51 protein-coding genes (2 of these 51 only partly in view) are annotated in these 56,651 nt (G+C 61.7%); 28 read left to right on the plus strand and 23 right to left on the minus strand.

All coding sequences use genetic code 11. The features are described 5' to 3' along the window. A protein-coding gene (locus tag J3P92_RS03965; protein ID WP_420767309.1) for a polyribonucleotide nucleotidyltransferase crosses the window boundary here: on the minus strand, positions 1–274 show its 5' portion. 146 nt of this gene lie to the left of the window's left edge; only the first 274 of its 420 coding nucleotides appear in the window; it begins with the start codon at positions 272–274; the stop codon falls past the left edge of the window. Between the two features lie 95 nt (positions 275–369). On the opposite strand from J3P92_RS03965, the gene hrpB reads away from it, so the two are divergent. Further along, complete coding sequence (hrpB, locus tag J3P92_RS03970) at positions 370–2,886, plus strand: ATP-dependent helicase HrpB (protein WP_434649949.1); 2,517 nt, start codon at positions 370–372, stop codon at positions 2,884–2,886. A gap of 130 nt (positions 2,887–3,016) precedes the next feature. Here the strand turns inward: hrpB and J3P92_RS03975 are convergent, their stop codons facing one another. Both J3P92_RS03975 and J3P92_RS03980 read right to left on the minus strand, forming a co-directional pair. Then, on the minus strand, positions 3,017–4,096 hold the full coding sequence (locus tag J3P92_RS03975) for an endonuclease/exonuclease/phosphatase family protein (RefSeq protein WP_434649950.1): 1,080 nt from the start codon (positions 4,094–4,096) through the stop codon (positions 3,017–3,019). Then, complete coding sequence (locus J3P92_RS03980; protein ID WP_420767306.1) at positions 4,093–4,752, minus strand: hypothetical protein; 660 nt, start codon at positions 4,750–4,752, stop codon at positions 4,093–4,095. The genes J3P92_RS03975 and J3P92_RS03980 overlap by 4 nt, the downstream gene beginning before the upstream one ends. Positions 4,753–4,930: 178 nt before the next feature. Here J3P92_RS03980 and J3P92_RS03985 point away from each other — a divergent pair, with 178 nt between their 5' ends. The 5 genes from J3P92_RS03985 to J3P92_RS04005 all read left to right on the plus strand — a co-directional run bounded on the left by J3P92_RS03985 (position 4,931) and on the right by J3P92_RS04005 (position 9,383). Next, entirely contained in the window at positions 4,931–5,686 is a 756-nt protein-coding gene (locus tag J3P92_RS03985) for a DUF2076 domain-containing protein (RefSeq protein ID WP_434649951.1), read from the plus strand. A gap of 128 nt (positions 5,687–5,814) precedes the next feature. Then, complete coding sequence (locus J3P92_RS03990; protein ID WP_434649952.1) at positions 5,815–6,294, plus strand: NYN domain-containing protein; 480 nt, start codon at positions 5,815–5,817, stop codon at positions 6,292–6,294. Between the two features lie 21 nt (positions 6,295–6,315). Continuing rightward, positions 6,316–6,927, plus strand: a complete 612-nt coding sequence (locus J3P92_RS03995; RefSeq protein ID WP_434649953.1) for a 3'-5' exonuclease — start codon at positions 6,316–6,318, stop codon at positions 6,925–6,927. A 157-nt stretch (positions 6,928–7,084) separates the two neighbouring features. Further along, entirely contained in the window at positions 7,085–7,987 is a 903-nt protein-coding gene (yedA, locus tag J3P92_RS04000) for a drug/metabolite exporter YedA (RefSeq protein ID WP_434649954.1), read from the plus strand. Between the two features lie 58 nt (positions 7,988–8,045). Further along, a complete protein-coding gene (locus J3P92_RS04005) occupies positions 8,046–9,383 on the plus strand; it encodes a DEAD/DEAH box helicase (protein ID WP_434649955.1) in 1,338 nt (445 codons plus the stop codon). A gap of 133 nt (positions 9,384–9,516) precedes the next feature. Here the strand turns inward: J3P92_RS04005 and J3P92_RS04010 are convergent, their stop codons facing one another. Together J3P92_RS04010 and J3P92_RS04015 are read right to left on the minus strand one after the other, a co-directional pair. Next, positions 9,517–10,758, minus strand: a complete 1,242-nt coding sequence (locus J3P92_RS04010; RefSeq protein WP_434649956.1) for a TIGR03862 family flavoprotein — start codon at positions 10,756–10,758, stop codon at positions 9,517–9,519. Positions 10,759–11,038: 280 nt separating this feature from the next. Continuing rightward, positions 11,039–11,959 (minus strand): histone deacetylase family protein, encoded by a 921-nt coding sequence (locus tag J3P92_RS04015; protein WP_434649957.1) that lies wholly within the window; start codon positions 11,957–11,959, stop codon positions 11,039–11,041. A gap of 73 nt (positions 11,960–12,032) precedes the next feature. Here J3P92_RS04015 and J3P92_RS04020 point away from each other — a divergent pair, with 73 nt between their 5' ends. From J3P92_RS04020 to J3P92_RS04030, 3 genes are all read left to right on the plus strand, one after another. Beyond that, positions 12,033–12,602, plus strand: a complete 570-nt coding sequence (locus J3P92_RS04020; RefSeq protein WP_434609436.1) for a GNAT family N-acetyltransferase — start codon at positions 12,033–12,035, stop codon at positions 12,600–12,602. Positions 12,603–12,705: 103 nt separating this feature from the next. After that, a complete protein-coding gene (gene tesB, locus J3P92_RS04025; protein WP_181289449.1) occupies positions 12,706–13,575 on the plus strand; it encodes an acyl-CoA thioesterase II in 870 nt (289 codons plus the stop codon). Then, positions 13,572–14,165 (plus strand): HAD family hydrolase, encoded by a 594-nt coding sequence (locus J3P92_RS04030; protein WP_420767297.1) that lies wholly within the window; start codon positions 13,572–13,574, stop codon positions 14,163–14,165. Before tesB ends, J3P92_RS04030 begins: the two co-directional genes overlap by 4 nt. 144 nt (positions 14,166–14,309) lie before the next feature. Here J3P92_RS04030 and J3P92_RS04035 read toward each other — a convergent pair whose 3' ends face one another. Beyond that, positions 14,310–15,257 carry an alpha/beta hydrolase gene (locus J3P92_RS04035; RefSeq protein ID WP_434649958.1) on the minus strand — a complete coding sequence of 316 codons (948 nt, stop codon included), beginning with the start codon at positions 15,255–15,257 and terminating at the stop codon, positions 14,310–14,312. After that, a complete protein-coding gene (gene ypfJ / locus J3P92_RS04040) occupies positions 15,258–16,145 on the minus strand; it encodes a KPN_02809 family neutral zinc metallopeptidase (protein ID WP_420767295.1) in 888 nt (295 codons plus the stop codon). 252 nt (positions 16,146–16,397) lie between these two features. Between ypfJ and J3P92_RS04045 the strand changes: the two genes are divergently transcribed. Continuing rightward, positions 16,398–17,276 carry a DMT family transporter gene (locus J3P92_RS04045; RefSeq protein WP_249873253.1) on the plus strand — a complete coding sequence of 293 codons (879 nt, stop codon included), beginning with the start codon at positions 16,398–16,400 and terminating at the stop codon, positions 17,274–17,276. A gap of 148 nt (positions 17,277–17,424) precedes the next feature. Here J3P92_RS04045 and J3P92_RS04050 read toward each other — a convergent pair whose 3' ends face one another. Further along, positions 17,425–18,762 (minus strand): MFS transporter, encoded by a 1,338-nt coding sequence (locus J3P92_RS04050; protein WP_434609446.1) that lies wholly within the window; start codon positions 18,760–18,762, stop codon positions 17,425–17,427. A 258-nt stretch (positions 18,763–19,020) separates the two neighbouring features. Between J3P92_RS04050 and quiC the strand changes: the two genes are divergently transcribed. After that, positions 19,021–20,919 carry a 3-dehydroshikimate dehydratase QuiC gene (gene quiC / locus J3P92_RS04055; protein ID WP_434609449.1) on the plus strand — a complete coding sequence of 633 codons (1,899 nt, stop codon included), beginning with the start codon at positions 19,021–19,023 and terminating at the stop codon, positions 20,917–20,919. 102 nt (positions 20,920–21,021) lie between these two features. Further along, a complete protein-coding gene (locus J3P92_RS04060; protein ID WP_420767292.1) occupies positions 21,022–21,699 on the plus strand; it encodes a TetR/AcrR family transcriptional regulator in 678 nt (225 codons plus the stop codon). Between the two features lie 153 nt (positions 21,700–21,852). On the opposite strand, the gene J3P92_RS04065 is transcribed toward J3P92_RS04060, so the two are convergent. The 4 genes from J3P92_RS04065 to J3P92_RS04080 all read right to left on the minus strand — a co-directional run bounded on the left by J3P92_RS04065 (position 21,853) and on the right by J3P92_RS04080 (position 25,817). Beyond that, a complete protein-coding gene (locus tag J3P92_RS04065) occupies positions 21,853–22,704 on the minus strand; it encodes a shikimate dehydrogenase (protein WP_434649960.1) in 852 nt (283 codons plus the stop codon). A gap of 4 nt (positions 22,705–22,708) precedes the next feature. Then, positions 22,709–23,149 (minus strand): type II 3-dehydroquinate dehydratase, encoded by a 441-nt coding sequence (gene aroQ, locus J3P92_RS04070; RefSeq protein WP_434649962.1) that lies wholly within the window; start codon positions 23,147–23,149, stop codon positions 22,709–22,711. Positions 23,150–23,445: 296 nt separating this feature from the next. Beyond that, complete coding sequence (gene trmA, locus J3P92_RS04075; protein ID WP_434649964.1) at positions 23,446–24,525, minus strand: tRNA (uridine(54)-C5)-methyltransferase TrmA; 1,080 nt, start codon at positions 24,523–24,525, stop codon at positions 23,446–23,448. Next, on the minus strand, positions 24,522–25,817 hold the full coding sequence (locus J3P92_RS04080; RefSeq protein WP_420767288.1) for an NCS2 family permease: 1,296 nt from the start codon (positions 25,815–25,817) through the stop codon (positions 24,522–24,524). Before J3P92_RS04080 ends, trmA begins: the two co-directional genes overlap by 4 nt. 217 nt (positions 25,818–26,034) lie before the next feature. Between J3P92_RS04080 and J3P92_RS04085 the strand changes: the two genes are divergently transcribed. Both J3P92_RS04085 and J3P92_RS04090 read left to right on the plus strand, forming a co-directional pair. Beyond that, complete coding sequence (locus J3P92_RS04085; protein ID WP_420767287.1) at positions 26,035–26,475, plus strand: DUF4879 domain-containing protein; 441 nt, start codon at positions 26,035–26,037, stop codon at positions 26,473–26,475. Positions 26,476–26,553: 78 nt separating this feature from the next. Then, positions 26,554–27,120 carry a DJ-1 family glyoxalase III gene (locus tag J3P92_RS04090; protein ID WP_420767286.1) on the plus strand — a complete coding sequence of 189 codons (567 nt, stop codon included), beginning with the start codon at positions 26,554–26,556 and terminating at the stop codon, positions 27,118–27,120. A 5-nt stretch (positions 27,121–27,125) separates the two neighbouring features. Here J3P92_RS04090 and J3P92_RS04095 read toward each other — a convergent pair whose 3' ends face one another. Both J3P92_RS04095 and J3P92_RS04100 read right to left on the minus strand, forming a co-directional pair. Beyond that, complete coding sequence (locus J3P92_RS04095; RefSeq protein ID WP_434649966.1) at positions 27,126–27,413, minus strand: HigA family addiction module antitoxin; 288 nt, start codon at positions 27,411–27,413, stop codon at positions 27,126–27,128. 14 nt (positions 27,414–27,427) lie between these two features. Beyond that, a complete protein-coding gene (locus J3P92_RS04100; protein ID WP_420767284.1) occupies positions 27,428–27,706 on the minus strand; it encodes a type II toxin-antitoxin system RelE/ParE family toxin in 279 nt (92 codons plus the stop codon). Positions 27,707–27,888: 182 nt separating this feature from the next. Here J3P92_RS04100 and J3P92_RS04105 point away from each other — a divergent pair, with 182 nt between their 5' ends. Genes J3P92_RS04105 through J3P92_RS04115 form a run of 3 tightly spaced genes read left to right on the plus strand, consistent with a single transcriptional unit; the run spans position 27,889 to position 31,600 of the window. After that, positions 27,889–28,413: a (2Fe-2S)-binding protein gene (locus tag J3P92_RS04105; protein WP_434562202.1), complete on the plus strand. Its 525-nt coding sequence runs from the start codon at positions 27,889–27,891 to the stop codon at positions 28,411–28,413. Next, positions 28,410–29,402: an FAD binding domain-containing protein gene (locus tag J3P92_RS04110; RefSeq protein ID WP_434649968.1), complete on the plus strand. Its 993-nt coding sequence runs from the start codon at positions 28,410–28,412 to the stop codon at positions 29,400–29,402. Before J3P92_RS04105 ends, J3P92_RS04110 begins: the two co-directional genes overlap by 4 nt. Then, a complete protein-coding gene (locus J3P92_RS04115; RefSeq protein WP_434649970.1) occupies positions 29,399–31,600 on the plus strand; it encodes a xanthine dehydrogenase family protein molybdopterin-binding subunit in 2,202 nt (733 codons plus the stop codon). Before J3P92_RS04110 ends, J3P92_RS04115 begins: the two co-directional genes overlap by 4 nt. Here the strand turns inward: J3P92_RS04115 and J3P92_RS04120 are convergent. Beyond that, entirely contained in the window at positions 31,597–32,835 is a 1,239-nt protein-coding gene (locus tag J3P92_RS04120) for an MFS transporter (RefSeq protein WP_434609466.1), read from the minus strand. The two genes, J3P92_RS04115 and J3P92_RS04120, sit on opposite strands and share 4 nt — an antisense overlap. Positions 32,836–33,322: 487 nt before the next feature. On the opposite strand from J3P92_RS04120, the gene J3P92_RS04125 reads away from it, so the two are divergent. Genes J3P92_RS04125 through J3P92_RS04135 form a run of 3 tightly spaced genes read left to right on the plus strand, consistent with a single transcriptional unit; the run spans position 33,323 to position 35,959 of the window. Then, a complete protein-coding gene (locus tag J3P92_RS04125; protein WP_434649972.1) occupies positions 33,323–34,762 on the plus strand; it encodes a cytochrome ubiquinol oxidase subunit I in 1,440 nt (479 codons plus the stop codon). Between the two features lie 3 nt (positions 34,763–34,765). Beyond that, positions 34,766–35,773 (plus strand): cytochrome d ubiquinol oxidase subunit II, encoded by a 1,008-nt coding sequence (gene cydB, locus J3P92_RS04130; protein WP_434562210.1) that lies wholly within the window; start codon positions 34,766–34,768, stop codon positions 35,771–35,773. 21 nt (positions 35,774–35,794) lie between these two features. Further along, complete coding sequence (locus J3P92_RS04135) at positions 35,795–35,959, plus strand: DUF2474 domain-containing protein (RefSeq protein ID WP_080942585.1); 165 nt, start codon at positions 35,795–35,797, stop codon at positions 35,957–35,959. Between the two features lie 5 nt (positions 35,960–35,964). Here the strand turns inward: J3P92_RS04135 and J3P92_RS04140 are convergent, their stop codons facing one another. Beyond that, positions 35,965–37,089, minus strand: a complete 1,125-nt coding sequence (locus J3P92_RS04140; protein WP_434649974.1) for a methyltransferase — start codon at positions 37,087–37,089, stop codon at positions 35,965–35,967. A gap of 173 nt (positions 37,090–37,262) precedes the next feature. Then, entirely contained in the window at positions 37,263–37,976 is a 714-nt protein-coding gene (locus tag J3P92_RS04145; RefSeq protein ID WP_434649975.1) for an autoinducer binding domain-containing protein, read from the minus strand. Positions 37,977–38,258: 282 nt separating this feature from the next. Here J3P92_RS04145 and J3P92_RS04150 point away from each other — a divergent pair, with 282 nt between their 5' ends. Continuing rightward, positions 38,259–39,035, plus strand: a complete 777-nt coding sequence (locus tag J3P92_RS04150; protein ID WP_420767275.1) for a ferredoxin--NADP reductase — start codon at positions 38,259–38,261, stop codon at positions 39,033–39,035. A gap of 42 nt (positions 39,036–39,077) precedes the next feature. Here the strand turns inward: J3P92_RS04150 and mscL are convergent, their stop codons facing one another. Continuing rightward, positions 39,078–39,491 carry a large-conductance mechanosensitive channel protein MscL gene (gene mscL / locus J3P92_RS04155; RefSeq protein ID WP_420767274.1) on the minus strand — a complete coding sequence of 138 codons (414 nt, stop codon included), beginning with the start codon at positions 39,489–39,491 and terminating at the stop codon, positions 39,078–39,080. A 283-nt stretch (positions 39,492–39,774) separates the two neighbouring features. Between mscL and katB the strand changes: the two genes are divergently transcribed. From katB to radA, 3 genes are all read left to right on the plus strand, one after another. Beyond that, the gene (gene katB, locus J3P92_RS04160) at positions 39,775–41,316 is read left to right on the plus strand and encodes a catalase KatB (protein WP_434649977.1); all 1,542 of its coding nucleotides are present in this window, start codon (positions 39,775–39,777) and stop codon (positions 41,314–41,316) included. Positions 41,317–41,378: 62 nt separating this feature from the next. Further along, on the plus strand, positions 41,379–41,927 hold the full coding sequence (locus J3P92_RS04165; RefSeq protein WP_434651095.1) for an ankyrin repeat domain-containing protein: 549 nt from the start codon (positions 41,379–41,381) through the stop codon (positions 41,925–41,927). A gap of 40 nt (positions 41,928–41,967) precedes the next feature. Continuing rightward, on the plus strand, positions 41,968–43,335 hold the full coding sequence (gene radA, locus J3P92_RS04170; RefSeq protein WP_030140305.1) for a DNA repair protein RadA: 1,368 nt from the start codon (positions 41,968–41,970) through the stop codon (positions 43,333–43,335). Positions 43,336–43,542: 207 nt separating this feature from the next. Here radA and J3P92_RS04175 read toward each other — a convergent pair whose 3' ends face one another. After that, a complete protein-coding gene (locus J3P92_RS04175) occupies positions 43,543–43,899 on the minus strand; it encodes a PilZ domain-containing protein (RefSeq protein WP_434649979.1) in 357 nt (118 codons plus the stop codon). A gap of 159 nt (positions 43,900–44,058) precedes the next feature. On the opposite strand from J3P92_RS04175, the gene J3P92_RS04180 reads away from it, so the two are divergent. The 3 genes from J3P92_RS04180 (at position 44,059) to yjiA (ending at position 47,585) form a co-directional block, all read left to right on the plus strand. Next, a complete protein-coding gene (locus J3P92_RS04180) occupies positions 44,059–46,125 on the plus strand; it encodes a carbon starvation CstA family protein (RefSeq protein ID WP_434649981.1) in 2,067 nt (688 codons plus the stop codon). Positions 46,126–46,140: 15 nt separating this feature from the next. Beyond that, positions 46,141–46,338 (plus strand): YbdD/YjiX family protein, encoded by a 198-nt coding sequence (locus J3P92_RS04185; protein WP_072390895.1) that lies wholly within the window; start codon positions 46,141–46,143, stop codon positions 46,336–46,338. A 278-nt stretch (positions 46,339–46,616) separates the two neighbouring features. Next, positions 46,617–47,585 (plus strand): GTPase, encoded by a 969-nt coding sequence (gene yjiA, locus J3P92_RS04190; RefSeq protein WP_420767660.1) that lies wholly within the window; start codon positions 46,617–46,619, stop codon positions 47,583–47,585. Between the two features lie 78 nt (positions 47,586–47,663). Here yjiA and glyA read toward each other — a convergent pair whose 3' ends face one another. Both glyA and J3P92_RS04200 read right to left on the minus strand, forming a co-directional pair. Next, positions 47,664–48,917, minus strand: coding sequence for a serine hydroxymethyltransferase (gene glyA / locus J3P92_RS04195; protein ID WP_230153609.1), 1,254 nt, complete (start codon positions 48,915–48,917; stop codon positions 47,664–47,666). A gap of 247 nt (positions 48,918–49,164) precedes the next feature. Then, the gene (locus tag J3P92_RS04200) at positions 49,165–53,013 is read right to left on the minus strand and encodes a sensor domain-containing protein (protein WP_434649982.1); all 3,849 of its coding nucleotides are present in this window, start codon (positions 53,011–53,013) and stop codon (positions 49,165–49,167) included. Between the two features lie 269 nt (positions 53,014–53,282). On the opposite strand from J3P92_RS04200, the gene ettA reads away from it, so the two are divergent. Next, positions 53,283–54,947: an energy-dependent translational throttle protein EttA gene (gene ettA, locus J3P92_RS04205; protein ID WP_420767658.1), complete on the plus strand. Its 1,665-nt coding sequence runs from the start codon at positions 53,283–53,285 to the stop codon at positions 54,945–54,947. Positions 54,948–55,005: 58 nt separating this feature from the next. On the opposite strand, the gene J3P92_RS04210 is transcribed toward ettA, so the two are convergent. Both J3P92_RS04210 and J3P92_RS04215 read right to left on the minus strand, forming a co-directional pair. Further along, the gene (locus tag J3P92_RS04210) at positions 55,006–55,497 is read right to left on the minus strand and encodes a GreA/GreB family elongation factor (protein ID WP_434649983.1); all 492 of its coding nucleotides are present in this window, start codon (positions 55,495–55,497) and stop codon (positions 55,006–55,008) included. A 176-nt stretch (positions 55,498–55,673) separates the two neighbouring features. Further along, positions 55,674–56,651 carry the 3' portion of an Lnb N-terminal periplasmic domain-containing protein gene (locus J3P92_RS04215; RefSeq protein ID WP_420767655.1) on the minus strand. Its footprint extends 876 nt past the window's final position, so 978 of the gene's 1,854 nt are visible here — the last part of the coding sequence; its start codon lies off the right edge, out of view — the gene reads right to left on this strand; its stop codon occupies positions 55,674–55,676.

The following is a 56,651-nucleotide window of genomic DNA, read 5'->3' on the forward strand; positions in this document are numbered from 1 at the left end:
GGTTGATGGCCGGCTTGAGTTTTTCTGGCTCGATCTGGACGCTGCGGCCCGGCTCGAAATAGATCGCGCCGGTGGCGAAGTCCACGGCGAAGGCGATCAGGCCGGGGATGATGTAGAACAGCAGGCCAACGGCATCGAGCGCGGCGATGGCCGGGTCGATCTTGCCTTCGATCTGGCCGCGACGGTCCGGGTAGAAGATCGAGCCGCACGCGCTGATCTGGGTCAGCAGGGTGGCGACCAGGACGCCGCCGATCACGCGAAAGGGAATACGCATAGCAATCTCCTGAGCAGGTATGGGCGTTGCTGGTTGGAGTCCAGACCACGCCAAACAGTTCGCCGTTATACTCGGCCCTTTGTTTTGGAGCCAGCATGATTTCTTTGCCGATTGATGAAGTTTTACCCGCGCTGCGCCAAGCCCTGGCCTCGCGCCACGAAGCGGTGCTCGAAGCGCCCCCCGGCGCCGGTAAAACCACCCGTGTTCCCTTGGCCCTGCTGAACGAGCCTTGGCTGGCCGGGCAGACCATCCTCATGCTCGAACCCCGGCGCCTGGCGGCACGGGCGGCGGCCGAGCGCCTGGCCAGTGAGCTAGGGGAAAAGGTCGGTGAAACCGTGGGCTACCGGATTCGCCTCGACAGCAAGGTGGGCCCCAACACGCGCATTGAAGTGGTCACCGAAGGCATTCTCACCCGCCGCCTGCAGGACGATCCGGCGCTGGAAGGCGTGGGGCTGCTGATTTTCGACGAATTCCACGAGCGCAGTCTCGACGCCGACCTCGCCCTTGCTTTGAGCCTCAATGGCCGGGAGCTGTTTCGCGAAGACCAGCCACTGAAAATTCTGCTGATGTCCGCGACTCTGGAAGGCGAGCGCCTGGCGGAATTGCTGGACGACGCGCCGATCCTGCGCAGCGAAGGACGGGTGTTCCCGGTGACGGTGCGTTGGGGTCGGCCGTTCCAACCTGGGGAATTCATCGAGCCGCGACTGGTGCAGACCGTGCTCGAAGCGCTGCACGACGAAACCGGCAGCGTGCTGGTGTTCTTGCCCGGGCAAGCCGAAATCCGCCGGGTTCATCATCAATTGGCCGACGCCCTTGGCGACGGCGGCAACGTGTTGCTGTGCCCGTTGCACGGTGAACTGGACCTGACGGCCCAGCGCGCCGCCATCGATCCAGCACCGCCCGGGCTGCGCAAAGTCGTGCTGGCGACCAACATCGCCGAGACCAGCCTGACCATCAATGGCGTGCGGGTGGTGGTGGATGCCGGGCTCGCCCGCGTCCCGCGTTTCGATCCGGGCAGCGGCATGACCCGCCTGGACACCCAGCGCATCTCCCGCGCCAGCGCGACCCAGCGGGCCGGCCGTGCCGGACGCCTGGAACCGGGGGTGTGCTATCGGCTGTGGTCCGAAGACCAGCACGAACAGTTGGCCGCTTATGGCAGCGCCGAAATTCTTTCGGCGGACCTGGCCGGGCTGGCCCTGCAATTGGGGCGCTGGGGCATGACGCCGCAGCAATTGGTGTGGCTCGACGTCCCGCCGACCGCCGCGTATGCCCAGGGCCAAGACCTGTTGCAACGTCTCGGCGCACTCGATGGCGGCCAACTGACCCGCCACGGCCAGGCCATGGCCGAACTCCCGGCTCATCCGCGAATCGCCCACTTGCTGTTGCGCGGCCAGGGGCTGGGGCTGGCGGACATGGCCTGCAACGTCGCCGCGTTGTTGGGCGAGCGCGACATTCTTCGCGGCGCCGGCGCGGACCTGCATAGTCGCCTGGCCTTGCTCTCCGGCGAGGAACGGGAGGCACGCGGCGCCCAGGGTGGCGTGCAGCGGGCGCGGCAATTGGCCCGGCAATATCGCGGTTACTTGCGGGGCAAGGCTGGGGAAGCCGTGGCCGATCCCGATCATCCACGTTGGCTCGGCGCGCTGCTGGCGCTGGCTTACCCGGATCGCGTCGCCCAACAGCGCCGGCCCGGCGGCGCGGAGTATCGCCTGGCCAACGGTCGTGCGGCGCTGTTTGCCGAGGCCGACAGCCTGATGAAGCAACCCTGGCTGGTCATTGCCGATTTGGGCAGCCGCCAAGGCCAGCGCGAAGAGCGGATTTATCTGGCGACGGATTTCGACCCGACGCTGTTCGACTCGGTGCTGGCCGAGCAGGTGCATACGGTCGACCAGCTGGACTGGGATGAGCGCGAAGGCGTACTGCGCGCCGAGCGCCAGCGCAAGGTCGGCGAGTTGGTGCTCAGTCGCGAGCCGTTGACCGGGCTGGAGGAAACGGCCCGCAGCCAGGCGCTGGTCAACCTGGTGCGGCGCAAGGGCCTGGAATTGCTGCCATGGACGCCGGAGTTGCGGCAATGGCAGGCGCGGGTGGCGCTGTTGCGTCGCCTCGATGTGGAGAGCAAGGGCCAGAGCGAATGGCCGGACGTCAGCGACGCAGCGTTGCTGGGCAGCCTCGAAGACTGGTTGATGCCGTACCTGGGACGGGTGTCGCGTCTCAGTCATTTCGCCAGCCTGGATCTGTCGAGCATCGTCCATAACCTGTTGCCCTGGCCTTTGCCGCAACGCTTGGACGAACAGGCGCCGCACCATTTGAGCGTGCCCTCGGGCTCGTCGATCCGCCTGGACTACAGCGAACACCCGCCGATCCTCGCGGTGCGCTTGCAGGAACTCTTCGGCCTGTCCGACACCCCGCGCATTGCTGGGGGGCGGCAGGTGGTCAAGTTGCACCTGCTGTCGCCGGCTCGTCGGCCCGTGCAGGTGACCCAGGACCTGGCGAACTTCTGGCGCAGCACCTACGCCGAGGTAAAGAAGGACCTCAAGGGACGGTATCCCAAGCATTACTGGCCGGACGACCCGTTGGTGGCTGAAGCGACGGCGCGGGTCAAGCCGCGCAAGTGACCTGGTCCCACCGCAGGCCCACTGTGGGAGCGAGCTTGCTCGCGATGGCGGCGAATCAGCTGCATCAGTATTGGCAGACACACCGCGATCGCGAGCAAGCTCGCTCCCACAGTGGGCAAGGCGAGTCTGACTAAGGCATCGCCGGCAACAAAAACCGCGCGATTACCGGCAAATGGTCGGAGATGCGCAACGTGTCGTCCTGCCGGACCAGGGCTTCGACCCGTTTGAGGCGTGGGCTGTAGAACAGGTAGTCGACGGTGCGGTCGGGGCCGTTGAGGCCGGGGTCGTTGGGGTAGTGGGTCAGCCAGTGCGTGCGGTCGAGACCGCTGGCCTCGTTGTTGGTGGGGATCATCGGGTATTTGTCCCACAGCAAATGTAGCTCGCTGTCCGCGGAGTAGGGCGAGCGCTGTTCGATCGACAGGCGCCGGTATTGGCCCAGGGGCAACAGGTTGAAATCGCCCCCGATCAGCCAGGGCGTGCCAGCGGACTCGAGCTTGTCGAGGGACTTGGAAATGGCTTCGACCTGCCTGCGCGCCGTGTCGTGCAGCTGCGTGGCTCGCTCCAGGTGCGTATTGAGCACCGCCAGTTGACCGCCGCCGTTAAGGGCCAGGTAACTCACGAGCAAGGCGTTTTTCGGCTGGAACTGACGGCTGATGAAGTTCCCATCGGCCACCGGCAATTGCACCCGCTCGGCATGGTCGATGCGGTAGCGGCTCAGCGTCGCCAGCTGTCGGCCGACGCTGCCGAAGATGCGCGGATCGGGAATGAAGTCGGCTTTCCAATCGAAGGCGCTGGTGCCGCACGGGTAGAGGTCGGCCAGGCGTTCCTGCAACAGCTTGAGCTGGTCCTGGTACTCGCTGGCCTTGGCGCCGTTGTCCAGTTCCTGGAGCAACACCACGTCTGGTTGCTCGTCGCGAATGACCCGAGCCACTTCATCCAGACTGAAGGCCATGTCTTCAGGAGTCGGGCTTTCATCGTTGCCCTGGGCCAGGTCGTGCCAGAACACATAGCGCTTGCCGGCCAGGAACTGGACGTTCCAGGTCATGACTTTCAAGGCCTGGCCGGGTATCAGCGGCGCGGCGTTGGCGGCGCAGCTGACGGGCAGCGTTTCCCGGGCCTGTGGACGCCAGGTCAGGCCATAAACCGAAAAGGCGCCGATTCCGACAATCAACAGCAGGCCCAGCAGGGCGTATCGCAGCAGGCGGGTCATGGCTCAGGTTTTTCTGCAATCAACATGAACATTCGGAACAGCACCACCGTAGTGAACAATTGCAGGAAGCTGTGGATGCTGTCGATCAGCAAACTGACCAAGGGGTTTTGCGGCGGCGGATACACCGAGACGCTGGCGCCCTTGAGCAGCCACAGCGGGATCATCACGGCCAGGATACACAGCAGGATCCGCCAGAAATGACCGCGGCTCATGCGCAGGCTTTCCTTCATCGCGGCCAGTGGTGCCAAGCCTTTGAGTACCACCAGATACTCACCGAAGGCGAGGACAACCATCAGCCAAAGCCCTGGCAGGAAATACAACGAGATGCCAATCAGGATCAGCAGCGTATTGAGGGCGGTCAGCAAGGCAAAGCGTGGCCATTGCAGGAGCGAGGCCGCGAGCAGGTCGCGAGGGCGGGGGGCTTCGCCACGACTGCGGGCGTCAAGAAACAGAATCAACGCCGCGGTGTACAGCGGGTATACCAACAGCCCGACGATCACGCTGTAACCGGAAAAGCCCTCGGCCCCGACGGCGCTGTCCACCCCTTGTTGCAGCACGGCTTCAAGTATCACCAGCGGCAGGCACAACTGGGCGATCCGGCCCAGATGGCGCTTGAAAAAATACAAGGAGTCACGCAGTACTTCTAACGGATTCATGGGTCGGTATCGCAGTTCAGAAAAGCGGTCCGACACTTTACCCATCAGCTGCCCGCATAAACAAACGTAAACATCAGGTAAAGACCATTGAAAGCGTCTTGGCGGGCCCCATTACAAACGGGCGCCGGTCTTTTGCGGACCGGCCTGGTTTTTTATTCGGCAATCTGATGAGGTCGCCATGAACAGCGAAGAACAAACCCTGATCGATGGACTGTTTTCACGGTTGCAACAGGCCGAAAAGGATTCAGCCCCGCGCGACGCCCAGGCTGAGGCGCGGATCAAGGAGCATTTGGCCAAGCAGCCTGCGGCGGGCTATTTCATGGCCCAGGCGATCCTGGTGCAAGAGGCGGCGATCAAGCGACTGGACGAGCAGAACAAGCAACTCGCCCAGCAGGTCGAGCAATTGCAAGCCGAGTTGCAGCAGGCGCGCAACCAGGCATCGGCGCCAAGCGGTGGCGGTGGCTTTCTTTCAAGCATCTTCGGCGGCAGCAACCGAGATTCACGTCCCGCAAGCGCGCCGGCACCCAGCGGTGGCGGCTGGCGCGAACCGGCACGGCCATCTTTTAATACGCCGACACAGCAAGGCTTCGGCGCAGCGCCCGGCAACTATGGCGCGCCGCCGCAGCAAGCCCCAGCGGCGGGCAGCTTCCTGGGCGGTGCGCTGAAAACCGCAGCGGGCGTGGCCGGTGGCGTGATGCTGGCGCAAGGCATCAGCAGCCTTTTCCATAGCAATCAGCCTCAGGAAATCGTTGAGATTCTCAAGGAAGAACCGGCCCAACCCGTCAATGACACGGTTGATAACAGTGGCAACGGTTGGGGCGATGACTCGCGCACGGCCGACAACAGTACCTACGACAACGACCCGGGCGGTTTCAGCGACGCGGATTACAGCGACGATTCGTCCTTCTTCGGCGACGACGACTCCTTCGTCTGACCTGCCATTCGTCCGAGGCGCCCAGCCGCCTCGGGCCGATTATTCGCGGAACATTCCTTGAGGCTGGCATACTGGGCGACTTTTCGGGCCTGGTGGCCTGCGCGCGTGTGCACTCATGAGGAAACGCGGTGAAAAAAATCGCAGTGTTCGCCGATGTCCAGAACCTCTATTACACCGTGCGCCAAGCCTACGGCTGCCATTTCAACTATGCGGCGTTGTGGGCTGATGTCAGCAAACAGGGTCAGATCGTCGAGGCCTATGCCTATGCGATCGATCGCGGCGACAGCAAGCAACAACAATTCCAGCAGATCCTGCGCAACCTGGGTTTCACCGTGAAGCTCAAGCCCTATATCCAGCGCAGCGACGGCTCGGCCAAGGGCGACTGGGACGTGGGCATCACGCTGGACATCATGGACGCCGCCGATCACGTCGATGAGGTGGTGCTGGCCTCCGGCGACGGCGATTTCGACATGCTGCTCGAACGCATCATCAGCAAGCATGGCGTGCAGGCGGTGGCCTACGGTGTACCAGGGCTGACCGCCAACTCGCTGATCCGCGCCGTCAGCCGCTACGTGCCCATTGAAGGCGCGCTGCTGCTCAAGAACTGATCTTCAAGGAGCCCCACAGGTTTGGAACGCATCGCAGTCATCGACTTTGAAACCACCGGCATCACCCCGAGCAGCAGCTGCCGGGCCACCGAAATCGCCGTGGTGATCCTTGAACGGGGCCGGATCGTCGACCGTTATCAGAGCCTGATGAACGCGGGCGTTCACGTCCCGGCCTTCATTGAACAGCTCACCGGCATCAGCAACGCCATGTTGCGCAGCGCACCCCCGGCGGAAAAAGTGATGAACGAGGTCAACGAATTCGTCGGCATCACGCCGCTGCTGGCCCACAACGCCGCGTTCGACCAGAAGTTCTGGGATTTCGAATTGGGACGCATCAAGCGCACCCGCTTGCAGAACTTTGCCTGCTCGCTGTTGCTGGCCCGGCGCTTGATGCCAGCGGCGCCGAACCACAAGCTTGGCACCCTCAACACTTTCGCCGGCTTGCCCCACACCGGCCAGGCTCACCGCGCCATGGCCGACGCCGAAATGGCCGCCAACCTCACCGCGCACCTGGCCTCGGAACTGCGAGAAAAGCATGGGCTGCGGGCGTTGTCCCATGACTTGCTGTGCAGCTTGCAAAAAGTGCCGGCGGCGAAGATCGACGAACACCTCAAACGCCATCGCGGGTTCTGAATACACCGCGAAACCTTCCCACAGGATGGGTTGTGTTGATCTGAGATCTGTCGTGTCTTGAAAAGTGTATGGCTCGGATAAACAGATTTTGTAACTTAATTTCTGTCGATCGCCTTTTTAGAATGACAGGTTTCATCGTCCTGACTTCGAGCTGAACATGCCTGGCCCACGCCGTTTCCCCTTGCCTCTGATCGCTGCTTTTTTTGCCTTGTACGTCATCTGGGGTTCGACCTACCTGGTGATTCGCATTGGCGTCGAGCATTGGCCGCCGTTGCTGCTGGCCGGGATTCGCTTCATGATCGCCGGATCGCTGATGTACGGCTTCCTGCGCTGGCGCGGGGCGCCGGCACCGACCTGGGCGCAATGGAAGGCCGGGGCGCTCATCGGCGTGCTGTTGCTGACGTTCGGCAATGGTGCGGTGAGCATCGCCGAGCACATGGGCGTGGCGTCGGGGGTGGCGGCGTTGGCCGTGGCGACGGTGCCTTTGTTTACCTTGCTCTGTGGATATTTCTGGGGCGCGCGTAATACCCGTCTCGAATGGGCCGGTATTGTGTTGGGATTGATCGGCATCGCCATGCTCAACCTGGGCTCCAACCTGCAATCGAGCCCGTTGGGGGCGGCCTTGCTGGTGTTCGCGGCGGCTTCCTGGGCCTTCGGTTCGGTACTGAGCAAACATCTGCCGTTGCCGGCGGGAGCGATGGCCAGCGCCGTGGAGATGCTGGTGGCCGGCGTGGTGCTATTGATCGGCAGCTTTGCCAGCGGCGAACGTCTGGACCACATGCCGCCGCTGGAAGGCTGGTTCGCGCTGGTCTACCTGATCGGTTTCGGTTCGATCATTGCCTTCAACGCCTACATGTATCTGCTCAAGCATGTGCGCCCGGCCGCGGCCACCAGCTATGCCTACGTCAACCCGGCGGTGGCGGTGTTGCTGGGGATCGTCTTCGCCGGTGAGACCATTGGTATCGAGGAAGCCTTGGCGATGCTGGTGATCATCAGCGCCGTGGTGCTGATCGGTTTGCCCCAGTGGCGCAAGCCCAAGCCCGCACCGGCCGAATCCTGATTTAGGGTAAACTGCCGCGCATTGCACACCCTGCGCTGATTTTTCCTACGGTACCTCCATGACTTTCGCCACCCTTGGCCTGATCGAACCCCTGCTGCGCGCCCTCGAGACGCTCGGCTACCAGACTCCGACCCCGGTCCAGGCCCAAGCCATGCCGGCCGTGCTCGCCGGGCGCGACCTGATGGCCGCGGCCCAGACCGGCACCGGCAAGACCGCCGGTTTCGCCGTGCCGCTGTTGCAGTTGCTGACCACCGAAGGGCCGAAAGTCGCCGCCAACTCGGTGCGTGCGCTGATTTTGGTGCCGACCCGCGAGCTGGCCGAGCAGGTCCACGAAAGCGTGCGCCAATATGCGCAGCACTTGCCTTTGAGCACCTACGCCGTATATGGCGGTGTCAGCATCAACCCGCAGATGATGAAGTTGCGCAAAGGTGTCGACTTGCTGGTGGCCACGCCGGGCCGCTTGCTCGATCTGTTCCGCCAGAACGCGCTGAAGTTCAACCAATTGCAAACGCTGGTGCTGGACGAAGCCGACCGCATGCTCGACCTGGGTTTCTCCGAAGAGCTGGCGAACATCTACAAGGCATTGCCGAAGAAGCGCCAGACGCTGCTGTTCTCGGCGACCTTCTCCGATGCGATCCGCCTGTTGGCCGGGCAGATGCTCAACGACCCGCTGAGCATCGAAGTGAGCCCGCGCAACGTGGCTGCCAATACCGTCAAGCAATGGGTGGTGACGGTGGACAAGAAGCGCAAGCCGGAACTGTTCACTCACCTGATGCGCAAGCACAAGTGGAAGCAGGTGCTGGTGTTCGCCAAGACCCGCAACGGCGTCGATGCGCTGGTGGAAAAACTCCAGGGCCTCGGTGTGAATGCCGACGGCATCCACGGTGACAAACCCCAGGCGACCCGCCAGCGCGCGCTGGATCGCTTCAAGGCCAGCGAAGTGCAGATACTGGTAGCCACCGACGTCGCCGCCCGTGGCTTGGACATTGAGGACTTGCCGTTGGTGGTGAACTTTGACCTGCCAATCGTGGCCGAGGACTACATCCACCGCATCGGCCGTACGGGCCGGGCAGGTGCTACGGGCCAGGCGATTTCCCTGGTCTGCGCCGATGAAGTGAACCTGCTGTCGGCCATCGAGACCCTGACCCGTCAGACATTGCCGCGCCAGATGGAACAGGATTTCGAGCCTGAACACCGCGTGCCGGAGACCGATTCCAGCGGCCAGGTCATCAAAAAACCGAAGAAGCCGAAGAAACCAAAGACCTCCGGTGGCGGCGGCAAGCGCAATCTGGGCAAGTGGGTGGACAGTGGCGACGCTGCGCCTGTGGAACCTTCGGTCAAGCCTGTGCGCAAAGTGCCGGTCTTCAACACTGGGCCGCGTAAGCGTAAGCCTTGATATTGCTGCGCCTGATATACCGCTATCGCGAGCAAGCTCGCTCCCACAGTGGTGCTCAGGTGTTCACAGATCCTGAATGCACCACAGATCTTCTGTGGGAGCGAGCTTGCTCGCGATGGCCGCGCCCAGGTTTTCAATCCAGGCGCTGTAACCACTCCAGCATCCCCGACCCCGCCGCCCGGCCACTGGCAAAGCACGCCGTGAGCAGGTAGCCGCCGGTCGGCGCTTCCCAGTCGAGCATTTCCCCCGCGCAGAAAACGCCGGGTAATTGCTTGAGCATCAGCCGTTCGTCCAGCGCTTCGAAGGGCACGCCGCCGGCGCTGCTGATGGCTTCGTCCAGTGGACGGGTTTTCACCAGCGTGACCGGCAAGGCCTTGATCGCTTTCGCCAGCCGCGCCATGTCGGCGAAGCAATCGGCGGACGTCAGCTCGCGCAACAGCGCTGCCTTGACCCCGTCGAGCCCCAATTGACTGTGCAAGTGCTTGGCCATCGAGCGTGACCCGCGTGGTTTGTTCAAGGCCTGGAGGATTTTATCCACAGGCCGGCCTGGCAACAGGTCCAGATGAATGGTCGCTCTGCCGTGCTGGTTGATGGCCTCGCGAATCGCTGCCGACAGGGCATAGATCAAGCTGCCTTCGAGGCCGGTGGCGGTGATTACGCATTCGCCCAGGCGTGGCACATCGTCGTTGAGGCCGATGGCGATGTTCTTGAGCGGGGCACCGGCGAACTTGCCGATCATGAAGTCGCTCCAGGCGGCCACGTCGAATCCGCAATTGCTCGGTTGCAAGGGTGCCAACGCCACGCCGCGCTGTTCCAGCGACAGCATCCAGGCGCCATCGGAACCCAGGCGCGACCAACTGCCGCCGCCCAGCGCCAACAGCGTTGCGTCGGGGAACAAGGTTTTTTCACCGTCCGGGCTGGCGATGCGCAAGCCGCCGTCGGGGCTCCAGCCATGCCAGCGGTGGCGGGTGTGGATCACCACCCCGGCGTCCCGCAGGCGCTTGAGCCAGGCGCGCAGCAGTGGGGCGGCTTTCATGTCGGTCGGAAAGACGCGCCCCGAGCTGCCCACAAACGTGTCGATGCCCAGGCCCTGTATCCATTGGCACAACTCATCCGCGCCGAATGCCCGCAGCAGCGGGGCGATATTTGGCGAGCGTTCGCCGTAGCGGGACAGGAACGCCGGGAACGCTTCGGAGTGGGTGATGTTCATGCCGCCCACGCCCGCCAATAGAAATTTCCTGCCCACCGACGGCATGCTGTCGTACAGGTCGACCTGGACACCGGCCTGGCTCAACACCTCGGCTGCCATCAAGCCGGCGGGGCCGCCGCCGATGATGGCGATGTGTGGGGAGGAGGGCTGGGTGGTCGAGGTCATGGTGTGAACTGCGGAAACGAGGAATAGCGCGGCATTCTATCAGTACAAACTCCTGTGGGAGCGAGCCTGCTCGCGATAGCGGCGGATCAGTAACATCATGTCGACTGACATGCCCCTATCGCGAGCAGGCTCGCTCCCACATTTGCATGGGGTGCCTTCTGAATACGTGTTCAAAAAACAACCACATCTGCGCAAGCTATACGCGCCATAGGCTGTAAGCCGTTTCGCTCAGGTTATCCACAGGCCGCTCCACAGGCATTGTGGGTAAAGCGCCCAGATTTCAGTGACAGCCTGATGACGCCCAGACCTTTTGTGCGCTGTGGTGCAGGATTCCGTGGCGCCGGGCCAGGGCCTTGCGGTCCTTGCTGTAGCCCCCGCCGATGACGCCCACTACCGGAATGTCCCGCCCCAGGCAATGGCGCATGACGCTTTCGTCCCGGGCGGCGAGGCCTGCGTCGGTAAGTTTCAGGTAACCGAGGGCGTCATCCTTGTGTACGTCGACGCCGGCGTCGTACAGCACCAGGTCCGGCTGGTAGAGCGGCAGCAGATAATTGAGCGCATCGTCCACGACTTTAAGGTACGCAGCGTCTTCCATGCCCATCGGCAGTGGAATGTCCCAGTCACTCTGCGCCTTGCGTGCGGGAAAATTCTTTTCACAGTGCAGGGAAACTGTCACGGCGTCTGGAGTGTCATGGAGTATTCGAGCCGTACCGTCACCCTGGTGCACGTCGCAGTCGAAAATCAACACTCGCGAAACCCGGCCGCTGGCCAGGAAGTAGCGGCTGATCACGGCCAGGTCATTGAAAATGCAAAAGCCGGCCGGGTGGTCGTAGTGGGCGTGATGGGTGCCGCCGGCCAGATGACAGGCCAGTCCGTGTTCAAGCGCCTTTTCGGCGGCCAGGAGCGAGCCACCCACGGCGCGCACCGTTCGCCGCGCCAGGGCTTCGCTCCAGGGCAGGCCAAGTCGCCGTTGGTCTTCGCGGGACAACTCGCCGCCCATGTAGCGTTCGATATAAGCGCGATCATGGGCCAGGGCGAGAATCTCCGGCGGGCACAGGGCGGGACGCAGCAGGTCTGTGTCCCGGGCCAGGCCGCTCTCCACCAGGTGATCGCGCAGCAGGCGGAACTTGTCCATGGGGAAGCGGTGTTCCGCTGGGAACTCGGGGCTGTAGTCTTCGTGGTAGATCAACGGTAGCGGCATGGTGTTTTCAGTGGTGGTTGAGCCACGGATCCTACCAGCGATGTAGACTCTGGGGCATGGAAAGGGAGTGAAGATGGAGCCGATACTGGAACTGGAAAGCGCACGGTTGATACTGCGGCAATGGCGCGACGATGATTTGCCCACGTTCGCGGCCATGTCTGCCGATGCGCAAGTGATGCGTTATTTCCCGGCACCCTTGAGTCGCCTGGAAAGCGCTGCGTTGATCGGCCGCGTGCGCGGGCATTTTGCAGAGCATGGTTTTGGTTTGTGGGCGTTGGAGCGCAAGGATACTGGCGCTTTCATTGGCTTTACCGGGCTGGGCGTGGTCGGATTCGACGCGCATTTTACCCCGGCGGTGGAAATCGGCTGGCGCCTGGCCCGCGAGCATTGGGGGTTCGGCTATGCCAGCGAAGCGGCGTGGACGGCGTTGCGTTGCGCCTTCGACCGCCTGGGGCTGGACGAGGTGGTGGCGTTTACCGCCACCGACAACCTGCCGTCGCAGAAGGTCATGCAGGCCATCGGCATGCACCACGACCCGGCCGATGACTTCGAACATCCAAAGCTCGCGGTCGGTCATCCATTGCGTCACCATGTGCTCTATCGCATTGACCGAGAGCAGTGGTTGCAGACTCTGCACGGTTAGCCGACACGGACGTTACAATGCCCACCAAAATGGCCCGGGCCACTATCGATCCGCCGCCGCAGCGTAGACTGCGCGGTTTTTGCGCTGTGTGAGGAAAGTCTGAATGAGCCACGTGTTGGAAGATCTGGTCGACCTGCTGACCCTGGAACCGATCGAAGAGAACCTGTTTCGCGGTCGTAGCCAGGACCTGGGGTTTCGCCAGTTGTTCGGCGGCCAGGTATTGGGCCAATCGTTGTCGGCGGCCAGCCAGACCGTGGAAGAGGCGCGCCACGTGCATTCGATGCATGGTTATTTTCTGCGTCCGGGCGATGCGGCCCTGCCGGTGGTCTATCAGGTAGACCGCGTACGGGACGGCGGGAGTTTCAGTACCCGGCGGGTCACGGCGATTCAAAAGGGCAATCCGATCTTCACCTGCAGCGCATCGTTCCAATATGACGAGCAGGGTTTCGAGCACCAGAGCACCATGCCGCAAGTCGTCGGGCCGGAGAACCTGCCGTCCGAGCTGGAGCTGACCCAGCAGCGCGCCCATCTGCTGCCCGAGCACATGCGCGAAAAACTGCTTTGCCCCAAGCCGATCGAGGTGCGTCCGGTCACCGAAAAAGACCCTTACAACCCGCAACCGGCCGATCCGGTCAAATACGTGTGGTTCCGTGCCGATGGCGCCTTGGCGGACATCCCGGCCCTGCACAAATACCTGCTGGCCTACGCGTCGGATTTCGGCCTGTTGACCACCTCGCTGCTGCCCCACGGCAAGTCGGTGTGGCACAAGGATATGCAGGTCGCCAGTCTTGACCACGCGTTGTGGTTCCATGCCGACCTGCGCGCCGATGACTGGTTGCTCTATGCCATGGACAGCCCGTGGGCCGGAAATTCCCGTGGATTCTCCCGAGGCAGCGTGTTCAACCGCGCCGGGCAGTTGGTGGCATCGGTGACCCAGGAAGGCCTCATCCGCCATCGCAAGGACTGGGCATGAGCCTGTCCGATGTGCGCCATTGGGTGTTCGACATGGATGGCACGCTGACCATTGCCGTGCATGATTTCGCCGCGATCCGCGTCGCCCTGGCGATTCCGGCCGAAGACGACATCCTTACGCACCTGGCGGCATTGCCCGCGGAAGAAGCCGCCGCCAAGCACGCCTGGTTGCTGGAGCACGAACGGGACCTGGCGCTGGGCTCCAAGCCCGCGCCGGGGGCGGTCGAATTGGTGCGTGAGCTGGCCGGGCGTGGGTACCGCCTGGGCATCCTGACCCGCAATGCCCGCGAGCTGGCGCATATCACCCTCGAAGCCATCGGCCTGGCTGACTGTTTTGCGGTGCAAGACGTGCTGGGCCGCGACGAGGCACCGCCCAAACCGCACCCCGGTGGCCTGTTGAAACTGGCCGAGGCGTGGGAAGTGGCGCCCGGCTCGATGGTGATGGTGGGGGATTACCGCTTTGACCTGGACTGCGGCCGTGCAGCGGGGGCGCGGACGGTGTTGGTGAACCTGCCGGACAATCCCTGGCCTGAATTGACGGACTGGCATGCGCGGGATTGCGAGGAGTTGCGGCGGATGTTGTCGGCTTGAGAGGTCGGTTGGCTGATTGATCGTCATCGCGAGCAAGCTCGCTCCCACAAGGAGATTTCCGTCGAGCGCAAGATTTGTGTCTGCACCAGGCCCACTGTGGGAGCGAGCTTGCTCGCGATGAGGCCCGATACGCCGCCACAAGACTTACTGCCCAAACAATACTTGTAGCCCCTCCGGCGAGTTGAACATCCCATCCCCATCATGCCCAACCCCTGGCACTTCGATCAGCCGCTGGTTGAGTCCTTGCGGATGGCGCCGCGTCAGGTAGTCGAAAAAGAAATGCCCGCGCAGTAAGCGATACGCCCCTTGGGTCTGAGCCTCGCAGCCTTTGTCCAGCGCCGGATGCTCCGGGTCGATGTCCCGTTGTCCCAGCAAATAAGTGATGTCGCGCTTGATGTATTGATCTTCGAGCTGCGTGGCGGTTTGTCCGGACGCATAGGCGGGCAGGTACTCCAAGCCATATTTCCAGCGATTGAAAGCCGGGCAACTGGCCGGGTCGAACGCCATGGGCCGTAGCGCGTCAAGATAGGCATACGACGATGGATTGGCGATGACGAACCGAGGTGCGATGCGATACGTGCCGTGGGCGAGCAGGGCGTAGCGCTGCACCACCTGGGCGCCACCGGAATGGCCGGCGATGACGATTTCCTTCACTTCTGGAAACTGCTGTCGGTCGCTGACCCGCGCCACGATGTCGTCCAGCACTTGAAATGAACTGACCGGATTCGGTCCGATGGACAAGCCGCCCGCCATCCAGTCGTTGCCTTGCCAGCGCAGGAGGTCGGCGGGCAACTGATGACGTGCCGCATCCAGTTCGTTGAGAAACTGCGGGGCGATGATCAACGTCGTGGTCGATTGACCGGCCTGCGCGGCGGCCTTTTCACCGCTGTGAAGGTAGGTGTCGGCATTGCGCAGCCGACCGTGAAGGATGATCAACACCCGCTCGATCGAAGCCGGCGGCGGGCTCACGGCAACGGCCATGATCCCGCCCTTGAGCAGCAGGCGCCCCTGGGCGACCGCCTGGACGCCGTGTTCCTCGGCCTGGGAAACGGCGCAACAGAGCACCAGCCCGATCAACGCCGCCCACTTCATCTACAGGTTTTTCGCTGCGAAGGTGTCGCACTGGCTGACCTGGCCCTGGGCGAAACCGGTCTTGAACCAGCGCACCCGCTGGGCCGAAGTGCCGTGGGTGAAGGAGTCCGGCACAACGCGGCCCTGGCCTTGCTGCTGGAGGCGGTCGTCGCCGATGGCATTGGCGGCGGTCAAGGCTTCCTCGATGTCCCCTGGCTCAAGCCAGTTGAGGCGTTTCTGCGCGTGATTGGCCCAGACGCCGGCCAGGCAATCGGCCTGCAATTCCTGGCGCACCAGCAAACCGCCGTCGCCTTCCATTTGCCGGCCTTGCTGGCGCGCCTCCTGGATTTTCGCCGACACGCCGAGCAGGGTCTGCACGTGGTGGCCGACCTCGTGGGCGATGACGTAGGCTTGGGCGAAGTCCCCGGCGGCGGAAAAACGCTGGGACATTTCATGGAAGAAACTCATATCCAGGTAGACCTGTCGGTCTGCCGGGCAATAGAATGGTCCGGTGGCCGAGGATGCCAGGCCGCATGCAGAATTGACCCGACCGCTGAACAACACCAGCTTCGGTTGCTGGTACTGGCGCCCGGCCTGCTGGAAGACCTGGCCCCATGTGTCCTCGGTATCACCCAAAATCGAGCGCACGAATTCCGCCTGCTCATCGTTGGCCGGTGGCGCCTGGCGGGATTGCGAAGAGGTGGGCGCGGAACCTTGTTCCATCTGCCCGGTGAGTTGTCCGAGAATCTGCATCGGGTCCTGGCCGGTGATCCAGCCGATGCCGACGATGAGGATGATGGCCGTCAGGCTCAGCCCCTTGCCACCGCCGAAACGCATCCCGCCGCCGCCCCCACCGTCACCCCGGGCATCCACCACGTTGTCACTGCGGCGACCTTTTTTCCATAACATGTGGGAAATCCTCTGAATGGCCCTGCGAAGAAATGACTGCCGTGGCGATGAGTCTAGCCTTCAGGCGTTCAAGGCGCGCGTCGCGCTTGAGCAGTCAGGCAACCGCCGGGGATTTTGGTTCATCGGCGAGCCGATCCTGTCCGGCTGTGGATTTTTCATTACACTTGGGATCCAGAACTTATCGGAACCCTCGCTGGCCCAATAACTGCACTGTGCGTCCGGCCTCAATATCAAGCAATGCAGGTTTCCTTCATGACCATCAGCACTCCGCTCTCCGGCGTCAATCAGGCTTTCAAGGGCATCGTGCTTATTCTGGTCGCAACGTTTTTGTTCTCCAGTCACGATGCGTTGTCCAAATATCTCTCGGGTTTCTATCCCATCATCATGGTGGTATGGGCCCGTTACGTGGTGCACACCTTGTTGATGGCGGGTATTTTCCTGCCACGTTCGGGGTTGCGGGTGCTGCGTACCAAGCGCCCGTTGTGGCAGGTTGCCCGGGCTTTATGCCTGTTAGGCACCAGTTTGTTTTTTACCACCTCGCTGATGTTCATCCCATTGGCGGAGGCGACGGCGGTCAACTTCCTCGCCCCCGTGCTGGTCACGGCATTGTCGGTACCGCTGCTGGGCGAGCATGTGACACGTGGTCAGTGGATCGCGGTGATCTTCGGTTTCATCGGGGTGTTGATCATTGTTCACCCCGGTGGCGATTTGTTCACGCCGGCGGTGTTGTTGCCGTTCTGTTCGGCGCTGTTCTTCTGCTTCTATCAACTGCTCACGCGCAAACTCGCCGAGATAGACAGCCCCACCACCAGCAATTTTTTCGCCGGACTGTGCAATACGCTAGTGATGAGCGCCTTGGTGCCGTTCTTCTGGCAGGTGCCGAGCGTGACCCACGGCTTGATGATGTTGGCGCTGGGGGCGTGCGGGATGACCGCGCATTTGATGCTGACCCAGGCTTTCCGCTTCGCCGCCCCGGCGCTGCTTGCGCCGTTCGGGTATTGCCAGATCATCTTTGCCGGGCTGCTGGGCTGGTTGTTTTTCAGCCATACGCCGACGCTGACGACGGTGGTGGGTATTACGCTGATCTGCTTGAGCGGGTTGGCGGCGGCGTGGCAACAGCGGCGCAGATAACGGGCTGCACACACCCCTGAGGGTTGGCGCTGACGTTTGTGGCGAGGGAGCTTGCTGCCGCTGGGCTGCGAAGCGGCCCTCGCTTTTTTGCGATCGCTGCGCAATCGAGCGGGAGCAAGCTCCCTCGCCACGGGGCGTTATAGCCCCATCAATTTTCCAGGGTAGGCACCTTGCGCGGCGCCATGAAGTACATCCAGGCCAGCGCGATGAAGTACATCGCCGGGATCAGGGTGAACAGCACGGTGTAGTTGTTGTTAGTGATGGTGAGGATGTGCCCCACCAACTGAGTCATGAACATCCCGCCGATGGCCGCGCACATGCCGCCGAAGCCGAACACCGTGCTCATCATGTGCTTGGGCGTGTAGTCCATGACCAGGCTCCAGATGTTCGCGGTCCAGGCCTGGTGCGCGCCGATGGCCAGGGAAATCGCAAGTACCGCCACCCACAAACTGCTGGAGCCGGCCGCCATGATCACCCCGACAATGCAGCAAGCGAACAGCAGCATGGACATCAGTCGCGCCTTGATCGGATTGACCCCGCGGCCGATCAGGAATGACGACAGGATCCCCCCGCCGACACTGCCAAAATCGGCGGTCAGGTAAATGATGATCAATGGGATGCCCATCTGGGTCACGTTGATGCCCAGGTTGTATTGCTGGTTCAGGAACGGCGGCAGCCAGTAAAGGTAGAACCAGAACACCGGCGCGGTGATCGAGTAGGCCAGGGCGAATGCCCAGGTGCCGCGCATGCGCAGGATGCGGGAGAACGGAACACTTACCGGGTCCGGTTCTTCCTGGGCCTGGATGTAGTCCAGTTCCGACTGCTTCACGCTCGGGTGGTCTTCGGGGTTGAAGTATTTCAGGCCCCAGAACACCAGCCAGATACCGCCCAGGGCCGCCATGCACAGGAACGCGGCCTGCCAGCCCCAGACGTGCAGGATCAGCGGCAGGAGCATTGGGGTGAACATCGCGCCGACGTTGGTCCCGGCATTGAAGATGCCGGTGGCCACGGCGCGTTCGCCCGCCGGGAACCACAACCGCGTGGTTTTCACGCAGGCCGGGTAGTTGGCGGCTTCGGTCAGGCCAAGGATGAAGCGGCAGACCATGAAGCCCACCGCCGAGGTAGCCAAGCCGTGGGCGCCGGTCGCCAGGCTCCAGAGCAGCACGGCGCAGAAGAACACGCGCTTGACGCCGATTTTGTCGATCAACCGCCCTTGCAGCACGAAACCGACCGCGTAACCGACCTGGAACCAGAAATTGATATTGGCGTAGTCCATCGCCGTCCAGCTCATCTCCTTCGCCAGGATCGGCTGCATGACTCCGAGGGCGGCGCGGTCGATGTAGTTCAGGGTCGTGGCGAAAAATACCAGGGCGAGCATGCCCCAACGGGTCTTGCCCACGGCCATCGCGCCACGGATCTTGTCGCCGATGCCACCGCTGGCGACAACCGGGCCGTGGGCCAGGCGGGAACTTTGGGAAGGAATCATAGGGTCACCCGTTCTTGAAATTCTTATGGCGTGGTCTGGGTCTGCATTGAGGCTTGGCAACAATGTGATGTCGATGGTGGGCAGTGGACAAAAAATCGTCAATTCGCTGATCGGGCATAGTGTTCGATAATCGCCCAAAAAACTAACCGGATGGTACATATTAAATTGCCCAAAGAAACCGGCAGCTCAATAATCCCCCGACTTTTTTAAAAAGCGGCGCATTTTTTGTAGCCGACGCCAGTCCCGGGAGCCGAAGTCATGCAGCGTTCCATTGCCACTGTTTCCTTGAGCGGTACCCTGCCGGAAAAACTCGAAGCCATTGCCGCCGCCGGTTTTGACGGTGTGGAGATTTTCGAGAACGATCTCCTTTACTACGACGGCAGCCCTCGGGAAATCAGGCAGATGTGCGCCGACCTGGGCATTGCCATCACGCTGTTCCAACCCTTTCGAGATTTTGAAGGGTGCCGCCGGGATCGCCTGGCGCGCAACCTGGAGCGAGCCGAGCGTAAGTTCGACTTGATGCAGGAGTTGGGCACCGACCTGGTGCTGGTGTGCAGCAATGCTTCGGCCGACAGCGTCGGCGACGAACGGATACTGATCGATGACCTGCGGCTGCTGGCCGAGCGGGCCGGCGCCCGAGGCTTGCGCATCGGTTATGAAGCGTTGGCCTGGGGCCGGCACGTCAATACCTATCAACAGGTCTGGGACATCGTCCGCCAAGCCGATCACCCGAACCTGGGCGTGCTGCTCGACAGTTTCCATACCTTGTCGCTCAAGGGCGACCCCAGCGCCATCGCCGAGATTCCAGGCGAGAAAATCTTCTTCGTGCAAATGGCCGATGCGCCGATCCTGGCGATGGACGTCCTGGAATGGAGCCGGCACTTCCGTTGTTTCCCGGGTCAGGGCGAATTCGATTTGCCGGGATTCCTCGCGCCGATCATCAAGAGCGGCTATACCGGGCCGCTGTCGCTGGAAATCTTCAACGACGGCTTTCGCGCCGCGCCGCCCAGGGCCAATGCAGCCGATGGGTTGCGTTCACTGCTGTACCTGGAAGAGAAGACGCGCCAGCGCCTGGCCGAGGAAGCGCCCGCGCAGACGCCTGAAATTCTGTTCGAGACCCCTGCGGCCAGCGAATACAACGGCATCGAGTTCCTTGAATTTGCCGTGGACGACAATCTCGGCGCCAAGCTCGCCCATTGGCTGGAGCGCCTGGGCTTCGTCAAGGCCGGCCAGCATCGCTCCAAGAACGTCAGCCTGTTGCGCCAGGGCGATATCAACCTGATCCTCAATTGCGAGCCGTATTCCTTCGCCCATAGTTTTTTCGAGGCCCACGGCCCTTCGCTGTGCGCCATGGCGGTACGCGTCAAGGACAGCACCAGCGCCCTGAAACGGGCCGTGGCCTACAAGGGCCAGCCGTATCGCGGGCTCGTCGGGCCCAATGAACTGGAGCTGGCGGCGGTACGCGCGCCGGACAGCAGCCTGATCTACCTGGTGGATCAGGACGCCGACGTCTACGGCACCGACTTCAATCTGCAGCCCGCTGCCGCCATCGGCGCCGGGCTCAAGCGCATCGACCACATGGCGATGGCCCTGCCGGCCGACAGCCTCGACAGCTGGGTGCTGTTCTACAAGAGCCTGCTGGACTTCGAGGCCGACGACGAAGTGGTACTGCCGGACCCGTATGGCCTGGTGAAAAGCCGTGCGCTGCGCAGCCGCTGCAGCTCGATTCGCTTGCCGTTGAACATTTCCGAGAACCGCAACACCGCAATCTCACATGCGCTGTCGAGTTATCGCGGTTCCGGCGTGCATCACATCGCCTTCGATTGCGATGACATCTTTGCCCAGGTCAGTTGTGCCAAGGAGGCCGGGGTGCCGTTGCTGGACATCCCCCTCAATTACTACGACGACCTGGCGGCGCGTTTCGATTTCGACGATGAGTTCCTCAGCGAGCTGGCATACTTCAACGTGCTGTACGACCGGGATGCCCAGGGTGGCGAGCTGTTTCATGTCTATACCGAGCCGTTCGAAGGGCGTTTCTTCTTCGAAATCATCCAGCGCAAGAACGGTTACGCGGGGTACGGCGCCGCCAACGTCGCGGTGCGCCTGGCGGCCATGGCCAAGTCCCGCAGTGGCGGCGTGCGGCACGCCAAGTTGTAGGGAAATCGTAACGAGGGCGGTAAAGGGCAGTGCCTTGGCTTCCTTCACTGCCCGGTGCGGCCCATAATCGCCAACCTGTGCAGTGACGGCCGTGAGCCCGCAATGACTATGAATCCAGAGCTTTCCGCAGCCCTCGACGAACCTGTCGCCGCGCCGCGCAAGAGTCGCAAGAACAACCCGGAGAAAACCCGGGAGAACATTCTCCAGGAAGCCATCGTCGAGTTTGTCCAGCAAGGCCTGGCGGGCGCTCGGGTCGACGCTATCGCCGAGCGCATCCACACCTCCAAGCGCATGATCTATTACTACTTCGGCAGCAAGGAACAGCTGTACGTGGAGGTGCTGGAGAAACTCTATGGCGATATCCGCACCACCGAAAGCCGCCTGCATCTGGCAGAGCTGGCGCCAGTCGAGGCGATCCGGCGCCTGGTGGAATTCACCTTCGATCACCACGACCGCAACGTGGATTTCGTGCGTATCGTCTGCATTGAAAACATCCACAACGCCGAGTACGTGAAACAGTCTGGTGCAATCAAGGCGATGACCAATACCATCCTCGACTCCCTGGGCGTGATCCTGCGTCGCGGCGCCGAAGAAGGGGTGTTCCGCGCCGGCCTGGAACCGCTGGATGTACATTTGCTGATCAGTTCGTTCTGCTTCTACCGGGTGTCGAACCGCCAGACGTTTGGTGAGATCTTTCAGATCGACTTGTCGGACGAAGCGGTCAAGCAGCGGCACCGACAGATGGTGTGTGAGTCGGTGTTGCGGTACTTGCAGGCCTGATCCTGAACCTATGCAGACCTTGTGGGAGCGAGCCTATGTGGGAGCGAGCTTGCTCGCGATGGCGGCATGTCAGTCACGTTGATATCAACGGATCCACCGCTATCGCGAGCAAGCTCGCTCCCACAAGTTCCCTCAGGGAGTTTGTCGCGAGCTTCAGGGATTCATGCTCTGAAAATGCGCCAGCATCCGCCTCGCATCCGGCGCCACGCCGCTGAACAGTTCGAACGCCTTCACCGCCTGGAACACCGCCATGGTGCCGCCGTCCAGTGTGCGGCAGCCGAGCGCGCGGGCGTTGCGCAGCAGTTCGGTTTCCAGCGGGAAATACACAATCTCCGCCACCCACAGGTCGCCCCGCAACAACTCGACCGGCATCGGCATGCCCGGTAGTTTTGCCATGCCCATGGGCGTGGTGTTCACCAAGCCGTCGGCTTCGGCCATGGCAGCGGGAAGGTCATGCCCGGCACGGGCGCGACCGGCGCCGAAGTGTTGGTTCAGGTTGTTGGCCAATGCCTCGGCACGGCTGACCTCGACATCAAAAATGCTCAGCGTCTCCACGCCCTCCACCAATAAGGCGTGGGCCACCGCTGCGCCAGCGCCGCCAGCGCCCATCTGGACCACGCGCTTGCGCGCGACATCGCCCAGGCCTCGACGAAAACCTTCGGCGAAACCCAGGCAGTCGGTGTTATGGCCGATGCGCTTGCCGTCCTTGAGCACCACGGTGTTCACCGCGCCGATTCCCCGCGCTTCCGCCGAAAGGTCATCCAACAGAGGGATGACCGCCTGCTTGCAAGGAAAAGTGATGTTCAGGCCGGTGAAATCCATGCGTTCGGCGGCCATCAGCAAGTCGGGCAGGGCGCTGCTGTCGAGTTTCAGCGCGTCGAGATCGATCAGTCGATACAGGTAACGCATGCCTTGGGCATCGCCTTCGCGCTCGTGCAGCGCTGGCGTGCGAGACGCCTGGATACCCGCGCCGATCAGGCCGGCCAGTACAGTGACGTTCGGCATGCGCTCAACCCTTCAACCGATGACTGAAATGTTCAAGGGCCAGGCGATAACCATGGCTGCCAAACCCGCACATCACGCCGATGGCGACGGATGAGACGAAGGAGTGGTGGCGAAACGTCTCGCGGGCGTGGACGTTGGAAAGATGGACTTCGATGACCGGCACTTCGCTCGCCACCAGGGCATCGCGGATCGCCACGGAGGTGTGGGTCCAGGCCGCCGGGTTGATGACGATACCGCTGCACCGGCCTCGGGCGCCGTGAATCCAATCAATCAATTCACCCTCCTGGTTGGTCTGGCGAAATTCCACGGTCAGGCCGAACTCCTCGGCGGCGCGGCCGCACAGCGCGGAAATATCGGCCAGGGTTTCGTGGCCATAGGTCGCCGGCTCGCGGGTGCCGAGCAGGTTCAGGTTCGGGCCGTTGAGCACCAGAACGATCGGAGGCATCGCACAATCTCCACATTTTTATTGTTGGTCTCGGCGGGTTTCAGCCGGTGGAGATAAATTGTACTAGATGGTTAATTTGGTCAAATAAAGCAGCGGTTGTCGGGCAATAAGTGTTCGATGATCGAACATTGCCGGCCGAAAGGTGAGGGAGAGCAATTGTGGCGAGGGGATTTATCCCCGCTCGAGTGCGCAGCACTCGCAAGAGGCCAGACAAGACAGAGCAGAGGGCCGCTTCGCAGCCCAGCGGGGATAAATCCCCTCGCCACAGGGTAATCCTTCACCCCGAAAGGGAGGATTCAGCGCCGCGTCAACAACACCCCGGATTCCATGTGGTGGGTCCAAGGGAATTGATCGAACAACGCGCAGCGCGTGATGCGGTGGGTATCGTTCAGTTGCGCGATGTTCGCGGCGAGGGTTTCGGGGTTGCAAGAGATGTAGAGGATGTTGTCGAAGCGCCGGGTCAGCTCGCAGGTGTCCGGGTCCATGCCGGCGCGAGGCGGGTCGACGAAGACGCTGCCGAATTCGTAGCTTTTCAGGTCGATGCCCTGCAGGCGCCGGAACGGCCGAACTTCGTTCAGGGCTTCGGTCAGCTCTTCAGCGGACAGGCGCACCAGCGTGACATTGTCTACCGCGTTCTCGCTGAGGTTGCTCAGTGCGGCGTTGACCGAAGTCTTGCTGATCTCAGTGGCGAGCACTTTGCGCACACGGGTTGCCAGCGGCAAAGTGAAGTTGCCGTTGCCGCAGTACAACTCCAGCAGGTCGTCATTGCGATCGCCCAGGGCTTCATAAGCCCAGTTGAGCATCTTCTGGTTCACCGTGCCGTTGGGCTGGGTGAAGGCGCCTTCGGGTTGGCGATAGCTGAAGGTGCGGCCGCCCACGTCGAGTTTCTCCACCACGTAGTCGTGGCCGATCACTTCGCGTTTGCCCTTGGAGCGGCCGATGATGCTTACGCCCAGCTCGGCCGCCAGTTTCGAAGCTGCGACGTGCCAGTGTTCATCCAGCGGACGGTGGTAACACAGGGTGATCATCGCGTCGCCGGCCAGGGTGGTCAGGAACTCCACCTGGAACAGCTTGTGGCTCAACGGCGCGCTGGCTTGCCAGGCGGCCTTGAGCTGCGGCATCAATTGGTTGATGCGCAGGCTGGCGATGGGGAACGCTTCGATGAGGATCGGCGTGCGCTTGTCTTCCTGGGAAAACATCGCGTAATGGCGTTCGCCGGCCTCGCGCCACAGGCGGAATTCGGCTCGCAGGCGGAAGTTCTGTAGCGGAGAGTCGAACACCTCGGGCTCGGGGGCATCGAACGGAGCCAGCAGGTCGCGCAGGCGCACGACCTTGTCTTGCAACTGGGTGGCGTAGGCCTGGGAATCAAAAGTCATGCGTTGAACCAACCCAACTTGATAACGAACAGGATCGAAAGGATGACCAGCGCCGGGTTCAGTTCACGGCCGCGGCCGGACACCAGTTTGATGGCGGTCCAGGCGATGAAGCCGAAGGCGATGCCGTTGGCGATGGAATAGGTGAACGGCATCGCCAGGGCAGTGATCACCACCGGAGCGGCAACGGTAACGTCGTCCCAGTCGATTTCCGCCAGGCCGGAGGTCATCAATACCGCGACGAACAGCAAGGCCGGCGCGGTGGCGAAGGCCGGGACGCTGGCGGCCAACGGCGAGAAGAACAGCGCCAGCAGGAACAGGATCGCGACCACGATCGCCGTAAGGCCGGTGCGGCCGCCGGCGCTGACGCCCGCCGCCGATTCGATGTAGCTGGTGGTCGTCGAAGTGCCTAGCAGCGAACCGGCCATGGCGGCGGTGCTGTCGGCAATCAGCGCACGGCCCATTTTCGGCATGTGGCCGTCCTTGCCCATCAGCCCGGCGCGCTTGGCGACGCCGATCAGGGTGCCGGAGTTATCGAACAGATCGACGAACAGGAACGCGAAGATCACGCTGACCAGGCCGATGTCCAGGGCGCCCTTGATGTCCAGCTGCAGGAAGGTCGGGGCCAGGGATGGCGGCGCGGAAATGATGCCGCCAAAGGGCGTGAAGCCCATCAGGATCGAGACGATGGTGACCGCCAGGATGCCGATCAGTACCGCGCCGCGCACTTTAAGCGCCTCCAGAGCGACAATCAGTACGAAGCCCAGGGTTGCCAGGATCGGCGCCGGTTGCTTCAGGTCGCCGAGGCCGACCATGGTCGCTGGGTTTTTCACCACGATGCCGGCGTTGTTCAGGGCGATCAGCGCCAGGAACAGGCCAATACCGGCGGCGATGGCCGAGCGCAGCGGCAGCGGGATGCTGTTGATGATCCATTCCCGGATGCGGAAGATCGATAGCAGAAAGAACAGCACGGCGGAGACGAACACCGCCCCCAGCGCCACTTGCCAGGTATGGCCCATGTGCAGGACCACGGTGTAGGTGAAGAAGGCGTTCAGGCCCATGCCCGGCGCGAGGGCGATCGGGTAGTTGGCGATCAGGCCCATGACTGTGGAACCAATGGCCGCCGCCAGACAGGTGGCGACGAATACCGCGCCCTTGTCCATGCCGGTTTCGCCGAGGATGCTCGGGTTGACGAACAGAATGTAGGCCATGGCCAGGAACGTCGTGACGCCCGCCAGGATCTCAGTCCGCACGTTGGTATTGTGTGCCTTGAGTTGAAACAGCCTTTCCAGCATGTCTGCTCCCCGTGGCGCGCGCGGCGCCGTGAATGTATCGACCTCAACAGCAAAGCACAGGTCGCCAGGGGCGCCGGGATTTTCTGCGGGTCGGAAAAAGCCGCGCATCATAGCAGCGCGGCGATGTGGCTGCGATCCTCGGTGTGCGTCGCATAAGTGTGCGCAGGCAAAAGTTGGGCCATACTGCGGCCGATTTCGGACGGTCGGGATGTATCGCATGAAAAACATTGCATGGGCCTGGGTGTTCGGCCTGGGGCTGGCCGTGCCGGTCGCGCACGCCGCGTCGGCACCACCGCTGAGCGAGGTCAAGGTGCTCAAGGTCGAGTCGCCGGCCTGTGGTTTCGAAGACGTTTCCGCAGGACAGGCGCAAACCCGTTGCGACCACAGTGGCCCGCATATCAAGGTCTACGTGCTGGAGCTCGGCATAGGCCACCAGCCAAATGTCACGCTGGACGGCTTCGAGGTCGACGGCACCCGTTCACCGGTGTGTGCATACGACAATGGCAATCTCAATGATTGTTCGACCGGAGCCCGGCGAACGGTCGGCTACTTGTATATCTTCGATCTGAAGGGCAAGCAGGAAGGCACCTTCAGCTTCAGCAACGTGTCGATCAACGCACCGGGCAACCGAATGTCGACCCAGTTGTACATCAAATGACATGCCGTGGACGACCTTCGGCTGACAGGGCCCGGCAAAGCTGACTAGTCTTGAAGGATCACCCAGCGGAGAGTGCCCATGATGCCTGGAACCAAGATCCCCCGAGTCCTGATCGCCGTGGCTGAAGGCGTTGATGATTTGCAGGTGGTGACGCTGATCGACGTGTTGCGCCGGGCGCAGCTTGAAGTCGTCGTGGCGAGTATCGAAGGCCGTCGCATGCTCACCTGCGCACGCGGAACGCGCCTGACCGCCGACGGCATGCTGGTGGACGTGCTGGTGCAGGATTTCGATTTGATCGTCTTGCCGGGCGGCATCATCGGCGTGCAACACCTGGCGGCCCACCCGCCTTTGCAACAGTTGATCAAAGACCAGGCGGCCGCCGGGCGCATCTTCGCCGCCATCGCCGAAGCCCCGGCGTTGGTGCTCCAGGCGTTCGGCGTGCTGCGCCAGCGCCGGATGACCTGCCTGCCCGCCGTGAGCCAGCAACTGTCCGGGTGCAGCTTCGTCGACCAGCCGGTGGTGGTGGACGGCAATTGCATCACCGCCCAGGGTTCCGCCGCCGCCTTGGTGTTTGCCCTTGCGCTGGTGGAAGCATTAGCCGGTAAAGGGGTGAGGAGCGTGGTCGCGGCGGAGTTGTTGGCGTGACAGCGTCAAATGTGATGGGCAAGGGGTTCGATCATTGGTTGTTCGCGCCGCTCGGCTTGCCATAGGTCATAGTCGGTCTGGACGCCCAGCCAGACGCGTGCCTTGCCGATGCCTGCGCGTTCCAGGCGTACTGCCAGGTCTGGGCTGACCGATGCATGGCCGTGCAGTACCCGAGAAAGGTGCGGTCGAGCGAAACCGAGGTGTCTCGCCAGTTCGGTCACCGTGATGCCCAGCTCGGGCAATACGTCCATCAGCAATGTTTCGCCAGGATGTGGCGGATTGTGCATGGGCATGTTCCAGCCTCCTGTCAGTGATAGTCGAGGTAATCGACCAGTTCGATGTCGGACTCGATGAAGCGGAAGACAATTCGCCAGTTCCCTGAAACGCTCAGCGACCAATAATCGACCAGATCACCCTTGAGCGAATGCAATCGCCACCCGGGGATGTCCAGGTCGCTTGGCATGCATGCCCTGTCCATGAACTGAAGCATGCGAGCCAGCCGCTTCCCGTGGTCTGCCCGAATTCCCCGCGTCGAACCCGTTTCATAAAAGACCCTGAGGCCTTTGTGCTGGAAGGATTTAATCATGGAATGGAGTGTAAGGCGATACATTACAGTCTGTGCGATACATATGTACCGCACAGGCGCGCTGGACTCGTGCATTGGGGGGCGGGCAATTGTCTTGGAACGCTCATCCCACCCCGAAGTCGTACCCCTTATGACGGCGGTTTTCCAAAACGCCGCGTGTACGACCAACCGTGAGGTGTTCCATGAGCGCGACCTTGTCCGAAGCGACGCAGGCGTCCTTCGTCCGTCATCCCATACGTCTGACACTCAATGGCGCGGTGCGCGAGTTGCAGGTGCTGCCCTGGACTACGTTGCTCGATTTGCTGCGCGAACAATTGGACCTGGTGGGCAGCAAAAAGGGCTGTGACCACGGCCAATGCGGCGCCTGCACGGTGCTGCGCGACGGCAAACGGATCAACGCCTGCCTGACCCTCGCGGTGATGTGCGACGGTGCCGAGTTGACCACCGTCGAGGGCCTGGCCAATGGCGACGAGTTGCATCCGATGCAACGGGCATTCATCAAGCATGACGCGTTCCAGTGCGGCTATTGCACTCCCGGGCAGATCTGTTCGGCAGTGGCGCTGGCCCACGAGGGGCGGGCGAGCACTGGCGCCGAAATCAGCGAGCTGATGAGCGGCAACCTCTGCCGATGCGGTGCCTACAACAACATTCGCGATGCCATCGAAGAAGCCCTGCCGCTCTGCCAGCAGACCGGAGGTGAGTCGTGAATCCCTTTCGCTACAGCAAGCCCGACACGCTGCAGGCCGCCGTCGAGCTGTCGAGTGCCGATTCGCGTTTCATCGCTGGCGGCACCAACCTGCTCGACCTGATGAAGGAAAACCTCACCCGCCCCCAGCACCTGATCGATATCACCGGGCTGCCCTTGGCCGACCTCAGCGAAACGCCATCGGGCGGGGTGATGATTGGCGCGTTGGTGAGTAACGCCGATTTGGCCTGGCACCCCTGGATCGAGCGCCGTTATCCGTTGCTCTCCCAGGCCATTCTTGCCGGTGCTTCGCCACAGCTGCGCAACATGGCCAGCACGGGTGGCAACCTGTTGCAGCGTACCCGTTGTTACTATTTTTATGACGCCGGTGTGCCGTGCAACAAACGCCGGCCTGGCAGTGGCTGCCCGGCTCGAAGCGGTTTGAACCGTATTCACGCGATTCTTGGGGCGAGCGATCAATGCGTCGCGACTCATCCCTCCGACATGTGCGTGGCACTGGCCGCGCTTGACGCGGTGGTCCATGTGCTGGGCCGGGGGGGTCCACGGACCATCGAATTCGCCGACTTCCATCGCCTGCCCGGCGACGCTCCGGACCGGGACAACCAACTGGCCGATGATGAACTGATCACCTATATCGAGCTACCGCCCACAGGCTTCGCCGAACACAGCCAGTACTTGAAGATCCGTGACCGCGCGTCCTATGCCTTCGCTCTGGTCTCGGTCGCCGCCGCGCTGGAGCTGGACGGGCCGGTGATTCGCCAGGCTCGCCTGGCCCTGGGTGGCGTGGCCCACAAGCCTTGGCGTGATCGATCCGTGGAGAGTTGGTTGGTGGGGCAGCCGGTCAGCCGCGAGACGTTCACGGCCGCCGCGGATGCGCTGCTGCAAGACGCCGAGCCGCTAGAGCACAACGGTTTCAAGGTCAAGTTGGCGCGCCGGGCGATTGTCCGCGCCTTGAGCGATGCCGCACTGGTGGGAGGAATCGCCCGATGAATGCACCGAGCAAAACCATAGGCCAACCGCTGGACCGGGTTGATGGCCTCCTCAAGGTGACCGGTCGGGCCCGTTACGCCGGGGAATATCCGGAAGACGGCTTGTTGCACGGCAGTGTCGTATCCAGTGCCATCGCCCGGGGGCGGGTGGTGGGTATCGATGCTTCCCGCGCCCTGGCGCTGCCGGGTGTCGTTGCTGTGATCGATCATACCAATCGGCCCAAAATCGCCAGCTACGACGAACCCTATCAGGATGCCGACGCGGCGGAGGGCTCGCCGTTCCGGCCACTGTTCAACGACCAGATCCTCTATAGCGGCCAGCCGCTGGCCCTGGTGGTCGCCGAAAACCTGGAGCTGGCCCGTTATGCCGGCTCGCTGGTGGAGATTGAATACGAGGCTGAGGGGCATCAGACCGATCTGACAATCCTGCAAAACGAAGCCCATCCAGCACCTGCAGAACTGCCCAAGCCCCGTGGGAATTTTCAGGGCGAGTACGCGAGCGCAGCCCTGAGTGTGGACGTGTCCTACAGCACGCCGATAGAACACCACAACCCGATGGAGCCCCATGCCTCCACCGTGTTGTACCAACCCGACGCAAGCCTGCATATCCACGACAAGACCCAAGGCGCGCAGAACTGCCAGGCGTACGTGCAAAAAGTATTCGGGCTGGAAAAGGAGCAAGTGCGGGTATTTGCCGCCTACGTGGGCGGCGCGTTTGGTTCCGGCCTGCGTCCGCAATACCAATTGGCGCTCGCGGTGATGGCCGCGCTGCATCTCAAGCGCTCCGTACGGGTCAGCCTGACGCGCCAGCAGATGTTTACGTTTGGCTATCGGCCTCGGACATTCCAGCGCTTGCAATTGGGTGCTGCGGCCAACGGAAGATTGCTCGCGGTAACGCATACCGCCATTGGCCAGACCTCGCGTTTCGAAGATTTTACCGAGCACGTGGTGGAGTGGAGCGGCATGCTCTATCACTGCGATAACGTGACACTGACGTACAAACTGGCGCCGTTGGACGTTTACACACCGCTGGACATGCGCGCCCCGGGCGCGGCCCTCGGGTTGATCGGGCTGGAATGTGCGATGGACGAGCTGGCCTGCGCCCTGGCGATCGACCCGGTGCAGTTGCGTCTGATCAACTATGCCGAACGCAACGAAAACGAAGGCAAGCCCTATTCCAGCAAGGAGCTGCTGGCCTGTTACGCCCAGGGCGCCGACCGTTTCGGTTGGAGCAAGCGCAACCCCGAACCGCGCAGCATGCGCAGCGGCCGGCAACTGGTGGGCTGGGGCATGGCGGGCGGCGTGTGGGAAGCCATGCAGCAAAAAGCCAGTGCCCGCGCCTCGCTGGACGCCAACGGCAAGTTGACCGTCAGCAGCGCAACGACGGACATCGGCACCGGCACCTATACCGTCATGACTCAAATTGCCGCCGAGGCGTCAGGCGTTTCCCTTGAGGACGTCACCTTTGTCCTGGGCGACTCGTCGCTGCCAACGGCACCATTGCAGGGTGGTTCGTTTACCGTCTCGTCGGTGGGCACGGCGGTGCAGAAAGCCTGCGAAGCGCTCAGGGAAAAGCTGCTCGCCGTGGCCCGTCAGTCCTGTCCTGCCTTCAGCGGCGCGACCCTTGAGCAGGTAACCTTCATCGACGGTGAACTGCGCATGGGCGAGGCCCGTGTCGCCCTGGCGGAGCTGGCGCAAAAAAGCGGCGAAATGCCGTTGCACGCGGAGGTCGCCACCGGACCGGATGAAAAACGCCAGGCCTATGCGACCGCCACGCATTCGGCGGTTTTCGTTGAGGTGTTGGTGGATGAAGACCTTGGCACGGTGAAGGTCAACCGAGTGGTCAGCGCCATCGCGGCGGGCCGGGTAGTCAATCCGAAGACTGCCCGCAGCCAGATCCTCGGTGGGGTGGTCTGGGGCGTTGGCATGGCACTGCACGAAGAAACCTTGACCGACCATGCCCTTGGCCGCCACATGAACCACAATCTGGCCGAGTACCATGTGCCGGTGAATGCCGACATTGGCGAGATAGACGTGATATTTGTCGAAGAGCATGACGAGATCGTCAACGCCCTCGGGTCCAAGGGCGTCGGCGAAATCGGCATTGTCGGCGTGGCCGCGGCGGTGGCGAATGCGATCTACCATGCCACGGGCAAACGGGTGCGGGATTTCCCCATCACCCTGGATAAATTGCTCTAGGCTTTCGCCTCGTCCACCGGTTCGTGCATCCGGTCACGGTTGGCCAGGGTCGGGAACAGTTTGATCCAGGCCCCGGTCACCAGCAGCGTGCCGACGCCGCCCATGACCACCGCCGGCACCGTGCCGAACCAGTGGGCGGTGAGCCCGGACTCGAATTCGCCCAACTGGTTCGAGGCGCCGATAAACAACCCATTCACAGCGCTCACCCGACCGCGCATCTCGTCGGGCGTTTCCAACTGCACGAAGGAGGCGCGGATGACCATGCTGATCATGTCCGCCGCGCCCAGCACCACCAATACCGCCAGGGAGAACCAGAACGACGTGGAAAGGCCGAACGCAATGGTGGCGACGCCGAACACGCCCACGGCGGTAAACATCACCCGGCCGACCTTGCGCTCCACGGCAAACCGCGCCAGCCACAGCGACATCAGCAAGGCCCCGACCGCCGGCGCCGAACGCAACAGGCCCAGGCCCCAGGGGCCGGTGAGCAGGATGTCCTTGGCGAATACCGGCAACAGCGCGGTGGCGCCGCCCAACAGCACCGCAAACAAGTCCAGAGAGATCGCCCCTAGGATGTCCGGGCGGCTGCGAATGAAGCGAATACCGGCCAACAGCGAGTCGAGGGTCGCCTTGCCTTTATTCAGCGGTGTCTGCCGGGCGGGCAGGTTGAGCATCAGGCAGCAGGCGATGACATAAAGCAACACGGTTGGCCCATAGACCCAGACGCTGCCAAAGGCGTACAGCAAACCGCCCAGGGCCGGGGCGACGATGGTGGCCGATTGTTGTGCTGATTGCGCGGCGGCCACTGCCCGGGGAAACAACGCGGCAGGGACAATGCTCGGCAACAGCGCCTGGGTGGTCGGCATTTCGAAGGAGCGGGCCGCGCCGAGCAGGAACGCGAGGATGAAGATCATCTCGCGCGTAACGTTGTCGCTGGCGCTGCCAATCGCCAGGGTGAGGGCGATCATCGCTTGCAACGATTGGCAGATGGCCGCGACTTTACGTCGATCGTATCGATCCGCCACGTGCCCGGTGTGCAGCATGAACAGCACCCGTGGGGCGAACTCCACGAGGCCGACGAGCCCCAGGTCCAGGACATTGCCGGTCAGTTGATAGAGGTTCCAGCCGATGGCCACCGTCAGCATCTGGAAACCGCTGGCGGTGAATATCCGAGCCAGCCAGAAAGCAATGAAGGGACGATGGTGACGGAGCAGAAGGGGCGCTTGGCTGGGCATCTGTGACGGGGTCCGGTGATGGGAAGGTCGAGATTATCACTGAGCTGTAACAGGAAGTTGCGGTGGTTGGAAAAATAGTTAGCCAAACATCGATATTGGCTTGAGGGAACATTTGTGGCGAGGGGATTTAGCGAAACGTCGCACCGCCCCGCTGGGGCGCTAAGCGGCCCAAGCCTTTGCGAGTGCTGTGCAATCGAGCGGGGATGAATCCCCTCGCGACAAGAGTTTTTGCTTATGTCCTGAGCACCTGGGACAACCTGCCACGCGACAAAAAACCACGCCGTCCATCGGCCATATAGCGACTACTCTTTGAACATTGCTTGACCCAGGTCAATCCCCTTGGGGCGTTGTGCTGGCGGCCATTGGGCCAAAGTCCTGCGTTGTGACGGTTTAAAAAGAACGATTTAAAAAGCATCGCACTCCATATCCCTGGGGGCTGTGATGCAAGCCCCGCCCGCAGCCGGTTTTACCTGACAGAGGAAGACTTATGTTCGGTTTGGAGGCGCTCGATCTCGCCCGAATCCAGTTCGCGTTCACCATCTCGTTCCACATCCTGTTCCCGGCCATCACCATTGGCCTGGCGAGTTACCTGGCGGTACTCGAAGGCCTGTGGCTGAAGACACACGACGATACCTACCGCGACCTGTATCACTTCTGGTCGAAGATTTTCGCCGTCAACTTCGGCATGGGGGTGGTCTCCGGGCTGGTGATGGCTTATCAGTTCGGCACCAACTGGAGCCGTTTTTCGGATTTCGCTGGCGCTGTAACCGGGCCGCTCCTGACTTATGAAGTGCTCACGGCATTCTTCCTCGAAGCGGGCTTCCTCGGCGTAATGCTGTTCGGCTGGAATCGCGTGGGGCGTGGCTTGCACTTCTTTTCCACGGTCATGGTGGCGATCGGTACGCTGATCTCGACCTTCTGGATCCTGTCGTCCAACAGTTGGATGCAAACCCCGCAAGGCTACGAAATCATCGATGGCCGGGTCATTCCGGTGGACTGGCTGGCCGTGGTGTTCAACCCCTCGTTTCCGTTCCGGCTGATGCATATGTCGGTCGCGGCCTTTGTCGCCACCGCGTTTTTCGTCGGCTCGTCGGCGGCCTGGCACCTGCTGCGCGGTCGCGATAACCCGGCCATTCGCCGCATGTTGTCGATGGCGATGTGGATGGCCCTGCTGGTCGCGCCTGTACAGGCGGTAATCGGTGACTTCCACGGTCTCAATACGCTGAAGCACCAGCCGGCAAAAATTGCCGCCATCGAAGGGCACTGGGAAAACGTCGGCGACGAACCCACGCCGCTGATTCTGTTCGGCTGGCCGGACATGAAGGCCGAGCAAACCAGGTTCGCTGTGGAAATCCCGTACCTGGGCAGCTTGATCCTGACCCACTCGCTGACCGATCAGGTGCCGGCGCTGAAGGATTTCCCGCCTGAGGATCGACCGAATTCGACCATCGTGTTCTGGTCGTTCCGGGTCATGGTGGGCCTGGGGTTGCTGATGATATTCACTGGGCTGTGCAGCCTCTGGCTACGCCGCGGCAACCGGCTTTACCAATCCCGCCCGTTCCTGCACCTGGTGCTGTGGATGGGGCCTTCCGGGCTGATCGCGATCCTGGCCGGCTGGTTCACCACGGAAATCGGTCGCCAGCCGTGGGTAGTCTACGGCTTGATGCGCACGGCGGATGCGTCGTCCGGCCACAGCTTTGCGCAGATGAGCTTCACCCTGGTCATGTTCGTGGTGGTGTATTTCGCGCTGTTCGGCGCGGGGTTGAGCTACATGATGCGTCTGGTGCGCAAGGGCCCGGTGGCCCAGGAAGCCGAGCCGACCGACGGTGGCCCCGGTCAGAAACGCACCCCGGCCCGTCCATTGTCGGCCGCCAACGAAGGCGACGACGAAGTGGACCACAACGACAGCTCGAACAAGGGGAATTGAGTCATGGGTATTGATCTTCCGCTGATCTGGGCCGTGGTCATCATCTTCGGCATCATGATGTACGTGATCATGGACGGCTTCGACCTGGGCATCGGCATTCTCTTCCCCTTCGTCAAGGGCGAGCGCGACCGCGACGTGATGATGAACACCGTCGCGCCGGTCTGGGACGGTAACGAGACCTGGCTGGTGCTGGGCGGGGCAGGGCTGTTCGGGGCGTTCCCGCTGGCGTATTCGGTGGTGCTCTCGGCATTGTACCTGCCGCTGATTCTGATGCTCATCGGGCTCATCTTCCGGGGCGTGGCGTTCGAGTTCCGCTTCAAGGCCAAGGCCGAGAAGCGGCATCTTTGGGACAAGGCATTTATCGGTGGCTCGCTGACGGCGACCTTCTTCCAGGGGGTCGCCCTGGGGGCGTTCATCGACGGCTTCGAAGTGGTCAATCGCCAGTTCGCCGGCGGTTCCCTGGACTGGCTCACGCCGTTCACCATGTTTTGCGGCCTGGCGCTGATCGCCGCCTATGCCTTGCTCGGCTGTACCTGGCTGATCATGAAGACCGAAGGCAAGCTGCAAGAACAGATGCATGACCTGGCCAGGCCGTTGGCCTTCGTGGTGCTGGCGGTGATCGGCATCGTCAGCATCTGGACCCCACTGGCCCATGCCGATATCGCCGCGCGCTGGTTCACCTTGCCGAACCTGTTCTGGTTCCTGCCGGTGCCGATCCTGGTGTTGGTGACCATGTACGGGTTGTTCCGCGCCGTGGCCCGCAACGCCAACTACACGCCTTTCATCCTGACGCTGGTGCTGATTTTCCTGGGTTACAGCGGCCTTGGCATCAGCCTGTGGCCGAACATCGTGCCGCCGTCCATTTCGATCTGGGACGCCGCGTCGCCGCCACAGAGCCAGGGCTTCATGCTGGTCGGCACGTTGTTCATCATTCCGTTGATCCTGGTGTACACCTTCTGGAGCTACTACGTGTTCCGCGGCAAGGTGACCCATGACGATGGCTACCATTGACCGACCTGCGAGGTGCCGAAGATGGCCAAGCCTGACTTGAAAGACATCGAGGCCGCGGAAAAAAAGCCGCTATGGCAGCGGCTCGGTTGGCTGGCGGCGATTTGGGCCGGTAGCGTGCTGGCATTGTTCATCGTAGCCAGCTTGATGCGGATGTTCATGAACGCCGCGGGTTTGACGACTCACTGACGGAGTTATTTGCGGGCTTTGAGGATCACGAACTTCGGCGTGGCGGCCACCTGCTCGACACCGCGGAACAGCCGCGCCAGCTTGCTGTGATAGCCCAGGTGACGGTTGCCGACGATGTACAGCGCGCCGCCGACCACCAACGCTTCACGGGCCTGCTGGAACATGCGCCAGGCAAGGAAATCGCCCACCACTTGCTGCTGATGGAAGGGCGGGTTGCACAGCACCACATCCAGGGACTGCGCTTCTTGCCCGGCCAAGCCATCGCCCGCCCTCACGATCACTTCGCGCTCGCCCAGGGCGGCTCGCCAGTTTTCGGCGGCTGATTGCACGGCCATGTACGACTCGTCCACCAGGGTGTAGCGAGCGTCCGGGTTAGCCAGGGCGCTGGCAATGGCCAGCACGCCGTTGCCGCAACCCAGGTCCGCTACACGCGCCGAGCCCAGGTTCTTGGGCAGGTGCGGCAGGAAGGCGCGGGTGCCGATGTCCAGCCCTTCACGGCAGAATACATTCGCATGATTGAGCAACTCGATGTTCGGCTCATCCAGCGCATACCGAGTGGGGTAAGGGGAAGCGGCCGGTGTCCTCGGTTGCGGCGTGGCAATCAACAGACGGGCCTTCTTGACAGCGAGCGAGGCCTGCACCGGGCCGACGTAGCGCTCCATCAGGTCGCCTGCGGCCCGGGGCAGGTGCTTGACCATCGCGGCAGCGATCACCTGGGCCCCAGGTGCCAGTTGCCCTTGCAGCCGGATCAGTTGCTCCTCCAGCAGCGCCAGGGTCTTGGGCACCTTGACCAGGACACAATCGAAAGGCCCCGTCAGCGCTTCGCTGGCCGGCACGATGGGCACCGTATCGAACGGCAACCCGTTGCGCACCAGATTCTTTTCCAATGCCTGCAGCGCCAGGAACGAGTCACCGCTGCTGGTGACCTTGACCTTGCCTGCGAGGCTGGCCGCCAGGGCGCCGAAGCCATCATTGAGTACCAGCACCCGGGTTTCCGCGCCCGGTTGGTGTTCGGCCAGGTGCGCAAGCAGATATTCATCGGCAGCGTCGAACGCTTGCAGGGGTTCGTTCGGCTGTTCGGGCTGGCGGATCAGGTCGAGTTGGGCGAAGGGAGTATCGAGCAAGGGCATGGCTGGGACTCTGGCAAATCAACGGGTGTCCCGCTGCCTTGGGCAGGTCTGTCAGCGGGACCTCCTGAATGAACTGCGTCGCGGACTAGGCGCGTCATCATTCAAGTGGGGCCGTAAATGGTACGTTTTTTTGCCAGGCATTACCCGTGGGTTTTTGCGGACTGAGTGGTTACCTAGATCACATGGATGTGCGCAGCTTTCGCCACCGCCGAGATTTTATTGGTCACGTTCAACTTCCGCATGCAGCTGCAGACGTGGAAATTCACGGTACGTTCGGACAGGCACAGGATGCGCCCGACCTCCGACGCGGTCTTTCCTTCGGCGGACCACTTCAGCACTTCGATCTCCCGGGGGGAGAGGTGGTAGGTTTGCGGGGGCACCATATTGTCGACCAGCTTCTTGCCCGCCAGAGCATGCAATTTCTGGCTGGCGAAGATGGCATAGCCAAGGTTCCCATAGTGCTCGTCGGCATCGATCGGACAATGCGTCCTGGCGAGGCTGAATAAACTGTAATGGGAGCCGTGCTCATCATGTATGGCTTGTGTCCAGCCGTGCCTGAGACCCTGTCGGTTAAGTTCCCGCCATAACTTGGGTGCTTCGGAAAATGCACTCTCACTCCACAGGATCGGTAATGCGGACTGGTTGCAATGCGCCGCTATCGGGTCATTGTTGACGTAACCATTTTGTTCATAAAGCCGGTCCCATCCATAAGGGTAATTATTAATATTGATCTTGCTGGCATACCGATCGGGAACGCCCGAGTATGCGGCAAAGGCACAGTATTCAAATCCTTGAAAATTAAAGAAATCCAGTACCAGACGATAGGCCCTTTGCAAGTCCTTTTCACATGACAGTTTTCGCAGTTGCAAGTCCTTCCACTCGTCCATTGCATTTCTCCTTTGGAACTTTCAACGAGGTGGATCCAATCGGTGACGCGAAAATGAGTGTAGGACTTTTCCTTGCTCGGTAGTTAGATTTTTTTCTTTTGTCTGGCGTCGTCGCTATTGACGAAGGCACTTTACTAACAGTGTTTCTGATACATGTTTTTTACTTTGTAGAGCTTTATCCGCCGATGTACAAGGTGGGTGGCTTAACGCTATCAATCTTCGGCGGTGGTTAATATCCTCACTTTGCGGGACACTGCAGGCCTTGTTCGATTGGAGTGCCCCATGACCGACAATGCAGAAAAGTTTACCCGCCAGAGACTGGTCGACGTACAAACGTTGACGCCTCACTTGTTTACGCTACGCACCACCAGGGATCGCGGTTTCCGCTTCCGGGCTGGTCAGTTCGCCCGGCTCGGTGTCGTCAAGGCGGATGGGAGCACCGTCTGGCGCGCTTATTCCATGGTGTCATCGCCGTTCGACGAGTTTCTCGAGTTCTTTTCGATCGTCGTCCCGGGCGGTGAATTCACCAGCGAGCTGAGCCGTCTGAAACCAGGGGATAATCTGCTGGTCGAGCGCCAGGCCTTTGGCTATTTGACGCTGGACCGTTTTGTCGACGGTCGTGATCTATGGCTGTTGTCCACGGGAACGGGTGTCGCCCCGTTTCTTTCGATCCTGCAGGATTTCGAGGTCTGGGAAAAATTCGAACGGATCATCCTCGTCTACAGTGCGCGGGAGGCCAGGGAACTGGCGTACCAAGACCTTATCGAGGGGTTGTTCCAGCGAGACTACCTGGCCGAATACGCGCATAAGTTCCGGTTTATATCGACCGTCACCCGTGAGCAGGTTCCAGAGGCCCTTAACGGGCGAATCACTACGTTGATAGAAAACGGTGAGCTGGAACGGGTCGCCGGTGTCCCGCTGACGCCTGAGCATTCCCGGGTCATGCTGTGCGGCAATCCCCAGATGATTGACGACACGCGCAAGCTGCTCAAGGCCAGGGGCCTGCAACTGAGCCTCACCCGCCGGCCCGGCCAGGTAGCGGTGGAAAACTATTGGTAGAAAAATGGCGTCCCGGGGACGCCATTTCTAGGCGCGGGAATATCAGGGCCGTTCGTTCTGGGCCTTGAGCAAGTCGCGGATCTCACTCAGCAATAGCTCTTCCTTGGTCGGCACAGGGGGGGCGCTCGGGGCGACGGCTTCTTCGCGCTTGAGCCGGTTGATGGCCTTGACGCCCATGAAGATCGCGAACGCGACGATGATGAAGTCCACTGTGCTCTGGATGAATTTGCCATAGGCCAGCACAACTGCCGGCGTATCGCCTTGGGCGGCCTTGAGGGTGATGGCCAGGTCGCTGAAGTCCACCCCGCCGATCAGAAGGCCGATCGGAGGCATGACGACGTCACCCACGAACGACGAAACGATCTTGCCGAAAGCAGCACCGATGATGATCCCGACGGCCATGTCGACGACATTGCCTTTGACCGCGAAGGCCTTGAACTCGCTTAGCACGCCCATGAATGATTCCTTGTGACAGATGAGTTGATAGCCGCAGTGTAAGCCAGTCATCGGTGTCTCGCTCGACATGAATGCTTACAAAGCGTGCCTGTAATCGACCCGGCCCCCCGCGAAAAGTTTACAAAGTGCCACCAATTGCGCGCGATACGCGCTTCAGGGCTGACTCCCTATATTGTTTTTTCTATCAGCGCGGTATGGCATTTCTATTTAGGTTTTCATTTTCCGAGCACTAGCCTCTGAAAGGCGCACATGGATGCGCTTTATAAAATCAGAGGAAACTTCAATGAACACTTCCCTTGGCCTCGGCGCTATGTCCGGTCGCCGTTCCCTTGTTGTGCTGACCGCCAGCCTGTTTTCCCTGTCCATCCATGCCGCCACGCTGACTCGCGATAATGGTGCAGCGGTAGGCGACAACCAGAACTCGCAAACGGCGGGGCCCAATGGCCCAACCTTGCTTCAGGATGTGCAACTGATCCAGAAGCTCCAGCGGTTCGACCGCGAACGTATCCCCGAGCGCGTCGTCCATGCCCGTGGCACCGGTGCCCATGGCGAATTTACCGTGTCCGATGATTTGAGCGACCTGACCAAGGCCAAGGTTTTCGCGGCGGGCCAGGTCACGCCAGTGTTCGTACGTTTTTCCGCCGTGGTGCATGGCAATCATTCGCCCGAAACACTGCGCGACCCGCGTGGCTTTGCCACCAAGTTCTATACGGCGGAGGGTAACTGGGATCTGGTGGGTAATAACTTCCCGACATTTTTCATCCGTGACGCTATCAAGTTCCCTGACATGGTCCACGCGTTCAAACCCGATCCGCGAACCAACCTGGATGATGACTCCCGTCGTTTCGACTTCTTTTCCCATGTTCCAGAAGCGACTCGCACCCTGACCGAGTTGTATTCAAACTCCGGGACACCAGCCAGTTACCGCGAGATGGACGGTAACGGTGTACATGCTTACAAACTGATCAACTCAAAGGGCGAGATCAGTTACGTAAAGTTTCATTGGAAAAGTTTGCAGGGCCTCAAAAATCTCGACCCGAAAGAAGTGGTGAAGGTACAAGGACAGGATTACAGCCATATGACCAACGATTTGGTCAGCCATATCAATAAGGGTGACTTTCCAAAGTGGGACTTGTTCGTCCAGGTGCTCAAGCCTCAGGACCTGGCCAAGTTTGACTTCGATCCATTGGACGCGACCAAGATATGGCCGGATGTTCCTGAGCGAAAAGTTGGGCAAATGGTGTTGAACCGTAATCCGGCGAATGTTTTCCAGGAAACCGAACAAGTGGCAATGGCGCCGGCGAACCTGGTGCCGGGTATCGAGCCTTCGGAAGACCGGTTGTTGCAGGGGCGGGTGTTTTCCTATGCCGATACGCAAATGTACCGGGTTGGGCCGAACGCGCTGCAGTTGCCAATCAATGCCCCCAAGGTCGCTGTCAACAACGGCAACCAGGATGGCGCGATGAATTTTGGCAAGACCAGCACCGGCGTGAATTACCAGCCGAGCCGCTTGATGCCCCGTGAAGAACAACAAGCGGCGCGCTATAGCCAGGCCGAGCTGACCGGTAGCACCCAACAGGCGAAAATCCAGCGCGAGCAGAACTTCAAGCAGGCGGGCGACCTGTACCGCTCGTTCAACCAAAAGGAGCGCAGTGACTTGATCGAGAGTTTTGGTGGGTCTTTGGCGACTACCGATGACGAGAGCAAGCACATCATCCTGTCGTTCCTCTACAAGGCCGATCCTGAATACGGGACGGGAGTGGCCCGGGTCGCCAAGGGCGACCTGGCGCGGGTCAAGGCGCTGGCCGAAAAGCTGAGCGACTGATCCGCTTATGGGAGCCGAGTGGGTTCGGCTCCCATAATTCGCAGTCGCATGGAGAGGTCATGATGCGTAAGTTCCTTTCATTGATATTAGTCACATGGTCATGGGCTGTGCTGGCCGATCAAGCTCCGACCGCCGGCGCGGATGAGGTGCGGGCACAGTTGCAAGATTATTATTTCGATGCCGCCCGCCGGGGCGATGTGCCGATGCTCGATACCTTCATCGAGGCCGGCTATTCGCTCGACACGCGGGATGAGAAGGGCTACACCGCGCTGATCCTGGCGGCGTATCACGGTCATGGCCCGGCGGTCGAGCGTCTGTTGGTCGCCGGGGCGGATGCCTGTGCCCAGGACGAACGTGGCAACACCGCGTTGATGGGGGCGATTTTCAAGGGCGAAGTGCAGATCGCGCGTCGTTTATTGTCCACCGATTGCAGCCCAGATCAGCGCAACGGTGCCGGGCAGACCGCCGCGATGTATGCCGGTCTGTTCAAGCGTGGCGAGTTGCTCGATGCCCTGAAGGCCAAGGGGGCCGACCTGGAGGCCAGGGATCCGCTGGGCAACACCCCGGCAGATCTGGCAAAGGGTGAAATCAGAATGCCGGCCCCGCGGTAAAGCCCGGCTGTTATCATCGCGGTTTTTACCCGGAGTTCAGATGGCCAAGGCAAAGCGCATGTACGGCTGCACCGAGTGCGGCTCGACCTTTCCCAAATGGGCCGGCCAATGCAGCGAATGCGGGGCCTGGAACACTCTGACCGAAACCATGGTGGAAAGCGGCGGCGCGGCGGCGCCCACCGGGCGTACGGGCTGGGCCGGCCAGCAGGCGCAGATCAAGACGCTGGCCGAGGTCAGCGTTGAGGAAATTCCGCGGTTCTCCACGGCATCCGGTGAGCTGGACCGCGTGCTGGGCGGTGGTCTGGTGGACGGTTCGGTGGTGTTGATCGGCGGCGATCCGGGCATCGGCAAGTCCACCATCCTGTTGCAGACGTTGTGCAATCTCGCCACGCGCATGCCGGCGCTGTATGTCACTGGCGAAGAATCCCAGCAGCAGGTGGCCATGCGCGCCCGACGCCTGGGGTTGCCCCAGGATCAGTTGCGAGTCATGACCGAGACTTGCATCGAAACGATCATCGCCACGGCGCGCCTGGAAAAACCCAAGGTCATGGTGATCGACTCGATCCAGACGATTTTTACCGAACAACTGCAATCGGCCCCGGGCGGCGTTTCCCAGGTGCGCGAGAGCGCTGCGTTGCTGGTGCGTTACGCCAAGCAGAGCGGCACGGCGATTTTCCTGGTAGGCCACGTCACCAAGGAAGGCGCGCTAGCCGGGCCCCGGGTGCTGGAGCACATGGTCGATACCGTGCTGTATTTCGAAGGCGAATCCGATGGTCGCCTGCGATTGCTGCGGGCGGTGAAGAATCGCTTCGGCGCCGTCAACGAACTGGGTGTATTTGGCATGACCGACAGGGGCTTGAAGGAAGTATCCAACCCCTCGGCGATCTTTCTGACACGCGCACAGGAAGAAGTTCCAGGCAGCGTTGTCATGGCTACGTGGGAAGGCACCCGACCGATGCTGGTGGAAGTGCAGGCGTTGGTGGATGACAGTCACCTGGCGAACCCGCGCCGTGTCACGTTGGGGCTGGATCAGAACCGATTGGCGATGTTGCTGGCTGTCCTGCACCGGCACGGCGGGATTCCTACGCACGACCAAGACGTTTTTCTCAACGTGGTGGGCGGAGTCAAGGTGCTGGAGACCGCATCCGACCTGGCACTGATGGCAGCGGTCATGTCCAGCCTGCGAAACCGGCCGCTGCCCCACGATTTGTTGGTGTTTGGGGAAGTGGGGTTGTCGGGAGAAGTGCGACCGGTGCCCAGTGGCCAGGAGCGGCTGAAAGAAGCGGCCAAGCATGGCTTCAAGCGCGCCATCGTGCCCAAGGGCAATGCGCCGAAGGAGGCGCCGGCGGGGTTGCAGATCATCGCGGTGACACGTCTGGAGCAGGCGTTGGATGCGTTGTTCGAATAGCACCGAGGCGGGTGCGGTCCACTGTGGTGAGCGGATTTATCTGTGGCGAGGGGATTTATCTGTGGCGAGGGGATTTATCCCCGCTGGGCTGCGCAGCAGCCCCAAAAAAGCGACCCCAATCAACCTGGCACACCGAGTTGTCAGGTTTAGGGCTGCTTTGCAGCCCAGCGGGGATAAATCCCCTCGCCACAGGGGGCACCGCTGGATTCAAATCTGGATCAACGCCGCCAGTTCCCGCTCCAGTTCATCATGGTCGGCCAGGTTCAGTTCCACCAATCGACGCAAGTGGGCGATGGAATCCAGGTCGATGTGCTCGCAGACGAAGCCCAGGTGGCCGTGGTCGTCGTGAGCCAGCCGGACTTCCATCTTGACCTCTGCCTCCGGGCTCAGGTGGATGTCTGCCATGAAAGGCGCCTCGGGGTCACCGAGCCAAGGCTGGGGCTTTTCGATCAGCAGCCCATTGAGGGACAGGTCCAGCAACTTCACTGGCCAGATGAAGGGCCCTTGGCTCAGTTCGGTCCTGGCATGGAATTCAATTCGTACGAAGCGGCGGCGTTCGCTCATTACCCATTCCCCCTGAAGATCCACTGACTATAGACCCAACTGGCGCGCCGTCGTTGTCGTTCGGTCAGTGGCCGACGAATGTCGGGGTATGGCCTTTACGCTGGTTAGCGCTAAACTCCAGTGGCTATCTTTCTTGTCCACCCTGGCTGGAATATAAAAATGAAAAACAATAATAGCCTGCTACGCCATCTGCCCTGGCTACTGCTGGCCGTCGTAGGAGCGTGCGCCCTGGGCGTCGTGGCATTGCGTCGAGGCGAGGCGATCAACGCCCTCTGGATCGTCGTCGCAGCCGTGGCCATTTACCTGGTCGCCTATCGCTACTACAGCCTCTTCATCGCCAACAACGTGATGCAACTCGATGCGCGCCGGGCCACGCCTGCCGTGCTCAACAACGATGGCCTGGACTACGTCCCGACCAACAAGCACATCCTGTTCGGCCACCACTTCGCGGCCATTGCCGGCGCGGGGCCGCTGGTCGGGCCGGTGCTGGCCGCGCAGATGGGCTACCTGCCCGGCACGCTCTGGCTGATCGCCGGCGTGGTGCTGGCCGGTGCGGTGCAGGACTTCATGGTCCTGTTCCTGTCCACCCGCCGCAACGGTCGCTCCCTGGGCGACATGGTGCGCGAGGAAATGGGCCGCATTCCCGGCACCATTGCGCTGTTCGGCTGCTTCCTGATCATGATCATCATCCTCGCGGTGCTGGCGCTGATCGTGGTCAAGGCCCTGGCCGAGAGCCCGTGGGGCATCTTCACGGTGATGGCGACCATCCCGATCGCGATGTTCATGGGCATCTACATGCGCTACATCCGCCCGGGCCGCATCGGCGAGATCTCGATCATCGGCGTGCTGTTGCTGTTGGGTTCGATCTGGCTGGGCGGGCAGATCGCCGCCGATCCGGTCTGGGCCAAGGCCTTCACCTTCACCGGAATCCAGATCACCTGGATGCTGATCGGCTACGGTTTTGTCGCGGCGGTCCTGCCGGTGTGGCTGATCCTGGCGCCACGGGACTACCTGTCGACCTTCCTCAAGATCGGCACCATCGTCGCCCTGGCGATCGGCATCCTGGTCACCATGCCCGAGCTGAAAATGCCCGCGCTGACTCAGTTCACCGACGGCACCGGGCCGGTGTGGAAGGGCGGCTTGTTCCCGTTCCTGTTCATCACCATCGCCTGCGGCGCGGTCTCGGGTTTCCATGCGCTGATCTCCTCGGGCACCACGCCCAAGCTGCTGGATAACGAAACCAACGCCCGCTACATCGGTTACGGCGGCATGCTGATGGAGTCCTTCGTGGCCATCATGGCGATGGTTGCCGCCTCGGTGATCGAGCCGGGCGTGTACTTCGCCATGAACAGCCCGGCGGCGATCGTCGGCACTGACGTGGTGGCCGTGGCCCAGACCGTCAGCAGTTGGGGCTTTGCAATCACCCCCGACGCGCTGCAAGCGGTGGCCAAGGACATCGGTGAGACCACCATCCTGGCCCGTGCCGGCGGTGCGCCGACCCTGGCGGTCGGTATCGCGCAGATCCTGCACTCGGTGCTGCCGGGTGAGAACACCATGGCCTTCTGGTATCACTTCGCGATCCTCTTCGAAGCGCTGTTCATCCTCACCGCGGTGGACGCCGGCACCCGTGCCGGGCGGTTCATGCTGCAGGATCTGCTCGGCTCGTTCGTGCCGGCCCTCAAGCGTACCGAATCCTGGACCGCCAACCTGATCGCCACTGCCGGCTGCGTCGCGCTGTGGGGTTACTTGCTGTACCAGGGCGTGATCGATCCGCTGGGCGGCATCAACACCTTGTGGCCGCTGTTCGGCATCTCCAACCAGATGCTGGCCGGTATCGCCCTGATGCTCGCCACCGTGGTGCTGATCAAGATGAAGCGCCAGCGCTACGTCTGGGTCACGCTGCTGCCGGCGAGCTGGCTGCTGATCTGCACCACCACCGCGGGCCTGATCAAGCTGTTCGACGCCAACCCGGCGATCGGCTTCCTGGCCCTGGCGCGCAAATACAACGATGCCCTGGCCGCCGGCCAGATCCTGGCCCCGGCCAAGAGCATCGAGCAGATGCAGCACGTGGTGTTCAACGCCTACACCAACGCAACGCTGACGGTATTGTTCCTGTTCGTGGTCTTCAGCATCCTGTTCTACGCGCTCAAGGTCGGCATCGCCGCCTGGGGCATGAAAGAGCGCACGGACAAAGAAGCGCCATTCCAGGCCCTGCCGGACGCTTGATAGAGGATTGCAACGATGTTCAATGACTTGAGTCGCCTCGGTAAATACCTCGGTCAGGCCGCCCGCCTGATGGTCGGCATGCCCGACTACGACAACTACGTCGAGCACATGCAAACCAAGCACCCGGACAAGCCGCTGATGGACTACGAGGCGTTCTTCCGAGAGCGCCAAGAGGCCCGTTACGGCGGCAAGGCCGGGCCCAAGTGCTGTTGAGCTGAGGCCCATCCCTTGTGGGAGCGAGCCTGCTCGCGATAGCGGTGGGTCAGTTAATGATGAATTGACTGACCTGACGCCATCGCGAGCAAGCTCGCTCCCACAGTTGTTTTGGGCTGGTCTCAGGATTTTTGTACACCACCGGTTCCCTTGTGGGAGCGAGCTTGCTCGCGATAGCGGAGTGTCAGTTGACGAGGATTTGACTGACCTGACGCCATCGCGAGCAAGCTCGCTCCCACAGGATCCGCTTTCTTTTTCAGGCATCAAGGAGATTCAGTTTGTCCTCTCCCATCCCGGTCACGATCCTCAGCGGCTTCCTCGGCGCTGGCAAGACCACGCTGCTGCGTCATCTGCTCAAGGCCGAGCACGGCCTGAAAATTGCCGTGATCGAGAACGAATTCAGCGATGCAGGCATCGATACCCAGTTGCTGGGCGAAGAGCCGGTGCAGGTCATGACCCTGGCCAACGGCTGCGTTTGTTGCACCATCCACACCGACCTCACCAAGGCCCTGTACTTGTTGCTCGAGCGGCTGGACAGCGGCGAGATCCAATTTGACCGCCTAGTGATCGAATGCACCGGTCTTGCCGATCCCGCACCGGTGGCGCAAACCTTTTTCATCGACGAGGACCTGCGTGAGCGCTACATCCTCGACGGTATCCTGACCTTGGTGGATGCCGCGCATGCCGACACCCACCTGGCCCAGGCCATTGCCCAGGCCCAGGTCGGATTTGCCGATCGCCTGCTATTGAGCAAGACAGACCTGGTCGACGCGGCCCATGTCGAGGCTCTTCGCGAACGCCTGATGCGCATCAACCGGCGGGCGCCGATTCGGGTGGTCGAACACGGCAAGATCGACCTGGCCGAATTGCTGGACATCCGCGGTTTCAACCTCAATGCGGACCTGGGCGCCGGGCTCAGCCTTCGTCCGGTTGGCAAGGCGACCACGGGCGATCGCATCAGCAGCCTGGTGCTGCGCACCGACAAGCCGCTGGACATCGACAAGCTCAGCGACTTCATGAACCAGTTGCTGGAAGAACACGGCAAGCAGTTGCTGCGCTACAAAGGCGTTTTGAACATCGCGGGCGAGTCCCGTCGGTTGGTATTCCAGGGTGTGCTCAAATTGTACGGTTTCGATTGGGACACCGATTGGGCGCCAGGCGAGGCCCGAGAAAGCGTTATCGTGTTCATCGCCGATGAACTGCCCGAAGAAAAGATCCGCGCCGGCTTCGAAGCCGCGCTCCACTGACCATCCACGCGTGGGGCGAGTGGTTTTCCAACGATAAAAAAACCGGCCACTGGGGCCGGTTTTTTTTTGCTACTGCTATCAGGCGCCGTATACCGGCAGCTTCTTGCAGATCGCCTTGACCTTCTCACGCACGGCGTCGATCACCGCTTCGTTGTTCAGGTCGGCCAGGATGTCGCAGATCCAGCCAGCCAGTTCCTTGCACTCGGCTTCCTTGAAACCGCGAGTGGTCACCGCAGGGGTGCCGAAACGCAGGCCCGAGGTGACGAACGGGGAACGTGGATCGTTGGGTACCGAGTTCTTGTTGACGGTGATGAACGCTTTACCCAGCGCCGCGTCAGCGTCTTTGCCGGAAATCTCTTGCTTGATCAGCGAGAGCAGGAACAGGTGGTTTTCAGTACCGCCGGACACCACGTCGAAGCCGCGCTCGATGAACACGCCGGCCATGGCCTTGGCGTTCTTCACCACTTGTTGCTGGTAGGCCTTGAACTCAGGCTGCAGGGCTTCCTTGAAGCAGATCGCCTTGGCCGCGATCACGTGCTCCAGCGGGCCGCCCTGGGCGCCTGGGAATACCGCCGAGTTCAGCTTCTTCTCGATGTCGGCGTTGGCGCGCGCCAGGATCAGGCCGCCACGTGGACCGCGCAGGGTCTTGTGGGTGGTGGTGGTGACCACGTCGGCGAACGGTACCGGGTTCGGGTACACGCCAGCGGCAACCAGGCCGGCAACGTGGGCCATGTCGACGAACAGGTAGGCCCCGACCTTGTCGGCGATCTCGCGAAAGCGCGGGAAATCGAGGATCTGGGAGTAGGCGGAGAAACCGGCCACGATCATTTTCGGCTTGTGCTCGAGGGCCAGGCGCTCGACTTCGTCGTAGTCGATCAGGCCATTGCCGTCGATACCGTACTGAACGGCGTTGTACAGCTTGCCGGAGGAGGAAACGCTGGCGCCGTGGGTCAGGTGACCGCCGTGGGCCAGGCTCATGCCCAGGATGGTGTCACCGGCCGACAGCAACGCCAGGTACACGGCGGCATTGGCCTGGGAACCTGCGTGTGGCTGGACGTTGGCGTAATCGGCGCCGAACAGCTGCTTGGCGCGGTCGATGGCCAATTGCTCGACCACGTCGACGTACTCGCAACCACCGTAGTAACGCTTGCCTGGGTAGCCTTCGGCGTACTTGTTGGTCAGTACCGAGCCTTGAGCTTCCATCACCGCTGGGCTGGTGTAGTTTTCCGAAGCGATCAGCTCGATGTGCTCTTCCTGGCGCTGAGCTTCTTGCTCCATGGCGGCAAAGAGATCGGCGTCGTACTTGGCAATAGTCAAATCACGGCTGAACATGGCGGTCCTCAAGGATCGGGGCAGAAAAGGGGGGCATTCTACCTCAACCGGTTTTGGAAGGCATATGAAAGGGCGTCATGTCTTGGACGAATGGGTTTCACGCAGGGCTCAGCGTCGCCTGTACCGGCCTCATCGCGAGCAGGCTCGCTCCCACAGGGATCTGTGGTGTATGTAGATTGCCAAGGCACCCAAAACAAGTGTGGGAGCGAGCCTGCTCGCGATGAGGCCAGTCCAGACACCAAAAATTTCAGTCGATCATGAACAACGCATCATTGCTGAACTGCGCTTCAAACCGATTCGCCGGCATCGGCCGGCCGAACAGGTAGCCCTGTACTTCGTCGCAGCCGTGTTCGCGCAAGAAGTCCAGTTGCTCGTGGGTCTCGACGCCTTCGGCGATCACCGCCAGGTTGAGGCTGTGGGCCATGGCGATGATCGCCCGGGCGATCTGCGCGTCCTGCTCGCCGGACGGCAGGCCGTCGACGAAGGTGCGGTCGATCTTCAGCACGTCGATGGGGAACTGCTTGAGGTAGTTGAGCGACGAATAGCCGGTGCCGAAGTCATCCACCGCGATACTCAGGCCAAGGTTTTTCAACCCGGCGAGGATCTGCATCGCCTCGCTGACTTCGCGCATCAGAATACTTTCCGTCAGTTCCAGCTCCAGGCAGGCCGGTGGCAGCCCAGTGCTGCGCAAGATATTGGCGATGCGTGTGCCGAGCTGGCCGTCGGAGAACTGCCGGGCCGAGATGTTGACCGAGACCTTCGGCACCCGGACCTTGGCCTGGTGCCAGGTCTTGAGCTGGCGACAGGCTTCGCTGATGACCCAGTCGCCGACGTCCACCACCAGGCCGAGTTCTTCCAGCACCGGGATGAAATCCCCCGGCGGCACCAACCCGCGTCGCGGATGGCGCCAGCGCAGCAAGGCCTCGGCGCCGGTCAGGCGCTTGCCGTCGCCGCTGAACTGGGGTTGGTAATAGAGCACGAACTCATTCTGTTCCAAGGCGTGGCGCAGGTCGCTTTCCAATTCCAGCCGCTCCAGGGCGCTGGCGTTCATGTCGGCCTGGTAGAACTGGAAGTTGTTCTTGCCGCGCTCCTTGGCGTGATACATGGCCGTGTCGGCGTTCTTCATCAATTGGCTGAGTTCGTTGCCGTCCTGGGGGCTGAGGGCGATACCGATACTGGCGGTGACGAAAAACTCGCGACCTTCGAGCACGAAGGGCCGGACGAGGCTGGCAAGGATCTGCTCGGCCACGGTGATCGCCCGGTTCAACGCCATCTCGCGAGTGGCTCGCGGTTGCAGCAGCAGGGTGAATTCATCGCCGCCCATGCGCGCCACGGTGTCGTCGTCGGCTACGCAGCCGAGCAGGCGCGTCGCCATTTCCTTGAGCATCCGGTCGCCAGCGGCATGGCCCAGGGAGTCGTTGATCGGCTTGAAGCGGTCCAGGTCGAGAAACATCAGCACGACCCAGGTCTTCTGCCGCTCGGCTGACTGCAGCGCGGTGTGCAGACGGTCCTGGAACAGCGTGCGGTTGGGCAGGTGAGTCAATGCGTCGTAGTAGGCCAGGCGATGGATGCGCTGCTCGCTGGCCTTGCGTTCGCTGATGTCGCTGAAGAAACACACGTAGCTGGCAAGGTCGCCTTCGTCGTCGAGCACCGCCGTGATGCCGACCCAGGCCGGGTAATGTTCACCATTACGGCGCTTGAGCCAGACTTCGCCTTCCCAGGTGCTGTGTTGTTGCAGTTGCTTGAGCACGTAGCGCAAATGGGCTTCCTGCTGCTCATCCACGGTCAGCATGGTGGGCAGTTGGTCGAGCACTTGCGATACCGCGTAACCGCTGACGCGACTGAACGCCTCGTTGGCTTGAACGATGTAGCCGGCCGGGTCGGTGATCAGGATCGCCGATGTCGAGTGCTCGAATACGGTGGCGGCCATGCGCAGGTCTTTTTCGGCGCGCCGCTGCTGGCTGATGTCACGGCCCACCCCCAGTACACCTTCGAACGCGCCATGGTCATCCCACACCAGCACCAGCCGCAGCTCGATAGGGATCTTGCGCCCATCGGCGCGCAGGCAGTCGAACAGATACAACTGGGTCTGCATCTGGTTGCGCAGCTCGGTCAGTTGGTCGGGCTTGTCGAGGGCCTTGCTGAGCCGGTCCATCAGGCTGTAGATGCCGGTCAGTTGTTGCGGGTTGGCGATGGTCGACTGCCAGCCGTTCCGGAAGATCGAGTCGGCGGTGTAGCCCAGCACCGCCTGGACGGACGGGCTGACATAGTTGAGCGACAGCTTGCTGTCGGTCGAGAAAATCACATCGCTGATGCTTTCGGCGAGCATCCGGTAGCGTTGCTCGCTGTCGCGCAGCGATTCGCTGGCCTCGATCTGCTCGGTAATGTCCTTGGCCACGCCGATGATCCGGGTCACCTGGTCGTAGCGGTCCCGGGCCAGGGCCTGTTCGCGGACCTCGAAACGGCGCCACTTGCCGTTGCGATGGCGGAACCGCAGCTGGCATTGCAGCAACTGCGTGTAGCCGCCGCGCCGCTGTTCCTGGCGCAGCGTGTGATAGTGATCGGCGTCGTCGCTGTGCAGCAGGATTTCCCAGAAATACTCGCCCATCTGGTGCAGTTCGGTTCGGTCGTAGCCGAGCGTCTGGCCCAGGTGGTGGTTGCTGAAGATCATCCGCTGGCTGATCACATCCTGCACATAAAGATGATCCGGAACGGTGCGCACCACATCGGACCAGAACCCTTCGCGTTCCAGTAGCGACAGTTCGATCAGCTTGCGGCTGGTGATGTCGCTGATGCTCAGGATGACCGCGTTATAGTCGTGCTGGGTTTCCGGCAGGCGCAACACCAGCCACAGATGCTGATCCCGGCCGTGGGCGTCCTGGAGCCTGATTTCCAGCTCCAGCTGTTTATGGGGATCGAGCAACGCTTCGAGCAGTTTCGAACCGACCGGGTTGTTGTCCTTTTCGGCGTTGCCAACCAGCAGTTGCCAGGCTTGTTGGCAGGAGTCGACATTGAGCAGCTTCAACGCCACCTGGTTGACTTCGGTGACGTGCACTTGCTGTTGCAACTGTTCGAGCTGTTGCGGAACCTGCAACCAGGCGCGCAATTGCTCGCCGTTGTGCAGGCCAGTCCTGGCAAAAAACGCCTTGAGGCCGGACAGGTCGAGCACGCAGAGGGCCACGCCGGTGCCCTCGAAAATGTCCTGATAGCGACGGCGCCCTTCGTGCAGCTGCCGCTGGCGTCGGCGCATGTTCAGCAGGGCAATGACCGGCAACATGGAAAACGCCAGGCCCAGCAGGCATTTGCCGATGAAGGCCGGAAGCAGCTGCTCGAGCACCTGGCGCCGGTCGAACAGCCCGCGCAGCTGCCAGTCGCTGCTGCTCAGGGGGACGGTCAACACCGTGTTGCTCAGGTCCTGCGGGGTCAGTTGGGACGGGGTGATCGTGGGCAGGCTTTCGTCGCGGCTGATGATCTGCCGATTGAGACGGTTCTCCACCAGCCACAGTGGCCGCAGGCCCGTATCGCCCTGTTTGGTCAATGTCGAAAAGAAACTCGGAGACAGGCGCAGCGCCCAGTATCCGCGAGAGCTGCCGCTGGCCTGGTGCAACAGCAGATGCACCACGGAGCCGTCCTCGGCATTGCTGAAATAGTGAGCCTGGGCGTGACTGCGCCGTACCAGTTCGGCCAGGTAATCCGCGTCCTGGCTATCCGCGTCACTGTCGCTGAGCACTCTGCCGGAGGGGCTCAGCAGCGCCAGGCTGCGCAATTCGGGCAATGATTGCTGGAGCTTGCGCAACAGCGCCTGCTGTTCGTCGGCGGTTTGCGGTTGTTCGACGATTGGTAGCAGATTGAGGGCTATTTGCGCGTTCAGGGCCATGTTCAGGCTGACTTGCGCGGCGAGGTCGGCCGTGTAGTCGATGGTGTATTGGCGCTGCTGCTGTTGGGTTTCGCGCAGTTGGTCAAGCAACTGCCAGAAGAGCAGCCCCAGCAACAACAGCACCAGCGAGGCCAGCCCGCCCTTCAATGTCCCGCGCAGGGGCAAGCCTGGCACGGCGACGGGTGCGCGTGGGGACGGGGGCGGAGTGACGTTGGACAAGCTGTAATCCTGCGGTTTGCTGGACTGGCGCGACGTCACTATAAGCCGGACGCCCGAAGGGCGGCTAGCATGCCTTGACTTGTGGCAAAGTGCCAGCCCTCGGCGGCTGGACCTGGACCGACGGTTGAGGTAGCTTTGCCGGTCAAACAAGAGCGTTCCAGCTCCGGATTCCCAGGCTCCATCGGCTCGCAGGCAGTGATCAACATCAACTGCCCGCGCCGCGCATGGCCTGGCTCGTTCTTTTCACTGTCACTGACGCTAGGTTCACCATGGCTCAATACGTCTTCACCATGCATCGGCTGGGCAAAGTTGTTCCGCCGAAGCGGGAAATCCTGAAAAACATTTCTCTTTCCTTTTTCCCTGGCGCCAAGATCGGCGTACTGGGCCTCAACGGCTCGGGTAAGTCCACGCTGCTGAAAATCATGGCCGGCGTCGACAAGGAGTTCGACGGTGAAGCCCGTCCGATGCCCGACCTGAACATCGGCTACCTGCCGCAAGAGCCACAACTGGACCCGACCAAGACCGTGCGTGAAGTGGTTGAGGAAGCGGTCAGCGTGATCAAGGACGCCCAGGCGCGCCTGGACGAGGTCTACGCCGCCTACGCCGACCCGGACGCCGATTTTGACAAGCTGGCCGCCGAACAGGCCAAGCTCGAAGCGATCCTGCAGGCCAGCGACGGTCATAACCTGGATCGCCAGCTGGAAGTGGCCGCCGATGCGCTGCGCCTGCCGGCCTGGGACGCGAAAGTGGAACATCTGTCGGGCGGTGAAAAGCGTCGCGTGGCCCTGTGCCGCCTGCTGCTGTCCGCGCCGGACATGTTGCTGCTCGACGAACCGACGAACCACCTGGACGCCGACTCCGTCGCCTGGCTCGAACACTTCCTGCACGACTTCCCAGGCACCGTGGTTGCGATCACGCACGACCGTTACTTCCTGGACAACGTCGCCGGCTGGATCCTGGAACTCGACCGCGGCGCGGGCATTCCGTACGAGGGCAACTATTCGGGCTGGCTGGAAGCCAAGTCCGATCGTCTGGCCCAGGAGTCCAAGCAGCAGTCGGCCCATGAAAAAGCCATGAAGGAAGAACTGGAATGGGTGCGCAAGGGCGCCAAGGCCCGCCAGTCCAAATCCAAGGCTCGCCTGCAACGCTTCGAGGAAATGCAGTCTCAGGAATTCCAAAAGCGCAGCGAAACCAACGAGATCTACATCCCGGCCGGCCCGCGCCTGGGTGACAAGGTCATCGAATTCAAGAACGTCACCAAGGGCTACGGCGACCGCGTGTTGATCGACAACCTGTCGTTCTCCATGCCTAAAGGCGCCATTGTCGGTGTGATCGGTGGTAACGGTGCGGGTAAATCCACGCTGTTCCGCATGCTGATGGGCAAGGAAACCCCGGACTCCGGCACCATCGAGATCGGTGAAACCGTGCAACTGGCCTGCGTCGACCAGAGCCGTGAGGACCTGGACGGCAGCAAGACCGTGTTCCAGCAGATATCTGACGGTTCCGACCAGATCCGTATCGGCAACTACGAAATCCCGTCGCGCACTTATGTCGGTCGTTTCAATTTCAAGGGCGGCGATCAACAGAAGTTCGTCAAGGATCTCTCCGGCGGTGAGCGCGGTCGCTTGCACCTGGCGTTGACGTTGAAGGAGGGCGGTAACGTCTTGCTGCTCGACGAACCGTCCAACGACCTCGACGTCGAAACCCTGCGTTCCCTGGAAGAAGCCTTGCTGGACTTCCCGGGCGCCGCCATTGTGATCTCCCACGACCGGTGGTTCCTTGACCGCGTGGCAACTCACATCCTGGCGTATGAAGACGACTCCCAAGCGGTGTTCTTCGAAGGCAACTACACCGAGTACGAAGCCGATCGCAAGAAACGCCTCGGCGAAGCCGCCGCCCAGCCGCATCGCGTACGGCACAAGAAATTGGCCTGATTCGGTCGGTTGCATGAAAAACGGAGCCTTCGGGCTCCGTTTTTCATGGGCCGTGGCTTTACTTCAGGTCAATTGCCACCACCTCAATCGATAGATCCCCCGCCGGCCGCTTCCACACCACCTCATCCCCAACCTTCGCCCCCAGCAAGGCCCGCCCCAGCGGCGAGCCCCAGTTGATCAGTCCATTGGCCGCATCGGCCTGGTCTTCCCCAACCAATTGCACACACCGTTCCTGATCGTGCTCATCGGCGAAAGTCACCCAGTGCCCGATTCGCACCTGAGCGCAATGGCTCGGCGTAACGACCTGGGCGCTTTGCAGGCGTTGATTGAAATATCGCAGATCCCGTTCGATATCGGCGATACGCTGCTTGTCTGCCCGCTCGCCCTGGGCAGACTGTTGGCTATGCAGTTGCTGCAGTTCGGTGACCCGTGCCTGCAATTGAGCAAGCCCCGCCGGCGTGACGTAGTTGGGCTGTGCGCTGACCTGGCGTTCGACCGGTTGATCGGCCTGGGCGGCGGCGTTGTCTTCGTTGACGAAAGCGCGACTCATAGGGTTCTCCTCTTTGGAGTTTGGGCCATGGTCGCAAGGTTTTGGTTTCGACGGATGTCTCTGAGCGACTCACTGCGTGCGATAGGCCCGAGCGGCGTCGCGATCTTCATTCTCACCCATGGTCTGGTACTGGCGAGGGCTGAATGGCGTGAGGCCGCGGTGACTATTGCGTTCGTTCAGTAGTGGTACCACTTCACCTCGAGCATCACCTCGTTCTCTGGCGAGGCCAAGTGGCTGAACTCTCGCTGGGCGCTCAGGCGCAGGCCCAGGTTGCGGGACAATTCCCACTGCTGGTTCAGGCTCAGGCTACGGCGTACCTCGCCATTGACGAAGTAATCGCCCTTGGCTTCCAGGCTCAGGTTGCCCAGCGGGTTCTTCCACAGCACGCCGCTGTTGAATCCGGCGGCCGGGGCGATAAATTGAGCGAAATCGTTGTTGTGTTCGACCCGCACCGTGCCTAGTGCAAAGCCCAGTACATCTTCGCCCAGCGCCCAAGTGCCACCCGCGCCGCCGTTGACGTGGCTGACCAATGTTTCATCGTCGTGTTTGCCCGGCACCCGCTCCAGGCCACCAGTGACCTGCCAGGACAACGGTTGCAGCAGCTCGTTGCGCGGGGTCAGGGAGCGGATGGTCGCCAGGTCCAGCTGCTGCACTTGCCAGTCGTTGCCTTCGTACTGGCGCAGCTTTAGTTGAAGGATCTCGATTTGCGCCCCCAGCGGAAAGCTTTCGGCGTTGTCGTTGAGGTCGTGATAGGCCATGCGCAGGCCGTACTCACCGAACGCACGGTCACCCCGCGTACCCAGGCCGGCCTGCCAGGTGCGCGATTCGTGGCCGTCTTCCGGAAGGCCCGGCTGTGGGATGTCCAGTTCCGGCGCGGGGTTCTGGTTGATCGCCCTCAGCAGCTCGAAACTGCGCTGGGCCCGCTGTGGATCGCGCTCCTGGCCGTTGGCGCGATAACGCTCCAGGCGGTAGGCGGCATCGATGATCAGCGCCTGGCGCTCGCGCGGTAGCGCCTTGAAGTCGGGCGTTTGCAATTGTTGCTGGTCGGCGCTGACCTTCAAAACCCACTGCTGCTCATTATCGCTGAGCGGTTCGGCGCGGCTGAGCAACTCTCGCTCCCGGGACGGGCGGTACTGGATGCTTTCCACCAGCCC

Source organism: Pseudomonas sp. D3-27 (genome assembly GCF_051132165.1).
GTDB lineage: Bacteria > Pseudomonadota > Gammaproteobacteria > Pseudomonadales > Pseudomonadaceae > Aquipseudomonas.

Excerpts from the sequence above, each read along its gene's own strand:
- hrpB (WP_434649949.1), top strand. The coding sequence starts at position 370 with ATGATTTCTTTGCCGATTGATGAAGTTTTACCCGCGCTGCGCCAAGCC.
- J3P92_RS03975 (WP_434649950.1), bottom strand. The coding sequence starts at position 4,096 with ATGACCCGCCTGCTGCGATACGCCCTGCTGGGCCTGCTGTTGATTGTC.
- J3P92_RS03980 (WP_420767306.1), bottom strand. The coding sequence starts at position 4,752 with ATGAATCCGTTAGAAGTACTGCGTGACTCCTTGTATTTTTTCAAGCGC.
- J3P92_RS03985 (WP_434649951.1), top strand. The coding sequence starts at position 4,931 with ATGAACAGCGAAGAACAAACCCTGATCGATGGACTGTTTTCACGGTTG.
- yedA (WP_434649954.1), top strand. The coding sequence starts at position 7,085 with ATGCCTGGCCCACGCCGTTTCCCCTTGCCTCTGATCGCTGCTTTTTTT.
- J3P92_RS04005 (WP_434649955.1), top strand. The coding sequence starts at position 8,046 with ATGACTTTCGCCACCCTTGGCCTGATCGAACCCCTGCTGCGCGCCCTC.
- J3P92_RS04010 (WP_434649956.1), bottom strand. The coding sequence starts at position 10,758 with ATGACCTCGACCACCCAGCCCTCCTCCCCACACATCGCCATCATCGGC.
- J3P92_RS04015 (WP_434649957.1), bottom strand. The coding sequence starts at position 11,959 with ATGCCGCTACCGTTGATCTACCACGAAGACTACAGCCCCGAGTTCCCA.
- J3P92_RS04020 (WP_434609436.1), top strand. The coding sequence starts at position 12,033 with ATGGAGCCGATACTGGAACTGGAAAGCGCACGGTTGATACTGCGGCAA.
- tesB (WP_181289449.1), top strand. The coding sequence starts at position 12,706 with ATGAGCCACGTGTTGGAAGATCTGGTCGACCTGCTGACCCTGGAACCG.
- J3P92_RS04030 (WP_420767297.1), top strand. The coding sequence starts at position 13,572 with ATGAGCCTGTCCGATGTGCGCCATTGGGTGTTCGACATGGATGGCACG.
- J3P92_RS04035 (WP_434649958.1), bottom strand. The coding sequence starts at position 15,257 with ATGAAGTGGGCGGCGTTGATCGGGCTGGTGCTCTGTTGCGCCGTTTCC.
- ypfJ (WP_420767295.1), bottom strand. The coding sequence starts at position 16,145 with ATGTTATGGAAAAAAGGTCGCCGCAGTGACAACGTGGTGGATGCCCGG.
- J3P92_RS04045 (WP_249873253.1), top strand. The coding sequence starts at position 16,398 with ATGACCATCAGCACTCCGCTCTCCGGCGTCAATCAGGCTTTCAAGGGC.
- J3P92_RS04050 (WP_434609446.1), bottom strand. The coding sequence starts at position 18,762 with ATGATTCCTTCCCAAAGTTCCCGCCTGGCCCACGGCCCGGTTGTCGCC.
- quiC (WP_434609449.1), top strand. The coding sequence starts at position 19,021 with ATGCAGCGTTCCATTGCCACTGTTTCCTTGAGCGGTACCCTGCCGGAA.
- J3P92_RS04060 (WP_420767292.1), top strand. The coding sequence starts at position 21,022 with ATGACTATGAATCCAGAGCTTTCCGCAGCCCTCGACGAACCTGTCGCC.
- J3P92_RS04065 (WP_434649960.1), bottom strand. The coding sequence starts at position 22,704 with ATGCCGAACGTCACTGTACTGGCCGGCCTGATCGGCGCGGGTATCCAG.
- aroQ (WP_434649962.1), bottom strand. The coding sequence starts at position 23,149 with ATGCCTCCGATCGTTCTGGTGCTCAACGGCCCGAACCTGAACCTGCTC.
- trmA (WP_434649964.1), bottom strand. The coding sequence starts at position 24,525 with ATGACTTTTGATTCCCAGGCCTACGCCACCCAGTTGCAAGACAAGGTC.
- J3P92_RS04080 (WP_420767288.1), bottom strand. The coding sequence starts at position 25,817 with ATGCTGGAAAGGCTGTTTCAACTCAAGGCACACAATACCAACGTGCGG.
- J3P92_RS04085 (WP_420767287.1), top strand. The coding sequence starts at position 26,035 with ATGAAAAACATTGCATGGGCCTGGGTGTTCGGCCTGGGGCTGGCCGTG.
- J3P92_RS04090 (WP_420767286.1), top strand. The coding sequence starts at position 26,554 with ATGATGCCTGGAACCAAGATCCCCCGAGTCCTGATCGCCGTGGCTGAA.
- J3P92_RS04095 (WP_434649966.1), bottom strand. The coding sequence starts at position 27,413 with ATGCCCATGCACAATCCGCCACATCCTGGCGAAACATTGCTGATGGAC.
- J3P92_RS04100 (WP_420767284.1), bottom strand. The coding sequence starts at position 27,706 with ATGATTAAATCCTTCCAGCACAAAGGCCTCAGGGTCTTTTATGAAACG.
- J3P92_RS04105 (WP_434562202.1), top strand. The coding sequence starts at position 27,889 with ATGAGCGCGACCTTGTCCGAAGCGACGCAGGCGTCCTTCGTCCGTCAT.
- J3P92_RS04115 (WP_434649970.1), top strand. The coding sequence starts at position 29,399 with ATGAATGCACCGAGCAAAACCATAGGCCAACCGCTGGACCGGGTTGAT.
- J3P92_RS04120 (WP_434609466.1), bottom strand. The coding sequence starts at position 32,835 with ATGCCCAGCCAAGCGCCCCTTCTGCTCCGTCACCATCGTCCCTTCATT.
- J3P92_RS04125 (WP_434649972.1), top strand. The coding sequence starts at position 33,323 with ATGTTCGGTTTGGAGGCGCTCGATCTCGCCCGAATCCAGTTCGCGTTC.
- cydB (WP_434562210.1), top strand. The coding sequence starts at position 34,766 with ATGGGTATTGATCTTCCGCTGATCTGGGCCGTGGTCATCATCTTCGGC.
- J3P92_RS04135 (WP_080942585.1), top strand. The coding sequence starts at position 35,795 with ATGGCCAAGCCTGACTTGAAAGACATCGAGGCCGCGGAAAAAAAGCCG.
- J3P92_RS04140 (WP_434649974.1), bottom strand. The coding sequence starts at position 37,089 with ATGCCCTTGCTCGATACTCCCTTCGCCCAACTCGACCTGATCCGCCAG.
- J3P92_RS04145 (WP_434649975.1), bottom strand. The coding sequence starts at position 37,976 with ATGGACGAGTGGAAGGACTTGCAACTGCGAAAACTGTCATGTGAAAAG.
- J3P92_RS04150 (WP_420767275.1), top strand. The coding sequence starts at position 38,259 with ATGACCGACAATGCAGAAAAGTTTACCCGCCAGAGACTGGTCGACGTA.
- mscL (WP_420767274.1), bottom strand. The coding sequence starts at position 39,491 with ATGGGCGTGCTAAGCGAGTTCAAGGCCTTCGCGGTCAAAGGCAATGTC.
- katB (WP_434649977.1), top strand. The coding sequence starts at position 39,775 with ATGAACACTTCCCTTGGCCTCGGCGCTATGTCCGGTCGCCGTTCCCTT.
- J3P92_RS04165 (WP_434651095.1), top strand. The coding sequence starts at position 41,379 with ATGCGTAAGTTCCTTTCATTGATATTAGTCACATGGTCATGGGCTGTG.
- radA (WP_030140305.1), top strand. The coding sequence starts at position 41,968 with ATGGCCAAGGCAAAGCGCATGTACGGCTGCACCGAGTGCGGCTCGACC.
- J3P92_RS04175 (WP_434649979.1), bottom strand. The coding sequence starts at position 43,899 with ATGAGCGAACGCCGCCGCTTCGTACGAATTGAATTCCATGCCAGGACC.
- J3P92_RS04180 (WP_434649981.1), top strand. The coding sequence starts at position 44,059 with ATGAAAAACAATAATAGCCTGCTACGCCATCTGCCCTGGCTACTGCTG.
- J3P92_RS04185 (WP_072390895.1), top strand. The coding sequence starts at position 46,141 with ATGTTCAATGACTTGAGTCGCCTCGGTAAATACCTCGGTCAGGCCGCC.
- glyA (WP_230153609.1), bottom strand. The coding sequence starts at position 48,917 with ATGTTCAGCCGTGATTTGACTATTGCCAAGTACGACGCCGATCTCTTT.
- ettA (WP_420767658.1), top strand. The coding sequence starts at position 53,283 with ATGGCTCAATACGTCTTCACCATGCATCGGCTGGGCAAAGTTGTTCCG.
- J3P92_RS04210 (WP_434649983.1), bottom strand. The coding sequence starts at position 55,497 with ATGAGTCGCGCTTTCGTCAACGAAGACAACGCCGCCGCCCAGGCCGAT.